At 24.7% G+C, this 57,671-nt stretch carries 58 protein-coding genes and 1 tRNA gene (1 of these 59 running past the window's edge); 23 read left to right on the plus strand and 36 right to left on the minus strand.

Translation table 11 applies throughout. The features are described 5' to 3' along the window. Positions 1-17: 17 nt before the first annotated feature. From EV215_RS08520 to EV215_RS08605, 18 genes are all read right to left on the minus strand, one after another. Positions 18-93, minus strand: a tRNA-Thr gene (locus EV215_RS08520). Between the two features lie 28 nt (positions 94-121). Further along, complete coding sequence (locus tag EV215_RS08525; RefSeq protein ID WP_134113590.1) at positions 122-1,075, minus strand: radical SAM protein; 954 nt, start codon at positions 1,073-1,075, stop codon at positions 122-124. Positions 1,076-1,083: 8 nt separating this feature from the next. Then, positions 1,084-2,532, minus strand: a complete 1,449-nt coding sequence (locus EV215_RS08530) for a GspE/PulE family protein (protein ID WP_134113591.1) — start codon at positions 2,530-2,532, stop codon at positions 1,084-1,086. 48 nt (positions 2,533-2,580) lie between these two features. Next, positions 2,581-3,018: a hypothetical protein gene (locus EV215_RS08535; protein ID WP_134113592.1), complete on the minus strand. Its 438-nt coding sequence runs from the start codon at positions 3,016-3,018 to the stop codon at positions 2,581-2,583. A gap of 20 nt (positions 3,019-3,038) precedes the next feature. Further along, positions 3,039-3,980: an L-threonylcarbamoyladenylate synthase gene (locus EV215_RS08540; protein ID WP_134113593.1), complete on the minus strand. Its 942-nt coding sequence runs from the start codon at positions 3,978-3,980 to the stop codon at positions 3,039-3,041. Positions 3,981-3,998: 18 nt separating this feature from the next. Further along, a complete protein-coding gene (galT, locus tag EV215_RS08545; protein ID WP_134113594.1) occupies positions 3,999-5,021 on the minus strand; it encodes a galactose-1-phosphate uridylyltransferase in 1,023 nt (340 codons plus the stop codon). A 58-nt stretch (positions 5,022-5,079) separates the two neighbouring features. Further along, on the minus strand, positions 5,080-6,036 hold the full coding sequence (locus EV215_RS08550; RefSeq protein ID WP_134113595.1) for a ribose-phosphate diphosphokinase: 957 nt from the start codon (positions 6,034-6,036) through the stop codon (positions 5,080-5,082). Further along, the gene (glmU, locus tag EV215_RS08555; protein ID WP_208320365.1) at positions 6,026-7,390 is read right to left on the minus strand and encodes a bifunctional UDP-N-acetylglucosamine diphosphorylase/glucosamine-1-phosphate N-acetyltransferase GlmU; all 1,365 of its coding nucleotides are present in this window, start codon (positions 7,388-7,390) and stop codon (positions 6,026-6,028) included. The genes EV215_RS08550 and glmU overlap by 11 nt, the downstream gene beginning before the upstream one ends. Positions 7,391-7,561: 171 nt before the next feature. Beyond that, complete coding sequence (locus EV215_RS08560) at positions 7,562-8,350, minus strand: response regulator transcription factor (RefSeq protein WP_134113597.1); 789 nt, start codon at positions 8,348-8,350, stop codon at positions 7,562-7,564. Beyond that, on the minus strand, positions 8,343-10,073 hold the full coding sequence (locus EV215_RS08565) for a sensor histidine kinase (protein WP_134113598.1): 1,731 nt from the start codon (positions 10,071-10,073) through the stop codon (positions 8,343-8,345). Before EV215_RS08565 ends, EV215_RS08560 begins: the two co-directional genes overlap by 8 nt. 17 nt (positions 10,074-10,090) lie before the next feature. Continuing rightward, on the minus strand, positions 10,091-11,107 hold the full coding sequence (locus EV215_RS08570; protein ID WP_208320361.1) for an extracellular solute-binding protein: 1,017 nt from the start codon (positions 11,105-11,107) through the stop codon (positions 10,091-10,093). Between the two features lie 97 nt (positions 11,108-11,204). Then, positions 11,205-11,930 carry an MgtC/SapB family protein gene (locus EV215_RS08575; protein ID WP_134113599.1) on the minus strand — a complete coding sequence of 242 codons (726 nt, stop codon included), beginning with the start codon at positions 11,928-11,930 and terminating at the stop codon, positions 11,205-11,207. An 11-nt stretch (positions 11,931-11,941) separates the two neighbouring features. Beyond that, positions 11,942-13,009, minus strand: coding sequence for an ABC transporter ATP-binding protein (locus EV215_RS08580; RefSeq protein WP_134113600.1), 1,068 nt, complete (start codon positions 13,007-13,009; stop codon positions 11,942-11,944). 1 nt (position 13,010) lies between these two features. Further along, positions 13,011-14,708, minus strand: a complete 1,698-nt coding sequence (locus tag EV215_RS08585; RefSeq protein WP_134113601.1) for an ABC transporter permease — start codon at positions 14,706-14,708, stop codon at positions 13,011-13,013. A gap of 71 nt (positions 14,709-14,779) precedes the next feature. Further along, complete coding sequence (locus EV215_RS08590) at positions 14,780-15,805, minus strand: ABC transporter substrate-binding protein (protein WP_134113602.1); 1,026 nt, start codon at positions 15,803-15,805, stop codon at positions 14,780-14,782. 221 nt (positions 15,806-16,026) lie between these two features. Next, complete coding sequence (locus tag EV215_RS08595; RefSeq protein WP_134113603.1) at positions 16,027-16,227, minus strand: cold-shock protein; 201 nt, start codon at positions 16,225-16,227, stop codon at positions 16,027-16,029. A 182-nt stretch (positions 16,228-16,409) separates the two neighbouring features. Then, positions 16,410-17,357: an alpha/beta hydrolase gene (locus EV215_RS08600; RefSeq protein WP_134113604.1), complete on the minus strand. Its 948-nt coding sequence runs from the start codon at positions 17,355-17,357 to the stop codon at positions 16,410-16,412. Continuing rightward, a complete protein-coding gene (locus tag EV215_RS08605; protein WP_134113605.1) occupies positions 17,354-18,508 on the minus strand; it encodes a nucleotidyltransferase in 1,155 nt (384 codons plus the stop codon). Before EV215_RS08605 ends, EV215_RS08600 begins: the two co-directional genes overlap by 4 nt. Before the next feature lie 191 nt (positions 18,509-18,699). On the opposite strand from EV215_RS08605, the gene EV215_RS08610 reads away from it, so the two are divergent. Next, positions 18,700-19,479 (plus strand): type III pantothenate kinase, encoded by a 780-nt coding sequence (locus EV215_RS08610; protein WP_134113606.1) that lies wholly within the window; start codon positions 18,700-18,702, stop codon positions 19,477-19,479. Between the two features lie 18 nt (positions 19,480-19,497). Here EV215_RS08610 and EV215_RS08615 read toward each other — a convergent pair whose 3' ends face one another. Then, a complete protein-coding gene (locus EV215_RS08615; protein ID WP_134113607.1) occupies positions 19,498-20,235 on the minus strand; it encodes a hypothetical protein in 738 nt (245 codons plus the stop codon). A gap of 265 nt (positions 20,236-20,500) precedes the next feature. Between EV215_RS08615 and EV215_RS08620 the strand changes: the two genes are divergently transcribed. Continuing rightward, on the plus strand, positions 20,501-20,908 hold the full coding sequence (locus EV215_RS08620; RefSeq protein ID WP_134113608.1) for a DUF2141 domain-containing protein: 408 nt from the start codon (positions 20,501-20,503) through the stop codon (positions 20,906-20,908). Between the two features lie 43 nt (positions 20,909-20,951). On the opposite strand, the gene EV215_RS08625 is transcribed toward EV215_RS08620, so the two are convergent. The 5 genes from EV215_RS08625 to earP form a co-directional block, all read right to left on the minus strand. Then, the gene (locus EV215_RS08625; protein WP_134113609.1) at positions 20,952-22,178 is read right to left on the minus strand and encodes a hypothetical protein; all 1,227 of its coding nucleotides are present in this window, start codon (positions 22,176-22,178) and stop codon (positions 20,952-20,954) included. Positions 22,179-22,197: 19 nt separating this feature from the next. Continuing rightward, positions 22,198-23,361: a hypothetical protein gene (locus EV215_RS08630; RefSeq protein WP_134113610.1), complete on the minus strand. Its 1,164-nt coding sequence runs from the start codon at positions 23,359-23,361 to the stop codon at positions 22,198-22,200. Positions 23,362-23,477: 116 nt separating this feature from the next. Next, the gene (locus EV215_RS08635) at positions 23,478-24,461 is read right to left on the minus strand and encodes a ribose-phosphate diphosphokinase (protein WP_134113611.1); all 984 of its coding nucleotides are present in this window, start codon (positions 24,459-24,461) and stop codon (positions 23,478-23,480) included. 217 nt (positions 24,462-24,678) lie between these two features. Next, entirely contained in the window at positions 24,679-25,242 is a 564-nt protein-coding gene (gene efp / locus EV215_RS08640; protein WP_134113612.1) for an elongation factor P, read from the minus strand. A gap of 17 nt (positions 25,243-25,259) precedes the next feature. Continuing rightward, positions 25,260-26,339, minus strand: coding sequence for an elongation factor P maturation arginine rhamnosyltransferase EarP (earP, locus tag EV215_RS08645; protein ID WP_134113613.1), 1,080 nt, complete (start codon positions 26,337-26,339; stop codon positions 25,260-25,262). Positions 26,340-26,449: 110 nt separating this feature from the next. On the opposite strand from earP, the gene EV215_RS08650 reads away from it, so the two are divergent. The 7 genes from EV215_RS08650 (at position 26,450) to glmS (ending at position 33,842) form a co-directional block, all read left to right on the plus strand. Further along, positions 26,450-28,054, plus strand: a complete 1,605-nt coding sequence (locus EV215_RS08650) for a bacteriohemerythrin (protein WP_134113614.1) — start codon at positions 26,450-26,452, stop codon at positions 28,052-28,054. A 26-nt stretch (positions 28,055-28,080) separates the two neighbouring features. Further along, entirely contained in the window at positions 28,081-29,586 is a 1,506-nt protein-coding gene (locus EV215_RS08655) for a YifB family Mg chelatase-like AAA ATPase (RefSeq protein WP_134113615.1), read from the plus strand. A gap of 11 nt (positions 29,587-29,597) precedes the next feature. Next, positions 29,598-30,680 carry an alanine racemase gene (gene alr / locus EV215_RS08660; RefSeq protein ID WP_134113616.1) on the plus strand — a complete coding sequence of 361 codons (1,083 nt, stop codon included), beginning with the start codon at positions 29,598-29,600 and terminating at the stop codon, positions 30,678-30,680. Further along, positions 30,670-31,248, plus strand: a complete 579-nt coding sequence (locus EV215_RS08665; RefSeq protein ID WP_134113617.1) for a prepilin-type N-terminal cleavage/methylation domain-containing protein — start codon at positions 30,670-30,672, stop codon at positions 31,246-31,248. The genes alr and EV215_RS08665 overlap by 11 nt, the downstream gene beginning before the upstream one ends. 46 nt (positions 31,249-31,294) lie before the next feature. Next, positions 31,295-31,420, plus strand: coding sequence for a hypothetical protein (locus tag EV215_RS10690; RefSeq protein WP_306767497.1), 126 nt, complete (start codon positions 31,295-31,297; stop codon positions 31,418-31,420). Between the two features lie 30 nt (positions 31,421-31,450). Continuing rightward, the gene (locus tag EV215_RS10630) at positions 31,451-31,693 is read left to right on the plus strand and encodes a DUF1801 domain-containing protein (protein WP_371682589.1); all 243 of its coding nucleotides are present in this window, start codon (positions 31,451-31,453) and stop codon (positions 31,691-31,693) included. 322 nt (positions 31,694-32,015) lie between these two features. Then, positions 32,016-33,842: a glutamine--fructose-6-phosphate transaminase (isomerizing) gene (glmS, locus tag EV215_RS08675; RefSeq protein ID WP_134113618.1), complete on the plus strand. Its 1,827-nt coding sequence runs from the start codon at positions 32,016-32,018 to the stop codon at positions 33,840-33,842. Positions 33,843-33,872: 30 nt separating this feature from the next. Here glmS and EV215_RS08680 read toward each other — a convergent pair whose 3' ends face one another. The 9 genes from EV215_RS08680 to sfsA form a co-directional block, all read right to left on the minus strand. After that, positions 33,873-34,964: a 5'-nucleotidase C-terminal domain-containing protein gene (locus tag EV215_RS08680; protein ID WP_134113619.1), complete on the minus strand. Its 1,092-nt coding sequence runs from the start codon at positions 34,962-34,964 to the stop codon at positions 33,873-33,875. A gap of 94 nt (positions 34,965-35,058) precedes the next feature. After that, a complete protein-coding gene (locus EV215_RS08685; RefSeq protein WP_134113620.1) occupies positions 35,059-35,841 on the minus strand; it encodes an ABC transporter permease in 783 nt (260 codons plus the stop codon). A 4-nt stretch (positions 35,842-35,845) separates the two neighbouring features. Continuing rightward, on the minus strand, positions 35,846-36,466 hold the full coding sequence (locus EV215_RS08690; RefSeq protein ID WP_134113621.1) for an ABC transporter ATP-binding protein: 621 nt from the start codon (positions 36,464-36,466) through the stop codon (positions 35,846-35,848). A gap of 157 nt (positions 36,467-36,623) precedes the next feature. Continuing rightward, positions 36,624-37,538, minus strand: coding sequence for a 1-phosphofructokinase (gene pfkB / locus EV215_RS08695; RefSeq protein WP_134113622.1), 915 nt, complete (start codon positions 37,536-37,538; stop codon positions 36,624-36,626). Beyond that, a complete protein-coding gene (locus tag EV215_RS08700) occupies positions 37,538-38,275 on the minus strand; it encodes a DeoR/GlpR family DNA-binding transcription regulator (RefSeq protein ID WP_134113623.1) in 738 nt (245 codons plus the stop codon). The genes pfkB and EV215_RS08700 overlap by 1 nt, the downstream gene beginning before the upstream one ends. A 145-nt stretch (positions 38,276-38,420) precedes the next feature. After that, positions 38,421-39,497 carry a 3-isopropylmalate dehydrogenase gene (leuB, locus tag EV215_RS08705; protein WP_134113624.1) on the minus strand — a complete coding sequence of 359 codons (1,077 nt, stop codon included), beginning with the start codon at positions 39,495-39,497 and terminating at the stop codon, positions 38,421-38,423. A gap of 20 nt (positions 39,498-39,517) precedes the next feature. Then, positions 39,518-41,029: a 2-isopropylmalate synthase gene (locus EV215_RS08710; protein ID WP_134113625.1), complete on the minus strand. Its 1,512-nt coding sequence runs from the start codon at positions 41,027-41,029 to the stop codon at positions 39,518-39,520. 387 nt (positions 41,030-41,416) lie between these two features. Beyond that, a complete protein-coding gene (locus EV215_RS08715; protein WP_134113626.1) occupies positions 41,417-41,818 on the minus strand; it encodes an SRA domain-containing endonuclease in 402 nt (133 codons plus the stop codon). 70 nt (positions 41,819-41,888) lie between these two features. Further along, positions 41,889-42,614: a DNA/RNA nuclease SfsA gene (gene sfsA, locus EV215_RS08720; RefSeq protein ID WP_134113627.1), complete on the minus strand. Its 726-nt coding sequence runs from the start codon at positions 42,612-42,614 to the stop codon at positions 41,889-41,891. Positions 42,615-42,773: 159 nt separating this feature from the next. Between sfsA and EV215_RS08725 the strand changes: the two genes are divergently transcribed. The 14 genes from EV215_RS08725 to EV215_RS08790 all read left to right on the plus strand — a co-directional run bounded on the left by EV215_RS08725 (position 42,774) and on the right by EV215_RS08790 (position 53,712). Next, entirely contained in the window at positions 42,774-43,343 is a 570-nt protein-coding gene (locus EV215_RS08725) for a hypothetical protein (RefSeq protein ID WP_134113628.1), read from the plus strand. Continuing rightward, on the plus strand, positions 43,333-44,040 hold the full coding sequence (locus EV215_RS08730) for a DUF6941 family protein (protein WP_134113629.1): 708 nt from the start codon (positions 43,333-43,335) through the stop codon (positions 44,038-44,040). Before EV215_RS08725 ends, EV215_RS08730 begins: the two co-directional genes overlap by 11 nt. Positions 44,041-44,170: 130 nt before the next feature. Next, entirely contained in the window at positions 44,171-45,094 is a 924-nt protein-coding gene (locus tag EV215_RS08735) for a DUF1385 domain-containing protein (RefSeq protein ID WP_134113630.1), read from the plus strand. Beyond that, entirely contained in the window at positions 45,094-46,170 is a 1,077-nt protein-coding gene (gene prfA / locus EV215_RS08740) for a peptide chain release factor 1 (protein ID WP_134113631.1), read from the plus strand. The genes EV215_RS08735 and prfA overlap by 1 nt, the downstream gene beginning before the upstream one ends. A 48-nt stretch (positions 46,171-46,218) precedes the next feature. After that, positions 46,219-47,355: a peptide chain release factor N(5)-glutamine methyltransferase gene (gene prmC / locus EV215_RS08745; protein ID WP_134113632.1), complete on the plus strand. Its 1,137-nt coding sequence runs from the start codon at positions 46,219-46,221 to the stop codon at positions 47,353-47,355. Beyond that, positions 47,355-48,380 carry a tRNA preQ1(34) S-adenosylmethionine ribosyltransferase-isomerase QueA gene (gene queA / locus EV215_RS08750; protein ID WP_134113633.1) on the plus strand — a complete coding sequence of 342 codons (1,026 nt, stop codon included), beginning with the start codon at positions 47,355-47,357 and terminating at the stop codon, positions 48,378-48,380. The genes prmC and queA overlap by 1 nt, the downstream gene beginning before the upstream one ends. Positions 48,381-48,392: 12 nt before the next feature. Then, positions 48,393-48,629 carry a hypothetical protein gene (locus EV215_RS08755; protein ID WP_134113634.1) on the plus strand — a complete coding sequence of 79 codons (237 nt, stop codon included), beginning with the start codon at positions 48,393-48,395 and terminating at the stop codon, positions 48,627-48,629. A gap of 68 nt (positions 48,630-48,697) precedes the next feature. Further along, positions 48,698-49,081, plus strand: coding sequence for a hypothetical protein (locus EV215_RS08760; protein WP_134113635.1), 384 nt, complete (start codon positions 48,698-48,700; stop codon positions 49,079-49,081). 18 nt (positions 49,082-49,099) lie between these two features. Continuing rightward, a complete protein-coding gene (gene rsmD / locus EV215_RS08765) occupies positions 49,100-49,648 on the plus strand; it encodes a 16S rRNA (guanine(966)-N(2))-methyltransferase RsmD (protein WP_134113636.1) in 549 nt (182 codons plus the stop codon). A 170-nt stretch (positions 49,649-49,818) separates the two neighbouring features. After that, the gene (gene xseB, locus EV215_RS08770) at positions 49,819-50,049 is read left to right on the plus strand and encodes an exodeoxyribonuclease VII small subunit (RefSeq protein WP_306767501.1); all 231 of its coding nucleotides are present in this window, start codon (positions 49,819-49,821) and stop codon (positions 50,047-50,049) included. Continuing rightward, positions 50,049-50,942 carry a polyprenyl synthetase family protein gene (locus tag EV215_RS08775; protein ID WP_134113638.1) on the plus strand — a complete coding sequence of 298 codons (894 nt, stop codon included), beginning with the start codon at positions 50,049-50,051 and terminating at the stop codon, positions 50,940-50,942. Before xseB ends, EV215_RS08775 begins: the two co-directional genes overlap by 1 nt. Before the next feature lie 14 nt (positions 50,943-50,956). Continuing rightward, complete coding sequence (gene hydF, locus EV215_RS08780; RefSeq protein WP_134113639.1) at positions 50,957-52,183, plus strand: [FeFe] hydrogenase H-cluster maturation GTPase HydF; 1,227 nt, start codon at positions 50,957-50,959, stop codon at positions 52,181-52,183. A gap of 18 nt (positions 52,184-52,201) precedes the next feature. Beyond that, positions 52,202-52,804 (plus strand): Holliday junction branch migration protein RuvA, encoded by a 603-nt coding sequence (gene ruvA, locus EV215_RS08785; RefSeq protein ID WP_134113640.1) that lies wholly within the window; start codon positions 52,202-52,204, stop codon positions 52,802-52,804. A gap of 8 nt (positions 52,805-52,812) precedes the next feature. Continuing rightward, positions 52,813-53,712, plus strand: a complete 900-nt coding sequence (locus EV215_RS08790; protein WP_134113641.1) for a cation diffusion facilitator family transporter — start codon at positions 52,813-52,815, stop codon at positions 53,710-53,712. A gap of 34 nt (positions 53,713-53,746) precedes the next feature. Here EV215_RS08790 and pgmB read toward each other — a convergent pair whose 3' ends face one another. The 3 genes from pgmB to EV215_RS08805 form a co-directional block, all read right to left on the minus strand. Beyond that, complete coding sequence (gene pgmB, locus EV215_RS08795) at positions 53,747-54,397, minus strand: beta-phosphoglucomutase (protein ID WP_134113642.1); 651 nt, start codon at positions 54,395-54,397, stop codon at positions 53,747-53,749. A 10-nt stretch (positions 54,398-54,407) separates the two neighbouring features. Further along, positions 54,408-56,660 (minus strand): glycoside hydrolase family 65 protein, encoded by a 2,253-nt coding sequence (locus EV215_RS08800; protein ID WP_134113643.1) that lies wholly within the window; start codon positions 56,658-56,660, stop codon positions 54,408-54,410. Positions 56,661-56,956: 296 nt separating this feature from the next. Continuing rightward, positions 56,957-57,671, minus strand: the 3' portion of a protein-coding gene (locus EV215_RS08805; RefSeq protein ID WP_134113644.1) for an ABC transporter substrate-binding protein. 611 nt of this gene lie beyond the right edge of the window; the window shows 715 of its 1,326 coding nt (coding positions 612-1,326); its start codon lies beyond the right edge, outside the window — the gene reads right to left on this strand; its stop codon occupies positions 56,957-56,959.

Raw genomic sequence — 57,671 nt, forward strand, 5'->3', positions numbered from 1 at the left:
TTCGTAAAATTTATTTATGGTGCCGCTTGCCGGAGTCGAACCAGCCACCTACTGATTACAAGTCAGTTGCTCTACCAGATGAGCTAAAGCGGCATTTTTGCACCAGTTAATTATATACTAATCAATATTTTTTGTCAATATTTTTTTTATAAAAAATTCCTCTATTTTCAATTACTTTTTTTATTTCTTTTTTATTTTCTAGATATTCTAAATATTTATTAAGTTCTGTATCCTCTATTTTCAATATTTCTTTCATATCTTCAAATGTTGAAGGTCTTCTATCTATTAATTCTAATATAAAATTTTCTATATTTTTTGTATATCCAAAAATATCCTCTTTAGTTTTATACTTTTTTATAATTTCTACATTTTTCAATTCTTTAGAAAAATACTTTTTTATTTCTTCTAGTCTATTCAATTTCATTGCTTTTACCCATTTTTCTGGCGCAGGTCTATCTAAACTATTTAATTGTATTCTATTAATTTTTATCTCTTTTAAATATTCTATAAATTTATCCAATTCTTCTTTTGTGTCATTTAGTCCTTCAATAAAAAATATTTCTAACCAAATCTTACCTTTATATTCTTCTGATAACTTTTTTATACCTTCTTTTATATCTAATAATTTTATTTTTGATGACGCTCTATCAATTTTTCTAAATACGTTTTCACTTATAGCATCTAATGATGGCATTATTATATCTGCTTGCATAATTTCTTCTCGAATATTTTTTTTATTTAATAAACTTGAATTTGTTATCACACATATTTTAGTATTAGTAATTTTTTTTATCTCTTTTATTAAATATCCTATTTCAGAGTGAAGAGTTGGTTCGCCATTTCCTGAAAATGTGATAAAATCTAAATAATTTCCTTTTTCTAAATAATCTTTTATTTCTGCCAAAACTTCATTAATTGGGGTATATTTTTTTCTCTCATTAAATAATTTGTCACTTGCACCACATTCACAATAAACACAATTAAAATTACAAATTTTTTCTTTTAATAAATCTACACCTAATGATATTTTTAATCTTCTCGATGGAACAGGACCAAAAATATATTTATATTTCATATTATCACCTACCAAGCTACTCTATATATTTCTTCTATCGTTGTTATTCCTTGCTTAACTTTTTCTTCACCATCTTTTTTTAAATCAACCCAACCATTTTTTAATAAATTTTCTCTAATTTCAAAATTACTTTTTTCGTTTAAAATATCTTTTTTCGTTTGATCATTTATTAAATAGAGTTCATGTATACTTGTTCGTCCTTTATATCCCGTATGAAAACAATATTCACATCCTTCTCCGTGCCAGTAAACCTCGCCGTTATCTAAAACTTTTTCTGTTTTACAATACGGACATATTCTTCTTACTAATCTTTGGGCTAAAACTCCTATAAGTGAAGATGTTATTAAATAAGGCTCTATCCCCATATCAATAAGCCTTGTTATCGAACTTATTGCATCATTTGTATGAAGTGTAGCAAATACTAAATGCCCTGTAAGAGAAGATCTTATTGCTATTTCTGCTGTTTCTTTATCTCTTATTTCACCTACCATTATTATATCTGGATCATGTCTAAGTACTGCTCTTAATCCTTCTGCAAAAGAAAAACCTATTTCTGACTTTACCTGTATTTGAGATACACCATCCATCTTATATTCTACTGGATCTTCTATAGTTATTATTTTTTTTTGCCCATCATTTAATTCTTTTATCGCAGAGAAAAGTGTCGTTGATTTTCCACTTCCTGTTGGTCCCGTCACTAATATTATTCCATTTGGTTTATGTACAAGCTTTCTAAATTCTTTTAAAACATCTTCTCTCATCCCAAGATATTCTAAATTCATTTCATTTTGTTGATTTGCAAGTATTCTTATAACTATACTTTCACCATTTACAGTAGGTATAACTGAAACTCTTAATTCCTGATTTTCTTTTCCTATTTTTATACCTATTCTTCCATCTTGTGGAAGTCTTTTTTCTGCTATATCCAGATCTGACATTATTTTTATTCTTGATACTACCGCTGCATAAACATTTTTTATTGAAGGAGGTACCGGTACATTATGAAGCATTCCATCAATTCGATATCTTAATAAAATATCATTTTTTATAGGTTCTATATGAATATCTGTTGCCCCTCTTTTATATGCATCTAATAATAATTTATTTACAAATTTTATTATTTCTGCATTTTCTTCATTATCAGAAATGTCAAATTCCTTTGTAAAGGTCACAACTTTATCTGTATTTGTAAACATTCCTGAACCTATTCCAAAATATTTAGTTGTCAATAAAAAAAATTCTTCTTCGCTAATCGCTACTGGTGTTACCATCTTTCTAAGCATAGATTTAATTTTCATCATTATTTTAATATCACTTGGATCAACCATTGCTAATATTAATTCTTTATCAGTTAATTTTATTGGAAATACTTTATTTTCATGTATTGTTTTTTCTTCTAATATTCTCAATGTTTTTCTATCTATTTCTATTTGCATTATCTCTTTACTTGTCAACATAACCACACCTCATAATTTAAAATTAAACCTCCTGTAATGGAGGTTTAATTATTTATTTAATTCTTCTAAAAGATATTTATTTTGAGTAAGCATAAGTTTAACTGTTATTTTTCTAAAAAATTGATACCATTTAAATTTCATATCTTCCATAGCTTTTACAGAATCTCTTATTGTTTTTTTTAAAAATTCTAACTCTTCAAAACTCATCATTACTGGATCGTTATTTTTCTTATTACATTCTGTTTGTAAATAGTTTAAATAATCAATAACTCCTTTTGTTTGAGGATTTGTTGCATATATTCCCATTTGTTTTTTCATTTCAACAATTAATCTAGCAAGATATTTTTTACTATTTTTATCTATATTAACCTTGTATTTTCTTTTCCCTTTTCCTATTTTTTGAATATTTCCTAACATACTCATTTGACTATAACTATTCATCATATCAGTATTTTTTAGTTTGTTTGTATTCATTCTGTTTTTCATACATACCCTCCATATATATTTTAATCAATATATTTATTTATTTTTTTATAAATCAATTCATATGAATTGTTTTCACAATTTGTTTTTTCTACATAAATAATATTATATTTTAATTTAATAACTTTATCAAGTATTAAAAATAAATTTTTTAAAATATCTTTTTCGTCTCCATTTTCAGAAAAATAAAAATAATTTTTATTATGTTTAAATTCTTCATATTTTCTCATTGTAATATATGCATTCTCTTGATTAAATTTTATATCTTCTTTTTTATTAAAAAATTTTATATTTATATTTATTTTTTTTGTTTTTCTCTCTTCTTTTATAACTTCTACTTTTCCTATTACTTCTTCAATTTCTTTTTTACTAATTATACCTTCTCTTATAATTAATGGTTTTTCTTTTGTCATATCTATTACTGTAGATTCTACTCTTTCTTTTGTAGCTCCTCCATCAATTAAATATTTTACTCTATTATCATTTTTAAAACTTTCAAATACCTGTTCTGCTAATACTGGACTTATCTCACCACTTTTATTAGCACTTGTTGTAGCTAAGCCTCCACCTACAAATTCAATTAAATCTATAGCTATTTTATTTAAAGGAATTCTAAAACCAATTGTTTTTTCTTTAGAAGAAATTATATCTGGAATATTTTTATTTTTATTTACAATAATACTAAGTGCTCCCGGCCAAAATTTATTAATTAATTTTTTTGTTTTTTCTGATATATTGTCTGTATATTTATAAAGCATATCTTTATTTGATAAAAGTACTATGATTGGTGAATTATAAGGTCTATTTTTTATATCATATAGCATTTTTAAACTATTTTCATTTTCAATAAAAGCACCTATCCCATATACAGTATCTGTTGGAAAACATACTATTTCACCTTTTTTTATTTTTTTTGAAATTTTTTCTAATTTAGCACTAGATATTTCTTTTACTACTTTTAACATTTTTCTCCTTTTAATATTTTATTCATCAAGCTTTATCTCTCTTAAAGTTTTAGCCGCATCTTCTGGAAGTACTGGATTAATATAAAATCCTGTCCCCCATTCAAATCCTGCAATTCTTGTAAGTTTTGGCATAATTTCTAAATGCCAATGAAAAACATCCTCTGTATTTTCATGAATATTTATTGGAGAAGTATGTACTACCATATTATAATCTACATCTCCTAATGCTCTTTTTATCCTAGTTATTACATTTTTTAAGATTTTCGCTAATGATCCAATCTGTTTTTTTGTTATTGTACTAAAAAAGGCACTATGCTTTTTAGGAACTATCCATGTTTCATATGGTACTTTCCCTGCAAAAAAATTAAAAGCAACAAACTCTTCATTTTCTTCAATAATACGCTCTTTATCTAATTGTTCTTGACTTAAAATATCACAATATACACATCTATCTCTAAATTTATAATAGTCTTTTGCTCCTTTAATTTCTGTTTCTACTCTCTTTGGAACAACTGGTGTAGCTATAAGTTGTGAATGAGAATGCTCTAATGAGGCACCCGCTCTTTCTCCGTAATTTTTAAAAATCAATATATGCTTTATCTCTTTTTCTTGTGATATATCTATATATCTATCTCTATATGCCCATATTATTTTTTCTACTTCAATATTTGTTAAATCTGAAATACATCTTTTATGATCCTCTGTTTCTACTATAATTTCATGTCTTCCAAGCCCATTCATCCTATCATAAATACCTACTCCTTTTTTTTCTAAATTTTGTTGAGGAGTAAGTGCTGGATACTTATTTTCTAATACTCTTATCCACCAATTTGGTGAATTTGGCTCTCTATTAGCTGTTTTAGGATAAGCTAATATTTCATCCCCTGATTTTTTTTCATTCCCTGAACAAAAAGGACAATATTTATCTTCTTCCTTTTCTTTTTTTTCTTTTTTTACTTTATAATCATTTGGTCTGTAGGCTCTTTCTGGTGAAAAAATAACCCATCTTTTACTTACAGGATCTTTTCTTAATTCAGACATCTTAAAACCTCCAAAAATTTTTAAAAAATGGTAGTGTTTACACTACCATTATACACAATTATTTTTGTTTTACAAATAAAGAACTTAATGATTCATTATTTATTACTCTTCTTATCCCTTCAGAGAACAATTTTGATACAGATAATATTGTCACTTTATCAATTCTTTTATCTTCTGAAAGTTGAATACTATCAGAAATCACTACTTCTTTTAATGGTGATTCTTGAAGTCTATCAATAGCAGGTCCTGAAAATACAGCATGTGTACAACAAGCGTATACTTCTTTTGCTCCTCTATCCATTACTGCTTGAGCCCCATTTGTAATTGTTCCTGCTGTATCAATCATATCATCTATAAAAATAGCTATTTTACCATCTATTTCTCCTATAATATTCATTACTTCTGATTCATTTGGTTTTGGCCTTCTTTTATCGATAATTGCTATTTTACAATCAAGCCAGCTCGCAAGTCCTCTTGCTCTTTTAACTCCGCCTACATCAGGTGATACTACTACTATATCATCGCCTGTAAATCCTTTATCTAAAAAATATTTTGCTAAAATCGGTAATGCTTTCATATGATCTACTGGTATATCAAAAAATCCTTGAATTTGTTGTGCATGTAAATCCATAGTTATTACTCTAGTTGCTCCAGCTGTAGTTAATAAATTTGCTACTAATTTTGCTGTAATTGGTTCTCTTGGACTAGCTTTTCTATCTTGTCTAGCATATCCATAGTAAGGCATAACAGCTATAATCTCTTTTGCAGATGCTCTCTTTAATGCATCAATAAATACAAGAAGCTCCATAAGATTTTCATTTACAGGTTCTGAGGTTGATTGAACTACTAAAACAGTATCCCCCCTTACAGTTTCATTTAGTTTAACATAAACTTCTCCATCCTTAAATCTGACTACTTTTGCATCACCAAGCTCAATCCCTAACTCATGTGCTATTTTAGTAGCTAATTCTTTGTTTGAGCTACCGGAAAAAACTTTAACATCATTAGTCCTCATTCTTTTTTCTCCACTCCTTTATATTTAATTGTTTTGCTCTTCCTAATCCTAATGAATATTCTGGAACATCTTTTGTTATTACAGATCCTGCTCCTGTTATAGCATTATCTCCAATTACTACCGGTGCTACAAATTTTGTATCACTTCCTATAAATACATTTTCCCCAATAATAGTTTTATGTTTATTTTTACCATCATAATTACATGTGATTGTTCCTGCTCCAAAATTTGTATTTTTTCCTACTTCTGAATCACCAATATAAGTTAAGTGTCCTGCTTTCACCCCTTTTTCTAATGTTGATTTTTTTACTTCAACAAAATTTCCAATATGTACATTTTCTTTTAAATATGCTTTTGATCTAAGGTGTGCAAAAGGCCCTATTGTTACACCACTTTTAATAATACTTTCTTCTATCACCGAGCTTTCTATTTTTACATCATTTTCTATAATACTATCTATTATTCTAGTATTTTGCATAATAATTGTATTTTCACCAATTTCTGTATTTCCTTCAATAATAACATTTGGATAAATAACAGTATCTTTTCCAATTTTTACACTTTCTTCAATATATGCAGTTTTAGGATCTATAAAAATAACTCCCTCATTCATTAATTCATTATTTTTTCTCTCTCTTAATACTTTACTTGCTTCAGCCAATTGTACTTTTGAATTTACTCCTAATATTTCTTGATTATCTTCTAAAAGATAAGACTCTACCAATTCATTATTATTAACTAATATTTTAATAACGTCTGTTAAATAATATTCACCTTTTTCATTATTATTATCTATTTTTTCAAGAGAAGAAAATAATTTTTTCGAATCAAAACAATATACTCCACTATTTATCTCGTTAATTTTTTTTATATCTTCACTAGCTTCTTTTTCCTCTATAATAGCAATTACTTTATCATTATTTTTTACTATTCTCCCATATCCAAAAGGATTTTCAACCTTTGCTGTAAGAATTGTAGCTGATGCATTTTTTTCATTATGAAATTTCACAAACTGTTCAATAGTTGTATTTCTAATTAAAGGAGTGTCTCCACAAGTTACAATAACTGTTCCTTCAAAATCTTTTAAACTATCTTTTGCTTGCATAATAGCATGTCCTGTTCCTAATTGTTCTTCTTGTGTTACATGTTCTATATTAATATTTCTATTTTTGAATTCTGAAATTATTAATTCTTTTTTATGTCCTAAAATAAGAATATTTTTATCTATACCAGCTTTTTTTAATTCATTATCTATCTTTATTACCATAGGTATTCCATTTACTTTATGTAGCACTTTTGGTAACTCTGACTTCATTCTTGTACCTTTTCCAGCAGCTAAAACTAAAGAAACTATGTTCATTATTTTCCTCCAAAATACATCTTATTTATAAATTTTTACAAAAAATTATAACATAATTATATAATATTTTCAAATGCTTTTAAAATCCCATTTTTTACTAAAAACATTTTTGTTTTAAAAATAAAAAGACATTTACTAAAATAGTACATTCGTTTATTAAATAATTTATTTTTGTGTATTTATAAATTTCAATGGCGAACAATTCATATAATTTTTAAAAACTTGTGCAAAATATTTATAATTATTAAAACCTAGCATATCTGCTATTTCATATACTTTATATTTCCCACTATTTAGTAATTCTATTGATTTTTGTATTTTATATTTATTAACAAAATTATTAAAAGTTATTCCCGTTTCTTCTCTAAACTTTCTACTCAAATAACCAGAGCTACAATCCAATTTATCAGCAATATCTTCTATTGATATTTTTTTATTATAATTTTCTTTTATATACTCTATCATTTTTAATATTCGTTTTGAAATCTGTTCATTTGAATACATATAATAATTTATATTTATAATTTCTAAATTTTCTTTTTTATTTTCTATTTTCTCCTTTATTTCATTATAAATTTTTTTATCTTTGATTTTTATTTTTACTTTTTCTATTATTTTTTTTAACTTTTCTTCATCAATAGGTTTTAATAAATAATCAAAAACTTCAAGATGTATAGCTTGTTTTGCATATTCAAATTCTGAATAACTCGAAATTATTATTGTTTCAAAATCAAATTTTTTTTTTGCTTTTTCTATCATTTCCAATCCATTTATTCTAGGCATTTTTATATCTGTAATTACAACATCAGGAAGTAGTTTATTTATTTTTTCTAACCCTTTTTCACCATTTTCTGCATCTCCAATTACTATACACCCCATTTCTAACCAATTAATTGTGTAAATTAAACCTTTCCTAATTATAGATTCATCTTCTACTATTAATATTTTAATCATTTATTTCATCTCCATAAACATATATTAATGGAAGTTTAATTTTCACTTCTACTCCCTCATTATTATCATTTTCTATTCTATTTCTAATAGTTATTCCATATTTTTTCCCATAAACCAATTTTATTCTTCTATGTACATTATATATCCCTATATGATCAGTTTTATTATCTACATTATTTAATATATTATTTATTTCTTTTAATTTTATTTCATCAATAAATTTTCCGTTATCTATTATCTTTATTATTAAATTATTATTTACTTTATAACTTAATAATTCTATTATCAAATTATCTTTATGTTCAAAGCCATATTTTATACTATTTTCTATAAAGGGTTGAATTATTAATTTAGGAATAATACTTCTTTCTGTATCTTTTTCTATATTTATACTATAGTCAAGTTTATTTTCAAATCTATATTTTTGTATAATTAAATAATCTTTAATATATGTTATATCCTCTATAAGAACTATTTTTTCTTGCTTATTATTAATACTATACCTAAGTAAACTTGATAAACTTACAATAACTTTTATAGCATTTTCAGGCGATATCTTCACCATATATTTTATTGTTTCCAATGTATTAAATAAAAAATGTGGATTGAATTGAGATTCTAATAATTTTATTTCTACCATTTTATTTCTATGGATTTGTTCCTTGTTTTCATTAATTAATTTATTTAATCTATCTAACATTTCATTAAAATAATCTGCTATTATCTCAAATTCATCATTAGTTTTTATATTTATATAAGTCTTCAAATCTCCGTTTTGGACTAATTTTATTCCATATAAAAGTTCATCCACTGTTTTACTTTGATTTATTGCAAGTTTTTTTGCTATCATTAAAAATATCATTATTAATAATATAAAAATCATACTCATAAAAATAATCCCAAATAAATAAAAACTTTTTAAATAACTCAAAGAAGTTAATGAATAAACATAAATATTATCATTAAAAATATTATTTTTATAATAAAAATATTCATTTTTACCTATTTTTACAATATTTTTTGTTTTACTAGTTAATTCTAATTTTCCTAAATTATTTATCAATTTATTATTTGTAGAAATAATATTATTATTAAATTTATCAGTGATAACTAATGCTTCAACTTTATCTGTATATATAATACTATTAATATCTTTTTCAATTAATGAAAATATTATATAAGCAACTATTTCATCTTTTTCTTTTATTCCTTTTCCTATTGAATAAACAGTGTTTAAATTTTTAGTTAATTGAGAATCATTTTTAATAAGAGTAATCTCACTTGAGTTTACTTTAATTTTATTAACAGTTTTATTTAATTTATATTTTTTATTATTATACTTTGATTCTTTCCAATCATTTGTAATCAGTATATTTTTATCTTTATCTAAAACATAAAATATACTTCGAATTTTTCTTGAATTTATAAATTTATATAAATCTGCAAAAATTTCTTCTTTATTTTGAGTTTTTTTGATTAATTTTCTTAATCTAACATCATTAGATAATTTATTTATTTTAGATTCATAACTTAAAAATTCATCTTGTAAAATATTAGATATATTTTTATTTTTATTTTTATTATTTACTTTTAATAATCTAAAATTATAATAAAAAAATACACTATAAAAAAACACTGAAAAAAATAAAGTTGGAAGTAATGCATAAAATATAAATTTTTTTTTAAGCTCTTCTTTAAAATATTTTCTCTTTTTTATATCCATATTTCTCCTAAGTGATTTTATCTATTTTCTAATAAAATTTTATTATACCGATTTAAAATATTTTGTTTATTCTTTAAAACTTCATCTAAATTATAAGATATAATTTTTATATTACTTTCACTCTTTAAATTAATGTTTTTTACATCTTTTCTTATACTACGTCTATTTAAATCTGTTGATATAAATTCTTGTATCTCTTTAGAAGTTAAAAAATCAATAAATTTTTTTGCTACTTCTATATTTTTACTATTTTTAATTATCGCTACTCCATCTGGAATTATTGCTGTTCCTTCTTTTGGATATACTATTTTTATAGGTGCTCCATTTTCTAAATATCTAGCTCCTATTTCTTCAAATGTACAACCAATTATATATTTTCCTTCTACTACTCCTTTGTATACATCTGATGATCTATTTAAAATTTCACCATTCATATTTTTAATTAATTTTCTTATATAATCCCATCCTTTATTATTATTTCCGCCCATAGCATATAATTGATTAATTAAATGTTCAAAAGATGATGATGAGGTTTCTGGATTTGCCATAGCTATTTTCCCTTTTAACTTGGGATTTAACAAGTCTTCAAATCCTTCTATTTTTATATTTCCTATTAAATTTTTATTTATCATTAATATACTTGGAATAGCTGTAAATCTAGTGATTTTACCATCTATATTTCTATATTTTTCTAAAATATATTCTTCATTTTTTGAAATATATTTCTTAAAATAATTTTTTCCCCCACTCAAAATTGATAAAGAACCACCCCACATTATATCCACTGAATTTTTATTTTCTTTAATTAATTTTAATAATTCTAAACTACCTTTTGATACAATTTTTACATTTACTTCTTCTTTTATTTCAAAACGATTAATTAGTGGTTCTATAAAAGATAATGGATGAGGTGAATATATAACCAAGTGATAATTTTTTTCTAATGTATTTTTTTGATTTCTTTTATTTCTAAAATTTTGATAAGAAATAAATACAGTTACTATTGTTAATAATATTAAAAATAATTTTTTCATAATAATTTTCTCCATTTACAATTTTAATTAATTATACTATATTTAATATAATAAAAAAAGAAAACATATTTATAATATAAATAGTTTTCTTAAAAAATTATTTCCCGTCTATTCTTACATTATTTATTTTTAATATCCCTTCTACTTTTGATAATTCATTTATTAAATTTTCTATATCAATAAATTTAGGCATCATTAAAGAAAATTCTGTTATCCTTTTTGTTATATCTCCATTATAACTTTCTCTAATATATTTTTTATCATATATTTTTATTCTTTTTATTTCTAAAAAATTTTTAATATTTTTTTCAATATCTTTATTTAATTTATATTCTATAATGATTTTTTTAGGTATTCTTTTTTCAATATGTCTAACTTCTATTCTTTTTAACAGCATAACAACTCCTGTTATTATTATCGCTGTCCCTAATGCTAATGTAAAATATCCTAATCCTACTGCAATACCTAAGCAAGCAGTTAGCCATAAAGTGGCTGCTGTTGTTATTCCTCTTACATTACCTTTATTTTGAATAATTGTTCCTGCTCCTAAAAATCCTACTCCACTTACTACTTGTGCTATCAATCTTCCTGTGTCTATTTTTATTCCTTGAGATAATTCAGGATAATTTATTAAAAAATTTACTGATTCATAACTAAGTTTTATCTGAATCATAGAAATAATGGCAGCACCCACACATAAAACTGTATGTGTAATAAATCCTGCAGGTTTATTTTTTATCTCCCTTTCAAGCCCTATTATAGCTCCAGTTATAATAGCAACTAAAATCCTTGCAAACATTTGATCAACTTCTAAATTATACATAATTTACTCTCCTAAAATATGTGTAATGCTTTAGTATCAAAAGAAAAAGAAAGCTTATCATCTACATCATGTATTTTTCTATTAATTGGATTATTATACGATATTTCTAATTTTTCACCAAAAAATTCTACTTCATATTCGTGATGTTGTCCCATAAATATTGATTTTGTTACTACCCCAGTAAAATCTTCTCCAAATATATCTATTGCCTCAGGTCTAATAACAATTCGTACTTTATCTCCTGATTTGTAGTTCTTATTACTTTTTATTTTATACTCTACACCATGAATATCAACTTCTAAGTATTCTTCTATTCTTTCTTTTACAATTCCATCTACTATATTTGCTTTTCCTATAAAATTTGCAACAAATTCATTTTTAGGTTTTTGATATATTTCAATAGGATTCCCCACTTGTTCAATATTTCCAGCATTCATTATAACTATTTTATCAGATAATCCCATAGCTTCTGATTGATCATGTGTTACATAAACAGACGTTATTCCAACTGTCTTTTGAATTCTTCTTATTTCATCTCTCATATGTATTCTTAATTTCGCATCTAGGTTTGATAATGGTTCATCAAAAAGAAGTATTCCTGATTCCATTACAAGTGCTCTTGCTAAAGATACTCTTTGTTGTTGCCCACCAGACATTTGAGAAGGTACTCTTGTTGCAAAATCTTCCATTTTCATAAGTTTTAATATTCTACTTACTCTTTCTTTTATTTCATTTTCTGGTAATTTTTGAAGTTTCAGTCCATATGCTATATTATCAAATACATTCATATGAGGAAAAAGAGCATAATTTTGAAATACCATTGCTGTATCTCTTTTATCTGGTGTTTTACTTGCTACATCTTCATCACCTATATAAATTTTCCCTTCTGTTGGCATTTCAAATCCTGCTATCATCCTAAGTGTAGTTGTCTTACCACATCCAGAAGGTCCTAATATTGTTACAAATTCACCTGGTTCTATATCTAAATTTATATTATTTACAGCTACTACTTTTTGATTTTTATTTGTTATAAAAGTTTTATTTAAATTTTCTATTTTTAATCTTTTAGCATTTTTCATATTATTTACCACCTTCTCCATTATTTATATTAACACCCATTCTTGACAATGTAAATTGCATAATAGATACTACTATCCCGACAATAATAATTAATATTGTTGAATATGCTGATGCAACTCCTATTTTACCTACATCAATTTGACTCATAATTGCAGCAGTTAATAAATTATAATTTGCTGATACAAGAAAAATTACTGTACTTACTAAAGTCATACTTCTAATAAAAGTATATGTTAATCCACTAAAAAATGCTGGCTTTATCATAGGAACTGTTACTGATGTAAATACTTTTTTACTATCTGCTCCTAATACATTTGCAGCTTCTTCTATTGATGGATCTATTTGTTGTAATGCAGCGATTCCTGAACGCACTCCTACTGGCATACTTCTCATTATAAACGCTATTATGAGGATAGTTGCTGTTCCTGTTAATACTAATGGCTTTGTATTATATGAAAGAACATATCCTAATCCTATTACCGTCCCAGGAATAGCTATTGCAAGCATTGTAGTCCCTTCTACAAATGTTTTTCCAATAAATTTTTTTCTAACTACTAAAAATGCTATTATCATTCCTAAAATTCCACTAATTGGTGTAGCAACTAAAGCTAACATTGTAGTATCTATAATAGGTTTCATTCCTAATCCAAATACATATTTATAATGATTTAACGAAAATGAATAATCTGCTCCCCATAATTTTATGAAAGAACCAATTGGAACTAATATATACAACAATCCTACAAAAATACTAATTGCAACTATTATATAATATACCGGCTTTACTATTTTTGGTGAATCTGTTAATTCTCTTTCTCGCGAAACCTTTCCAGTAACTGTAACATATGATTTTGTGCTTACATAATATTTTTGTATTGTAAATAAAATTATAGATATAATTAATAAAATAATTGCAAGTGCTGTTCCACCACCAATATCATAATTCCCTATACCTTGAAGATATATTTGAATTGCAAGAGTTGTATAATTTCCACCTATTACCATTGGATTACCAAAATCTGCTATCGATTGAATAAATACTAATAAAAAAGCATTTGCTAATCCAGGTACCATAAGTGGTAAAGTGATCGTCTTAAATACATTCCATCTCGATGCTCCTAAATCTCTAGCAGCTTCTTCTACTGAAGGATCTATACTTTTTAATAATCCTACAAGCATTAAATATGCGACAGGAAAAAATGTCAGTGTTTGTACAATTATTAAACCTTTTAATCCATATACATCAAAATCTCTTATTCCAAAAATTCCTCTTGTAATAAATCCATTTCTTCCAAATAATAAAATTGTAGACAGTGCTATTACAAATGGAGGAGAAATCATAGGTAAAATTGCTACTGCATTAAATATCCCTTTATTTTTTATTTTTAAATATGCTGATGCATATGCAAATAAAAATCCAATTAATGTAGAAATCGTACTCACTATAATTCCTAGAACTACTGTATTTTTTATTATTTCAAGTGTTGAATCGTTTTTGAAAATATTTTTATAATGCTCTAAAGATATTTTTCCATTATAAAATATACTTTCACTTAGAATTTTTATTAAAGGATATAAAATAAATAAAAAAACTAAAATCATTATTGAAATAATAGTTATCATCAATATTGGATCTCGCATATTTTTTTTGAAGTTTTCAACTTCATTTCTTATTAGTATATTAATTTTACTGTCCATTTATTACTCCTTTCATTTTGTTTCTTAAAAAAATCCATGTGTAAAACATGGATTCTTTTTAAGAAATTTTATTATTTAGTAGGTGCTTTAGTTTTTGTTGCTTTACTAAATTTTTCTACTAATTTCCCTCTATTTTTACCTGCCCAACTAAAATCATAATCAATTAATTTAGTATTTTTTAGTACCATTGCTTCTTTTGGTGGATTAGCATTTGGATTTGTTAAAAATTGATAAGATCCAACTTTTTGTCCTAATTCTTGTGCTTTTTTAGTTAAAGCCCAGTCAACAAATTTTTTTGCTGCTTCCATATCTGGTCCATTTTTTAATACCGCTACCGCTCCTATTTCATATCCAGTACCTTCAGCTGGTGCTGCTATTTCTATATTTTTAAATCCTTCTAATCTATATTTAATTGCATCATGTAAGAAAGTAATTCCAATAGGAATCTCTTTTAATCCAACCATTCTTCCAGGAGCTGTTCCTGATTTTGTATATTGACGAATTTGTCCATTTAATTTTTTCATATATTCTAAACCTTTTTCTTCTCCCATAAGTTGAATTACAGTAGAAAGCATAGTATACGCAGTTCCTGATGATCCCGGATGGGCTGTAACAATCTCACCTTTAAATTCTGGCTTTAATAAATCTTGCCATGATTTTGGATAATCATATCCTTTTTCTTCAAACCATTCTCTATCCATTACAAAACCTAAATATCCTATATATATACCTGTCCAGTATCCATCTTTATCTTTAAATTTATCTGGTATTATTTCTGCATTAGGTGATTTATAAGCTTCAAGTAACCCTTCTTGTTTTGCAGCTATAAATGCATCTGCAGGTCCACCATACCAAATACTAGCAGTCATATTATCTTTTTCTGCTCTTATTCTAGCTAACGTTTCACCGCTACTCATACGAACAAAATTTGTTTTTATTCCTGTTTCTTTTTCAAACTGTTTTACCGCTGCCATTGCATGATCTTCCATTAATCCTGCATATATTGTAAGAGTTTTTTTCTTTTTAAATAATCCCCCAGCAAATGACATAGTTGACATTAATGCTAATAATAATAACAATGTTAATCCTTTTTTCATTTTAAACCTCCTCTTTTTATTTTATTACTACTTCCTCTATTATATATACTTTATATTTTTTATAATTAAAATCCCAAAATTCTGTTTTTTTATCCAAAATTCTGAACTGATTGTTATAATTATATTCATTTTACTTTTTCTTTATCTCTATTTTAAAAAATCAAAAAAAATAAAAAGAACCTAAATAAATAGGTTCTTTTTTGTATAGTTAAAATATTTAATTATTTCACTACTACGTTTTCTGCTTGAGGTCCTTTTTGTCCTTGAACTACGTCAAATGACACTTCTTCTCCCTCTTCTAATGTTTTAAATCCATCTTTTTTAATTTGAGAAAAATGTACAAATACATCATTTCCTTCTTCTGATGTGATAAATCCAAATCCTTTTTCTCCGTTAAACCATTTTACTATTCCGTTTGCCATAGTAATACTACCTCCAAATTTTTTTAATTTAATTCTTCAAGAGCTTTTATTGATTTTGGAAATACTACTACTACATTCATAAATTTCCATAAATTCATTTTACTTCTTTCGAATCACTTAAATAAAGTATACCATACTTCCATATATATTACAACCTTTTTATTTTTTATTTTAATATTTTTTTACATTTGAAAAAATCTTTCTATTACTAAACTATAATTTTCCTTGTTTATTCTATATATTTTAACATGTTCTCCTTTTTGAAATATTTGTAAATAAATATTGTTTTTCTTTTTTAATTTTTTTAATTCTTCTTTTAAAATACTATATTTTGTAGTTTTATCTTCTAATGATTGCAAAATTAAAATTGGTACTTCTATTTTATTTAAAAGATAACCTAAATATAATTTTTTTAAATTATTTCCAATAACTATATTAAATAAAAAAGGTGCATATTTTATATAAAAATTAGATAATGGTAATTTTTTTACTCTATCAATAATTCTCTCTTTTGAATTACTTAGTGGACTATCTAAAATAAGAGCTTTTATTTCAATATCCTTTTGCTTTAATATATTATAATATTTTTCTATTGCATATGCACTTCCAAGAGCCCCCATAGAAAATCCATATAAAACAACTTTTGTTTTATTAAATCCATTTTTCATGTAATTGATTGCTGCAAAAATATCTTCTTTATAATAATATCCTAATGCAGTTAATCCCTTATCAGAATCTCCACTTCCTCTTAGATCCGGCATAAATATAGCATATTCTTTATTTAGTCCTTTTTCTCTTATAATATCTAAATATTCCAATACTACTAATCTATTTGATGTCCTTCCATGTAAAAAAATAATTACTTTATCTGATCTTTTTTCTTGTGAAGGAATATACCATCCTTTTAATCTTTTCTTATGTGAACAAAATACCACTTCTTTATAATCAAAACCATAATCTTGCGGAGTTTTTTTATCAAAGATCCCATAATCCTCTCTTAATATAGGATCAGAATAGACTTCTTCTAATCCTATGTAAACTGGCTTCATAATATTTTTTAATATCATTATACTACTTAGAATAATAAAAATAATAACACTTAAGATAAATAAAATAATAATAATCTTCATTTTACTATCACAGGATATTTTCTTTCCTCATAACTCTTTACAAGCTTATAAATATTGTCTGTTTTAAATTCAAAACTCATTCTTTCTCTCCTTTCTTTAGTAAAATTTTCTTTTAAATTTTTTATATTTGTAATAAAATCTAGTTTACAATTATTTTTTATATAATTCAAGTATTTTCTTCCATTTCCTGTAAATCCCAGTATTTTAATATAATCTAGTTGATATTCATCTTCATACATACCTATCAAAATAGATATAAGTATTCGTTTTATTCTACTTGTTGTATATCTTTTTGTTTTTATATTTTCTAAAAATTCTATAATATTTTCACTTTGTAAAGCTACATTATATATTCTATTTTCAAGCCCTTGTTCTATATCTTTTAATTTTTTTAATTTTTTATAATTATTTATAATTTCATATCTTATATAAGGATAAAAATCATCTAAAGTCACTATTTTATCTAGATTTTTTTTAATTAAATTATAACAATTTCCCGGTACAGTTTCTTTTATTTTTTCTATTTCATTGTTAATTATTAATTTTCTTATATTAGTAGCCGAAGTAATTTTTTCTCTTATTTCCTCCCCATAAAAATCCACTTTTTCTCTTTTTATAGTTTGAAAATTTATTTTACTCTTTATTTTTTCCCCTGCTTTTATATATTCTACTCCTAAAATGTTATTTGGTTTTAATTCTTTTAAAATTCCATATTCGTTTAACGCTTCATTAAAGGCATTTGGATACGAAACACCTGTTTTTAATCTATTTTTTATTAAATTTTGAAAATTTTCATTAAAGTGAAGATTTGCTATTTCTTTAAGTTCATTAATTTCTCCAGCTTCTGAACCAAATATAATAGTTTCTACATTTAAAGCATCTAATATCCTAACAGCTCCTTCTGCAAATCCTTCTGCACTTTTAATCGAATAAAAAACAGGTAACTCTACAACAATATCTACTCCATTTAATAGAGCCATCTCAGTTCTTACCCATTTATTTAAAACTGCTGGTTCTCCACGTTGTAAAAAATTTCCACTCATTACAGCAATAATAATATTTTTTCTATTCTTTTTTTTTGCTTTTTCTAAATGATATTTATGCCCATTATGAAAAGGATTATATTCAACAATTATTCCAGTAGCTTTCATTATTTTCACCCTATTTTAGATTTTATTATTACTAATTATTATATCATAATTATTTTAATAATAGAACAATCTCTATTTTTTTTTTTATTAAAATGATATAATTAATTATAATTTTTATATCAATTTATAAAAATTATTTAAAAAATTAAAATGCTATAATTAATAATTTTAATCAAAAATTAGGAGGAAAAATGTTAATTGGATTTGATATAGGAAATACACATATTGTAACAGGAATATATACTAAAAATGCTAAACAACTTACTTCATTTAGAATAGCGACTAACGCTAATTTAACTGAAGATCAATATTTTTCATATTTAAAAACATTATCTGATTTTAAACATATAGATTTAAAAAAAATAAATAGTGTTGTAATCTCATCTGTTGTACCTAATTTAACTAATATTTTTAAATTTTTAAGTATAAAATATTTTGATACAAAACCTCTAGTTATTAATTCTAAAATTAAATTACCTTTTACTTTTTCAAATAAAATAGAATCACCTAGTGCAATGGGTGCTGATAGAATTGTGGATATATCAGAAGCGATGTTTAAATATCCTGATAAAAACGAAATAATAATTATAGATTTTGGAACAGCTACAACTTTTGAAATTGTTAAAAACAATACTTATTTAGGTGGATGTATTTTACCTGGAGTAAATATGTCTATTGATGCTTTATTTTCAAAAACTTCAAAATTACCAAAAGTAAGATTTGAAAAACCTGAAACAGTACTCGGAAGAAATACAATAGAACATATTAATACTGGTATATATTATGGCGCTATTGGACAAATAAAAGAATTGATTACTCAATATAAAGCACATCTAGACTCTCCATATATAATAAGTACCGGTGGTGTTGGTAAAATTATTAGTCATGAAATAGATGAAATAGATGAATATATTGAAACTTTAGCAGTTGATGGTTTATATTCTCTATATCAATATAATAAAAAAATCTAGTGAAATACTAGATTTTTTTTATTTTGCAAGCTCTATTAATTTTTCTGTCATAAAACTATTTAATTCAAAATTTTTATTTATATAATAAATTAATTCTAATGCTGATTCCTTACTTTTATTATATCCTTGCATAAATTTATTTACATTTGATGAAATCCCTTGAAATTTTATATTTTCTTTTTCAATAATATTATAAGAAAGATGATTTTCTTCTAATATTATAGCTAATTCTAACAATCTATTTACTGCATAAATCTGAATAAAACTAAATGCTGGTATTTTATCACCTTTGTTATATTTTGCTAGCCCCAAGTATATATATGTTATTAATTCTCCTATTTCCCAATCAATATTTATATTATTGTTTTCTAAACGTTCTATTTGAAATTTATTAATGTCAAATTTATTTTTTATATATATAATTCTTCCTTCTGGTAAAATCATTTCTTCTATTTCATCTAAATTAAATATAATAAATTCTAAATATATTTTATCTTCATACATTACTTTATATCCATTTTTTCTATTTTTAAAAGCATATATCACTTTTGATTCACAATCTAGCCAAGATATATTTTTTAAAAATTCGTTTTCGTTTTCTTTTACAAAAATTATAAAATCAATTCCTGTATATTTATTAAATTCTTCTAATTCTAAACCTGTAGAATTCATCCATATAATCGCTTCGCATTCACTATACTTTTTTAAATTATTTTTTATTTCATCTAATCTTTTTGCTAATCTATCTTTAAACATTTTTATCCCCTCCAACTCTCTATTATAATTATCGTCATGTTTAAATAAAATAAAAGTTTTAACTTAGGTTTTATAATAATTATAAGTCTTTAAAAGTAAATAATAGTATTAAATATACAATACAAAATTCCTCTTTAATATAAATATATATAATTTAAAAGAATATTAAGAATATAATTGATATAATTAACAATTTTTTATTTTTAAAAAGGAAATTCTTTTATTTTTAGTAAACTTATATTAAGAAAAATTTTGGAGGTACCTTATGAAGAAAATAATATTATTTTTATTTATAGCTTATAATCTATTTGCAAATAATTACATAATAAATTTAAGAATTAATAACATCTATAAAAATAAAGGGAATATTTATCTTAAAATTTTTAATTCAAAAAAAAGTTATAAAAGAGATATTCCTTTAAAACAGTTTATTTTATCTTCTGATAATAATGAAATTTCCAAAAAAATAACTCTACCCAATAATTATTATTTATTTTCAGTCTTTCAAGATATTAACAATAATAAAAAATTGGATAAAAATTTTTTAGGAATTCCAAAAGAGCCTGTTGGACTTAGTAATTATAACGGTAAAGGTATTCCCGGAGGCTTTGATAAATTAAAAATATATATTGATAAAAACAGTACTATTGAAATAAAGCTCAAAAAAATATAAAGACTGCTAATTTAGCAGTCTTTATTTACTATATATAATAAATTTATATCTCAATTTTAAATGCAAATGTATGCATATTTACTTCTTGTGAACCTATATATGGTCCAACTTCTTTTGTAAAATAAGCATAATCAATTAAAAGCGTTCTGAATAATTGTGTTCCAAAACCATAAGTTGGATATCCTTGATTTAAACCTACTCTAAAATCAAAATCAAAAGCTTTATTATTAATTAACGCTATTTCCGCTCCTGCATGAAGTTTTTTCCAAAAATTAGTATCATCGTATCCATTTCCATCAAGGTCTTTATTTAATAAATTTTGTATCTCTACTGTCCAAAATATATTTTTTTCATACCAGTTCATTCCTCTTTCTTCTGGAGTAAATTTATTACTAATTGCTATAGAAAGATTTAATGGAAGTTTATCATCTTCTTCTATTTTTTCTTCATTTTCATATTTTGTTACTTTTACACTATTAATAAAATCTTTTAATGTAAATGCATAATTTAATTTCTTAGTTTGCCATACAGCACCTAAATTTGTACTAAATCCAGAGTATTCTGAATATCCTAATAATGAATTTTTTTTATCATCACTAATATTATCATCACTTAGTTCAAATAATCCTGATGAGCCTAATGAAGCCTCCATAGAAGTAGCTGATACCATTCTAAAAGATAGTCCCATAGAATATTGATTATTTTTACCTATCGATTTTGAAATTCCTAATGGCACATCTAAACTTGTGTTCATATCTAAAACTAACTCTGGAGAACTTGGTTTATTTACAAGAGCTATTTCATTTGCATTTACATTTCCAAATGCTCCTACTCCAAATCCTGCTCCAAAAATTCTACCTGTATACGAAGCAATAACTCCTGAGATATCTGCTCTTATTGCTTTATTATTTATCTCATTTCCATCATTATTTTTACCACTTGTATTTGTTCCATCTAAATAATCATTAAGAATTTTAGGTACATCATCTTCATTTGCATTTGATATAGCATCCATCATATTTTGAAGTGCTTTTGCTACTTCAAAAGTTTCATTTCCTGTTCCAATATTTCCACCTAAAAAGCTTAAATGCCATTTATCTATAAATTCTAACATTGCTGGATTATATATTAATGACATATCACTTTTTTCAGCCAAAATTGTAGTTCCCCCCATTGCATTTGATTTTACTGTTTTATATGATGCAGGGATTACTTCTGCAAATATCGATGTCGCTGATATAATAAATATAATTAAAAATAACTTTTTCATATTAATTGACCTCCCCTTTTTATTGTTCTGTTGCTACTCCAAGCTGATTTAATAATCCTTCATAGTTAGTTTGTTCTGTTGTATCATTTATGCTATCACTAAACGTAATTGAGCTTATTTTTTCTAATACATTATCAAACTCATCTACAACATCATAAAAATCATCATAATTATCTTTTAATAATTTTATGTTTACTACTTTACTTGGATCTTTAGCTGATAAATTACCATTTTGGTCTTCTGTCACTCCTAACAACATCATAAGTTTAGCTCTTAAATTTGTAAGTGTTATTATAACTTTTGGCTTGATTTTCATCCACGCTAATTTATCTTCATCTGTTAAGTTTGAATATTTTTTAAATATCCATTTATCTTGAGTTTTACTCTGATCTTTGTTTGCAAAAACATCTGTTATTTCTATAGCTAACCATACTCCTCCTGTTACCATTTCAGCAGTATATTTATCAGTATAATTAGGTATTATTTCTTTCATGTTTTTAAATTTTGTTATATCTTTTACCAGAGCTTTCATAAATTCATCTAACGCACCTTGTAAATATGCTTTTTTATAATTATGATTCACTTCAATTAAATCAGCTATTGAAAAATCATCATTACTAGATGTATTTGCCACTATATTCCCTGCTAAATTTGCATTCCCTGTAAAGCTATCTAAAACATCTGTAGTTTTTAAATTTCCTTGTCCCATTTTACTTTCTGCTATTGTTGTTTTAGCTTCTGTATACTCTTTTGCTTTTGATATATTTTTATTGATTAAATTTTCTAATGGTTTAGAAATATCTTCATATACTTTTTTAGCACCTTCAATTGCTACAGCTGAATTAGTAGTTGTAGCTATAGCTTTTACCATATCTTCTGTATTTAATGTAGTAATATCATTTATCGTTGCATTACTTATTTGTATTGCACTTAAGCTAGTTACATCAAATTTCACTTTTGAAGCTACTTCTTCACTTTCATTACTAGTTGCTCTCATATCACTATCGCCATTGATAGTTTCTTCAGCAATATTTACTGATTCTGCAAAATCTCCTTCTCTTAATGCTTGCTCTTGTTTAAAGGCTTTTACTTCCTCTGTATCTTTTGCTTTATCAATTGACTCAAACATATTACATGCTGTAATTAGCAAAGAAAAAGATACAATTATTAATAATTTTTTCATTTTAATTCCTCCTTTTTATATATTATAAAAGAATTTTTAATATCTCATCAATTAAGACCTGTTATTAATATTATACTACATTTATACAATGCTTTACTTTCTTTTTAAATGTTTTATTAAAATGAATTTTTAATAATTTTGTAAGGTAATTTTTCAAATATACAACTTACTGACTTTCTAAGATGTATCCTTTTTATAGTCTCGGCAAAAAGTGGTGCAACTGAAATAATTTTTATTTTATCATTATTTTTTATATATTCATTTTTTACACTATCTGTTGAAATTATTTTTTCAATAGGGCTATTTTCTATTTTTTCTAATCCTTCTTTAGTTAACAAAACATGTGATAATACTGCATAGATTTTTTTAGCACCTCTTTTTTTTAATTCATAAGCTAAATCTATTAAAGTCCCTCCTGAAATAGTAAAATCATCCGTAATTACTATATTTTTCCCTTCTACATTACCTACAATATCTAATATTTTTGCATTTTCTAAATGATCTCGTCTTGTTTTATCTGCTATTGCTATTGGCAAATCTAAATATTCAGAATACATTCTAGCTTCTTTTGCAAATCCTGAATCTGGAGAAACAATCATTAAATTATTTAAATTCATTGTTTTAATATATTCAGATAATAATGACATAGCGAAAAGATGATCCACTGGTTTTTTAAAAAAACCTTGTATTTGAGGGCTATGTAAATCCATTGTAACTACTCTATCTGCTCCCGATACTTCAATACATTCAGCACAAACTCTAGCTCTAATCGATACTCTTGGCTCATCTTTTTTATCACCTTTTGCATAACTAAAAAATGGAATAATCGCTGTTACCTGTTTTGCACTTGCTCTTTTAAATGCATCCATCCAAAATAATATTTCTGTAAATTCATCATTTGGATTCATTCCTATTGATTGAACTAAATATACATCTTTATCTCTTACCGTTTCTTGAATTTGTACAAAAATATTTCCTTCAGAAAATTTTTTTACACTTGATTTCCCTAGAGTAGAATTTAAATATTTACACATTTTTTCTGCAAACTCTTTTCCTGTACTACCTGCAAAGATTTTAATATCTTTTAATTCATTAATCAAAGATATTTCCCCCTTTTTATTTTAGTTAATTAAACTATTAATCTCAATAATTTAAATCATTATATTTTTTTATTAAGAAAATTCTTTCCTTTTTTTATACAGTATATAAAGAATTTATTAATTCCCTATATTTATTTAATATTTTCTATACCTCTATACTATTTTCCTCTAAAAAACAAAAAAAAGCAAATTGAATTATCAATTTGCTTTAAAATCATTATTTAGTTACTCTTTCTACATATTCTCCCGTTCTAGTATCTACTTTTATTATATCCCCAATATTTACAAATAAAGGTACTTGTAATTCATATCCTGTTTCTATTGTAGCTGGTTTCATTACTTTTCCTGTTGTATCTCCTCTAAGTCCAGGTTCTGTATAAGTTACTTCTCTTTCTACAGATGTAGGTAATTCTATTCCCACTGGTTTTCCTTCATAGAAAAGAACATCTATTACCATTTCTTCTACTAAATATTTTGGAGCATCTTCTAAATCTTCTTTTCTTAATGCAATTTGATCAAATGTTTCTTGATCCATAAAATTATAGTCTCCATCCATTTCATATAAAAATTGCATAGATTTTTTATCTAATCTAATATCATCAAATTTATCTCCAGCTTTAACAACTTCTTCTTTTATTTGTCCTGTTATAACATTTTTTAATTTAAATTTCATAACTGCAGCATTTCTTCCAGATTTATTAAATGTTGCTTTTAATATAAAAAATACATCATTCCCCATTTTTATAATATTTCCAGATGAAAATTCTTGAGCTGTTTTCATTAAAAATTCCTCCTAAATTATTTTAAATTTTGCTCAATAAAGAGCATCAAATTATCTATTAAATTATGTTTTTTAATACTATTACTAAATTTCAAAAAAATTTTTCTATCAATTTTAAAAAAATCATCAAAATATACATCATTTCTATCATAATTATTGATTTTTCTCAAGTTATAATTATACATTATTTTTTTATATATTTCAAATTCTTTTTGTGGAAAAAATTTTGAAATGATTTGTAAAAAACCGCTTATCTTATTTAAGTGTTCTAGTTCTTCTTGACAATATGCATGCCACAAAAAAGGTTTTCCTGCAAGAATTGCTCTTACAAAACTTTCTTCTCCTCTTACTAAATTATAGTCTGAAAAATAAAGAACTTTATCAAAATCCTCTTGAGATAAATAATTCATAAAAATTAAATCAATATTATCTATTTTTTTGTCTAATCCTCTAAAATATTTTTGCGTTTTTTCTCCAAATAGTAATAATGTATAATTTTGTTTTTGTTTTTTTAGATACTTCATTAAATTATCAAAATTAAATTCATAAGTAAATATTGTAATAATTTTATTTTCAATATTTATATCTAATTTTAATTCATTATTAAAAAAATATTTTTTTGAATAAATAGGGATTTCAAAATCAGATATAATTCCTCCTGTTCCTTCTTCTATTCCAGGCATAAAAAAATATTTTTTTATATTATTATATCCCGAATAAGACGGCATTAAATGATAATCTTTTGTCCACTCTTCTATATTTAAATATTCTAAATTTATTATCAGCTTTGTTTTATTATTATTTTCAAAATAACTTTCATCTATATCGCAACCAAATGCTTCTATAACTATTTCTGATTTCTCAATTTCAAAATAATCCACCTTATTTATATCTATATAAAGAATATTTCCTAATTTTTGTTGTGTTTTATTTATAGAAATATTCTTATTAATTTTATTAAAAGATTTTAAGTTATTTAAAAAAACTTTTATTTCTAATTTATCATTTCGTTTATGCAATTGTCTCGCTAATCTAAAGACAAATCCTATATCCCCATAATTATCTATTACATTACAAAATATTGCTACACTTTTCATCTTTCTCACCTTATTTTAGTATATCACAAACTCAAAAAAAATATAATTTATTTTATATAAAAAATATGTTATTATAATAATATATAAATTTTATAAAGGCGGTGGGTTATATGGTTTTATTAGGAAGTATTATTATTTTAAGTATCCTTATTTTATTTACAAAAGGGAATATTCTTTTAGGTAGTATTTTTATTATTATTCAATTAATTTTAATTACTTTTGCAACTAAAAAGTTGTTTCATTTACAAAAACTTTTAGAAAATATTTTTTCAAAACTAGAAAACAATGATATTGATTTTACTGAATATGAAGATAAATACCCTTCATTAAAAAGATTATTTGGATTTTTTAATAAAATTTCTCAGATAGTGTCTATAATCAACTATTCTTCAAAAAATTTAAAAGAACTCTCTAATCATTTAACTAAAGAAACTGAAGAAATTATTAAAGGCTCTAATGAAAACACTGATAATCTTTTAGCATTAGAGAATAAAACAAAAGATATACTCGATAGTGTAACTAATCAATACGCTTCAACAGAAGAAATATCAGCTACTATTAATAACTTATCTGAAAGTTTTAAAATAGTTGCTGAAAATGCAGAGCAAACTATGATTTTATCAAATGATACTGCAAAAGCAGCTAAAAAAGGTGGAAAAAGTGTTACAAAAACACTTAATGAAATGAGAAAAATTGAAACACTTATGCAAATAATTGAGACTAAAACCAATGAATTAGCTTCTTCTTCAGAAAAAATTGTAAATATAGTAAATATGATAAATCAAATATCTGAACAAACAAATTTACTTGCATTAAATGCAGCAATTGAAGCAGCTAGAGCTGGAGAAGCTGGTAAAGGTTTTGCAGTAGTTGCTGAAGAAGTAAGAAAACTAGCTGATGATTCTGGAAAAGCTACAAAAGAAATAGAGGATTTAATTAAAATAATACAAAATGAAACAAATGAAGTTATTAATGCTGTACAAGAAAGTTATAATGAAGTAAAAGTAGGTATAAAACTTTCTGAAGATACCATAAAAGAAATAGATAATATCGTTGAACAAACTGAAAGTACTAATAAAGAAGTTACTAATATTTCTAATGCTATTAATCAGCAATCAACAGCAATAGAAGAGATTCAAGTTGCAACTGAAACTGTAGCTTTTAACGGTGAAACAATTACAAACATCAGTCAAGAACAAACATATATTTTTGAAATTATAAGTAATAAATTAAATGAATTTTTAGAAGAAATTTCTAGACTTAATGAAATTTCTCATAGCTTAACTGGAAGTATAAATGGAATAGCTATTTTAGATAATAATAATCAAATTCAAGATTTAATTAAATGGGACAATAAATATAGTGTTAATAATGAAAAAATAGATAATCAGCATAAAAAACTTGTAACTTTAGTAAATACATTAAATGCTGCTATGCTACTTGGACAAAGTAAAAGTATAATTAATGAAATTATAGCAGAGTTAGCTGATTATACTGTTACACATTTTAAAGATGAAGAAGAATATATGGAAAGCATTGGATATGATGATTTAGAAAATCATAAAAAAATTCATAAAACATTTGTAGAACAAGTAGTTAAAGTACAAAATGATATAAAATCTGGAAAATCAAGTGTATCTAATGAACTTATTGATTTCTTAAAAAAATGGTTAATAGAACACATTATGAAAACAGATAAAAAATATGTAAAATAATTTTTAATAACAATTTAGGGGGAAATATGTTATCTAGGGTATTAAGTAGTGGTTATATAGGACTTGAAACATTTATTATAGAGGTGGAAGTTGACATTAATAATGGACTTCCATCTTTTTCCATAGTAGGATTAGCTGATACTGCTATATCAGAAAGTCGAGAAAGAGTTCGCGCTGCTATGAAAAATAGCGGTTATCAAATTCAACCAAAAAAAATAGTAGTAAATCTATCTCCCGCTGATATAAAAAAAGAGGGCGCTTCTTATGATTTACCAATAGCTATTGGAATTTTATCTTGCTATGATATTGTAAATAAAGATAAATTTAATAACTATTTATTAATCGGAGAACTTTCTTTAAGCGGTGAAATTAAAAAGGTAAACGGTATTATTAATTCTGTAATACTCGCAAAAGAAAAAAAATTTAAAGGAATTATTTTACCTGCTGAAAATTATTATGAAGCTTCATTAATTAAAGATATTGATATAATTCCAGTAAAAACTTTAAATGATGTTATTGAATTTATTAATAATAATAAAAGAATAAAAATAAAAAATAAAATTGAATTTATAGATCAAAATTTTGAAATAGATTTTAAAGAGGTAAAAGGACAAACTAAAGCTAAGAGAGCTCTTGAAATAGCTGCTGCTGGTGGTCATAATATATTTATGATAGGACCTCCTGGAAGTGGAAAATCTATGCTTGCAAAGCGATTAAATACTATTTTACCACCTATGAATGAAAATGAAATTATTGAAACAACTAAAATTTATAGTATTGCAGGCATGCTTAATAAGGACGAACCTTTTATAAAAACTAGACCATTTAGAGCTCCTCATCATACCTCTTCTGATGTTGCATTAATTGGTGGAGGTAGAAATCCTAAGCCAGGTGAAATATCATTAGCACATAATGGAGTTCTTTTCTTAGATGAGATGGCTGAATTTCCTAAAAAAGTTCTTGAAACAATGAGGCAACCTCTAGAAGATAAAGTTGTTAATATTAGTCGTTCTTTATATAGAGTGTCTTTTCCTAGTAATTTTATGTTAATATCTGCTAGTAATCCCTGTCCTTGTGGACATTATGGTAGTGATACTGGAGAATTTTGTAAATGTACTGAAAGAGATAGAATACGGTATATGAATAAAATATCTGGTCCTATTCTTGATAGAATGGATTTATATGTAGAAGTACGAAGATTATCTCAAGATGAACTTTTTAAATATTCTGAAGGTGAATCTTCTCAAGAGATATACACTAGAGTTATAAAAGCTAGGAAAATTCAAAATAAACGATATAAAAATAAATATATAAATGCAAATATGACAAGTAGTGATATCAAAAAATACTGTGAATTAGATAATCAAAGTAAAGATATAATTAAAAATGCTTCTAAAAGCATGAATATCTCTGCAAGAAGTTTTGATAGAATACTTAAAGTAAGTAGAACTATTGCGGATTTAGAAGGTAGTGAAAATATAACATATTTTCATATACTTGAAGCATTAAATTTTAGAAAAAAAGAAAATTAGAAAGGCTTAATATGTATACTTGGTTAGAAATTGATTTAAATAAATTAGAAAAAAATTATAATTACATAAAAAAATATACAAATAAAAATATTATTCCAATAGTAAAAGCAAATGCTTATGGTATGGGAGCTATTGAAATATCAAGATTTTTACAAAATAAATTTAATATAGAGATATTTGCAGTGGCTAATTATAAAGAAGCTATTGAGCTTTATAATAATGGTATCACCTCTAATATTCTTATTTTTAATGAAATAGAGTCTGAATATTTAAAAAAAAGTATTGATAAAAATTTTATTTTTACTATTTTCAATCTATTTTATTTAAAAAAATGGATTTTTTATTTAAAAAATGATATTTCAAAAATTAAATTTCATATAAAATTTAATACTGGTTTAAATAGACTTGGTTTAGAAAAAGAAGATATTCCTGAATTAATAGAATTAGTACACAAATACAATATAAATATAGCTGGAATCTATACACATTTTGCGACTGCTGATAGTAATATTAAATTTATGAAAAATCAAATTGATAGTTTTAATGACATTATTTCTATACTAAAAAAATATAATCTTAATTATAGTATTATTCACTTATCAAATAGTCCTGCTTCATTTAATGAAGTAATTATTAAAGAAAATTACGCTAGAATTGGTATGGCTCTCTATGGCCTTCAACCTATTGAAAATAAAAACATTAATATTACCCCTATTTTTAAATGGAAAGCTAAAATTATTGATATAAGGTATATAAAAAAAGGTGAAGGTGTATCTTATAGTCAAACTATTTTAAATAAAGATAGTAAAATAGGCGTCGTTCCTGTTGGCTATGCTGACGGATATATGCGACAATTATCTAATAAAGCTTATGTTTTATATAATAATAATAAATGTAAAATAATAGGAAATATATGTATGGAAAAAATAATAATTGATTTTACTGATACTAATGCTAAAATCGATGATGAAGTTATTATATTAGGTAATAATATTGATATTGAAGAATTTGCTAAAAATTCTAATACAATAGCCGATGATATCATTTCTAAATTTAGCAAAACAATAACAAGGAGATATATTTATGAAGAATAATCACCAAAATGGATTTACCATAATAGAATTGCTTATAGCTATATCTATTATTACTATATTAAGTACAATCGGTTATGCTACTGTATCTAAACAAATGGAAACAAATGCTATACTTAAAATGAGAAATCAGATACCTACTTTTATAAAAGGAATTTCAGAATTATCCTATGAAACTGGAGAAAAATACGATATAAGCATTGATTTCAATAATTATATTATTACAGCTAAAAAAAATGGCTCTACAACTATTTATAGAAAATTAAATTTAGAGAAAAATTTACAATATTGTTTTATTGATAATAATAATAAAATACAAAATACACTGTCTAGAAATACTACTAGCACTGGAAATATTAATATAGGATTTAGTATTTATATTTTCAATAAAAAAAATAAAGCTAAATCTAAAATATCTTTCGTAAGTACTACAAAAGTTGTAAAATTTTTAGTAATTAATAGATATACTCCTAAAAAAGATATGTATTTAAATAACTTTACTCAAAATAGAGTAATTACAGGAAGTGAATTAGAATTGAAAGATTCTAATAATTGGGAAAAGGTGAATTAAATGAAAAATTATAATACTCTTGAAAATTATATAAATAGTTTGCCTAATGATAGAAAAATCATTATTAATAAATTTAAGAAAAATTATCATTAATAATATTCCTGAAGGATTTGTAGAAGAATTAAATTATAATATAATTGGATATGTTGTTCCTCTTTCTATTTATCCATAAGGATATAAAAATGGATTACCTCTTCCGTTTATTAATTTAGCTTCACAAAAAAATTATATTTCTTTTTATCATTTAGGATTGTATAGTAATAAAGATTTATTAAATTGGTTTAAAGAAGAATATTCAAAAAAATGTAACCATAAGTTAGATATGGGTAAAAGGTGTATTCCATTTAAAAAATTCAACGACATCCCTTATGATTTAATTGCTGATCTTATAACTAAAATAGACGTTAAAACTTGGATTTCTATTTATGAATCTTCAAAAAAATAATCCTTACTCTCAAAATACCTATATAATTTATAGGTGTTTTTTTTATAAATTTTTTTTCAGAAATAAACAATTTCTTGATTTTGTATATACATTATGCTAAAATTTTTCTATTGTTAATTTAAGGAAAAATAAAAAATATAAAAGCGCCAGATCTTTAAATTATTTAAAGAAGACGAGGACTAGAGTTATCGAATTTTCGGCGGATGCTCTAGAGGTGGTCACAACCTAAAAAACATACAAAATCTAAAAGTGATTTTAGGTACAAATATGTTTTAGTGACTATTTTTCCTTAAAAAATTTTATATTTTTGAGGAGGACAACTATGTGCGGAATAGTAGGTTATATTGGTGAAAGGAAAGAAGTCAAATCTATACTTTTCAATGGTTTATCAAAACTAGAATACAGAGGATATGATTCAGCTGGAATATCTATACTAAAAAATGGAAATATTATTACAAAAAAGGCTGTTGGTAAATTAGTTAATCTTGAAAAAGAGATTATAAATACAGATATGAAAGGTTTTCTTGGAATTGGACATACAAGGTGGGCAACTCATGGAAAACCAAGTGTAGAAAATTCTCATCCTCATTTGTCTACCAATAATGATATTACACTGGTACATAATGGTATTATTGAAAATTATGATATATTAAAAGCTGCTCTTATCAAAAAAGGACACAAATTTTTAAGTCAAACTGATACAGAGGTTATAGTTCATTTAATTGAAGATGCATATGAAGGTGATATATTTGAAGCTGTTAAAAAAATTCTACCACTATTAGATGGAGCTTATGCAATTGGAGTTTTTACAAAAAATGAACCTAATAAGCTAATTGCTGCTAGAAAAGGCTCTCCTTTAGTTATCGGAGTAGGAAAAAATGAAAATTTTATTGCTTCAGATATACCCGCAATATTAGAACATACAAAAGATGCTATTTTCTTAAATGACGGTGAAATAGCAATTTTAACTAAAAATTCTGTTGAAATATTTGACCTTAATGGTGATAAAACAGAAAAAAATATAAAACACATAGAATGGTCTCTAGAAGCTGCAGAAAAAGGTGGTTATGACCATTTTATGATAAAAGAAATTCATGAACAAGATAGAGTGATTAATGATACTCTTAGAGGAAAAGTATTTGAAGATAATGTAAAAATCGATGAAATAACTATGAGCGATGAAGAACTTCAAAATATTCATAAAATACATATTGTCGCTTGTGGAACTTCTTGGCATGCAGGACTTGTAGGAAAATATATACTAGAACAAGAATTAAGAATACCTGTTGAGGTTGAAGTAGCTTCCGAATTTAGATATAAAAATCCTATTATTTCAAATAAAGATCTTGTTATTTTAATAAGTCAATCTGGAGAAACTGCTGATACTTTAGCAGGACTTAGAGAAGCTAAAAGTAAAGGTGCTAAAACTTTAGGAATTTTAAATGTAGTAGGAAGTACTATAAGTCGAGAAGCTGATGGTACTATTTATACAAATGCAGGCCCTGAAATAGGTGTTGCTTCAACAAAAGCCTTTGTTTCTCAATTAATAGCTCTTTATATTTTAATGTTATTTTTAGGAGAAAAGAAAAATATTTTATCAAAAGAGAGAAGAAAATACATTATATCAGAATTAAAATTATTATCTAAAAAAGTCAAAACAATTTTAAATAATGAGAAAAATATAGAAAAAATAGCTAAACTTTTTGAAAATGTAAATAGCACAATGTTTATAGGTAGAAATATAAATGCTCCTATTGCTCTTGAGGGTGCTTTAAAGTTAAAGGAAATATCGTATATTCATGCTGAAGGCTATCCATCTGGTGAATTAAAACATGGTCCTATTGCTCTAATACATGAAAATTTCCCAACTGTAGCAATAGCTACAAAGTCTCATACATATGAAAAAGTTAAAAATAATGTAGAAGAAATAAAAGCAAGAAGTGGAACAATAATAACTATAGCAAGTGAAGGTGATGAAAAAATTCAAGATATTTCTGATGCTGTATTATATGTACCTGATACAGAGGAATTATTTTCTCCTGTTATAAATGTTATTCCTTTACAAATACTATCTTATTATGTAGCAAAATCTAGAGGTTTAGATGTAGATAAACCTAGAAATTTGGCAAAATCAGTAACTGTAGAATAAATTAAAATCTCCCTAAGTAAGGGAGATTTTTCATTTTATTCTATCCTCTAATATATAACTATCATCAATAATATCTATTGTATTTAAATAATCTGCAACTATAAGCTCTGTTTTATAAGGTATTTCTGAAAATATTTTATCTTTTAATTTAAAATATACACCATTTCCATTTTTTATATATTCATTTACTGTTAAACTATATAATTTGTATTTATCCAATGGTTCACCATTTATAGTAATAACTATATTATTTTTTAATGTTTCCCATATTAAGTTCGCTGTATTTGGAAATTCTCTATGTCCTTTTGGCAATTTAGATATATTATTAAAAAGTTCTATTATTTCATATCCGTAAAGATTTAAAGTATATAATTTATGATCTGTTAAAATATTTTTAATATTTTCATAATATATATTACCTATATCAATCTTATTTTGAAATAATCCAGCATTTACTAATACAAAATCAGTTTTTGTATACTCTTTTATACTATCTGTTACTATTTGAGAAATTAATACATCTTTTTCTGCCACTTTAGCTGTATTTAAAGGTTTTAAAGTTTGAGCTAATAATATTTTTTTATCTTTTGAAAGTATTAATTTTAAACTATCTAGTGATTTTAAAATTTTAGTTTTATTTTTTTCTGTTACTGTTAATTTTTCTAAAATTCTTTTAGATATTATTTCCTCTGTTACATCAACTATACTTCCATCATCTTTATACTCTAAAAATTGAAGTAATTTCCCATTTCCATCTCTTTTTTCTTCAATAAATTTATTCTCAAACGTATAAAAAAAGCTTACTTCATTTATATTTCCTTTTAAATCTCTTTCTACTGCAAATAATTTTTTATTATTATTATATATTATATTTAATTCTGCTACCTTTTTTACCCTTTTTCCTCTCGAAATTACATCTAAAATAGTTGCTCTATCATTTTCATATTCTTTATAAAGATATTCTTTTATAATATCTCCTTTTAGATTTATTATTTTTTCACCTATTACTTTGTTATCTCTTATTATTTTCTCTATTTTATATTCATCATTTGAAAACAATAATTGAAAAAATATAACTTGAATTATTATTATATAAAAAAATTTATTTTTTATTATAGACATATATTTCCTCCTAAATTTTTATTAAATATTTTATATTTTAATATACTCTCTATTTCCTTTATATTTATAATTAATTATCGTCATTTTATAAAAATTATTTAAAATATTCTTTATCTAGTAGAGAGTATGGAGTAAAACATTTTTTATTAAAAAATATTATTATTAAAATAGAAGATATAAATTTTGCATTAAGTATAGCGAGCATGATAGCTATTTGATATTTTATAGCAGTTGTGGGTATACTTCCAGCTAATATTTGTCCTGTCATCATTCCTGGTAAAGATACTATTCCTATTGCTGACATAGATGCTATTGTTGGGGTAATCGATGATAAAATAGATATTTTTATACTTTCTTGTAAAGCCTCTAATTTATTAGCACCTATTGTTAATAAAAATAAATATTTTTCCTCTTTTTTACTTACTTCATTATATAAACTATTTAATGTAATAATCGTTCCTGAAATTTCATTTCCCAAAAGCATTCCGCCTACAGCTATTATATATTTCGCATCAAATATATTTGATAAATTAATAATAAATTTATTAAATATAAAAAGTGTTAATACTTGAGAAAATGCAATTGAAATAAAGATATAAAATATAAATTTTTTTAATTTTAAATTACTATTATTAGCAACATTAAGTGTTGCAATTATTATCATAATTAATAAATACAATAAATTAATAAATCTATTATTTAGTGTAAAAATATAATTTAAATAAAGGGATACTAAAAAAAGTTGTATACACATTTTAAATATCGAAAAAAAAGTTTTTTTTATAATATCCAATTTTAAAAATATAGAAGTTATTATTAAAGGTATTATAAATAATATTAATAATCCTAATGAATATATAGATATATCTTTTGTCATTTAATCACCAACTTATTATTTTTATACTTTCATATTCTAACCATTCTTTATCATGTGATACAATAATCATTGTTTTATCTAATTTTAAAATGTTTTCTATTACTTTTTTTTTAGTTTCTGAATCAATTGCTGAAGTGGGTTCATCTAACAACCAAATATCTTTATCTAATAAAATTGTAATTATTAACATCAATCTCTGTTTTTCTCCACCAGATAATTTATTTGTGAAATTATTTAGAATATCTTTATCCAATTGAAATATTTCTAAATATTTTTCTAACTTCAAAATATCTAATTCTTTTTTTCTATATTGTTTTAAAGAAAATATATATTCAATAAATTCTATTACTTTCATAGTTTGAAAAAAAATATTTTGAGGTATATAAGATATATTTTCTCTTATTTTTTCTATATTTTTGCTATTTAACTTATTATTGTTTATATACACATCACTATCTATATAAAAAAATCCAAATATTATATTTAGTAATGTTGTTTTACCACTTCCTGATTTAGAATTTAATAATATTTTTTCATTTTTATTTAGACTAAGATTAAAATTTTTAAATATCCATTTATTATTTAAAGTTAAATTCAAATTTTCTATTTTAATAATATTTTCCATATCATCACCAATTTTATTATACAATAAAAAAAGATGATTTCATAGAGAAACCATCTTTAAAATTTATTATTATATTCTTTGTTTTTCATGCTATTCAATAATCGGTTTTTTTACTACTCCAATGATTGTCGCTGTTACTAATGAACCAACAGTATATCTATATTTTTTCTATTTCTATTTCTTTATATAATTTTTCTGTTAATTTTTTTGTAGCTAACCCTCTTGAATAAGCAGTAGCAGTACCTGTAGCAACCGCATATTTAAATGATTCTAATAAATCTGACGTTTCTATATATTTTGCTGTAAATCCAGCTATCATAGAATCACCAGCACCTACTGAATCAATTAACTCACCTTTAGGTGGAATAGCTTTATATATACCATTTTTAGTAATAAATATAGCACCTTTCTCTCCTAGTGATACAATTACATTTTGAGGACCTATATCTTTTAATTGTTTTCCATATTTTATAACTTCTTCTAAACTTTCTAATTTAATATTAAATATTTCTTCTAATTCATCTTTATTTGGCTTTACTAAAAATGGCTTATATTTACTAGTATTTTTTAATATCTTAGTACGCGTATCTAGTATAAACTTTGTATTTTTATTTAATGATTTTATAATTTTAATATATGTATCGCTTGGCAAACTTTTAGGTACACTTCCAGCTAAAATAACAATATCCTCTTTTGAAATTTCTTTAATTTTTTTTATAAGTTTTTCAACTTTTTCAATTGATATATATGGTGAATTTCCATTTATTTCTGTTTCACTATTTTTACTTTTCATTTTAATATTTATTCTAGTATCTCCATTATCTAATTTTATAAAATCAGTTAAGATTCCATTTTCTTTAAGCTTTTTCTCTATAAATTCTCCTGTAAAACCCGCTAAATATCCCATTGCTATAGATTTTACATTTAAATTTTGTAGTACTTGACTTACATTTATTCCTTTTCCACCAGCTGTTTTATATTCTTCTTTACTCAAATTCAATCTATTTTCTTTAAATTCATCAACTATTACAGTATAATCAAGAGATGGATTAAGTGTTAAGGTATAAATCATTACTTACACTCCTTTACTATTGTTTTTTCTTTAAATCGTTTATCAATTAATTTATCTGTTATAATTATAGCTTCTTCTAATTTCCCAAATTTACAAAATGAATTTTTCCCAAATTTTGAATTATCTGCAAGAATATATGATTTTTTAGATAAATTTATAACCGTCTTTTTTATAAGTGCTTCTTCTGTATCTGGAGTTGAATATCCCCTTTCATAACTAAGACTATTTACTCCTAAAAAAGCTCTACTAAAATTATGTTTTAAAATCTGTTCATATGCTTCTATTCCTATAAGTGCTCTTGTAGTTTCTTTTATTTCTCCGCCTATTACATATGAACTAATATTATATTTTACTAATTCTAAAATATGATCAATACCATTTGTTACAACTTTTATTTTCTTTTTGGATAAATATTTAATCATTTGAAATGTAGTACTACCAGCATCTAAAAATATATATTCACCATCATTTACAATAGAGGCTGCAAATTTTGCGATAATTTCTTTTTCTTCTCTATTAATAGATGTTTTACTTGCCATTGAAAGTTCTATATTATCATCAATAACAGTAGCTCCTCCATGTACTCTTTTTAAAAGAGCTTTTTTTTCTAATTCAATAAGATCTCTACGAATAGTTGCTTCAGAACTTTTCGTAACACCCGTCAATTCTTTCACGCTTACTGTTTCTTTTTCTTTCAAATATTTTAAAATCAAATCATATCTTTCGTTTATTAACATATTTTCCTCCTCTACAATACTATACTACCTCTTCAATCAAAAATCAATCATTTCCAATCAAAAATAATCAAAAAAATTTTTTTATAATCATATTTAATTATTTTACATAAAAAAAAAGACCTAAAAGGTCTCTTTTTTATGTAAATTATAAATATTTTAATATAGCTTCTCCCATTTCTTTTGTCCCCAAAGAAACTTTTCCTTCACTATAAATATCTCCTGTTCTAAATCCTTCTTTTAATACTTTATTTACTGCATTTTCTATATCATCAGCAGCTTCATTCATTCCAAAACTATATCTAAGCATCATAGCTCCTGATAATACTTGTGCTATTGGATTTGCTTTATTTTGATTTGCTATGTCTGGAGCTGAACCATGGATAGGTTCATACATTCCAAAATTATCATCTCTTAAACTTGCTGATGCAAGCATTCCAATTGAACCTGTTATAATAGATGCCTCATCCGATAATATATCTCCAAACATATTTCCTGTAACAATTACATCAAATTGTTCTGGTGCTCTCACAAGTTGCATTGCAGCATTATCTACATACATATGATTAAGTTCAACTTCTGGATATTCTGGTGCTATTTCTAATATTGCTTCTCTCCATACTCTCGATACCTCTAATACATTTGCTTTTTCTACAGACGTTAATTTCTTATTTCTTTTCATAGCTGCTTCAAATGCTACTTTCGCTATTCTTTTTACTTCTTTTTTAGAATACTGCATTACATCATATCCTACTAAATCTTCCCCTTCGCCTTTTCTTCCTTTTTCTCCAAAATAAATTCCCCCTGTAAGCTCTCTTACTACTAATATATCTATTCCTTTATCAACAATAGAATTTTTTAATGGTGATGCATCTTTTAATTCCTCAAATACTTTAGCCGGTCTTAAGTTACAGAATAAATCTAATCCTTGTCTAAGTCCTAAAAGAGCTTTTTCAGGTCTTTTATTCCCAGGTAAAGTGTCCCACTTCCATCCACCAACAGCTCCTAAAAATACTGCATCTGATTTTTTACACTCTTCTAATGTCTTAGCTGGTAAAGGTTCACCAAATTTATCAATAGCACATCCACCTGCATCCATTTCTACCCAATTTATTTTTGTATCATATTTTTCTACTGCTTTATTTATAACTTCTATTCCAACTTTTGTTATTTCTGGTCCTATACCATCTCCTGGTATTGCTACTACCCTATATTCTTTTTTCAAATTAAATCCTCCTCATTTTTTTAATTTTTTATATTATCTAACATTTTATTTATTGCATTTAAATATGCATTTATACTTGCTTGAATTATATCTTCATCTATTGCTTTCCCTGTAGTATTATTATTTTCATAAGCTAATCTTACTGTTACTTCTCCAAGTGCATCTTTTCCACCTGTCACTGATTTTATAGAATAATCTTTTAATTCAACTTTTAAATTTGTTACCCTTTCTATTGCTTTAAATAATGCATCTATAGATCCTTCTCCAATAGCTACTTCTTTAATAATTTCTTCACCTTTTATTAATTCTATCATTCCGGTACAAGTCATATTATTTCCGCTATTTAATTGAAACGATTTTAATTTATATACTTCCTTAAAATATGTTTTATTATTAACTATTGCTTCAACGTCTCTTGTAGTCACATGTTTTTTCTTATCCGCTAAATCTTTAAATTTTTTAAATGCCTCTAATAATTCTTCTGATTCTAATTCTATCCCCATTTCTTTTAATGAATTTTCAAAAGCATGTTTTCCTGAATGTTTACCAAGGACTAAATTCAACTCTTTTTTTAATCCAATATCTTCTGGTGAAATTATTTCATATGTTGACTTTTCTTTTAGTACACCATCTTGATGTATTCCTGATTCATGTGCAAAAGCATTTGCACCAACTATTGCTTTATTTGCTTGTATATTCATACCTGTAAGACTACTAACTAATGTACTTATTCTATGTATATGAGTAGTATCTATATTAGTTTCTACACTTAATACATCTTTTTTTAATTTTAAAGTCATTACAAGTTCTTCCATAGCAGCATTTCCTGCTCTTTCACCTATTCCATTAACTGTACATTCTACCTGTGTTGCTCCTGCTCTTATTGCAGCTAAGCTATTAGCGACTGCTAAACCAAGGTCATTGTGACAATGTACACTTACATCTACATTTTCTATCCCTTTTGTATTATCTATAATATATTTTATAAATCTTCCAAAATCTTCTGGCAATGCATATCCTACTGTATCTGGTATATTTAAAGTCGTTGCTCCTGCTTCTATTACTTTTGCATATATTTCACATAAAAAATCAGGATCACTTCTATACGCATCTTCTGCAGAAAACTCAATATCATCAAAATATGATTTTGCATATTTTACCATTTCATATGCTTGATTTAATACTTCCTCTTTACTCATTTTTAATTTATATTTCATATGAATATCAGACGTAGCAATAAATGTATGAATTCTAGGCTTTTTGGCATATTTAAGTGCCTCATATGCTCTATCTATATCTTCTTTTCTTGCTCTTGCAAGTCCTGCTACTGTTGATTTTTTTATAACTTTAGCTATCTCTCTTACTGATTCAAAATCTCCATTTGATGCAATTGGAAATCCAGCTTCTATTATATCTACTCCCATTGCTTCTAATTGTTTTGCTATTAAAATTTTTTCTTTTAAATTTAAATTTACTCCAGCCGCTTGTTCTCCATCTCTAAGTGTTGTGTCAAATATTTTTATTTTCTTCATACAGACTCCCCTTTTCATTATAAAAGATAATATTTTTTACTGACAATTTTACAAAATTCCTGCTATCTGTATGATAGATAGAGGCGATTTAAAAAAAACTAACTTCGCCAAAGTTAACATAAAAAAAGCTAACTTTAATCTAAAAGTTAGCTTTGATATACTATATAATATTATTGTTTTACACAACTATTAGCTAACTTACTATGAAAATCATTTCGTTTTGATAAGAGTAATAAAGCTAACAGTAATAACAAAATTTTCATAATAAGAGCCTCCTTTTTTTAAAATATTGTACATATTTCTACATACAATTTATTGAATAAATGATATCAATATATTTTTTATTTGTCAAGATAATTTTAAAATTTTCTTACTTTAAAATCTTAATTATATATCTTTATATTTTAATGGAAAAATTAAAACTTGCCTCATTTTTCCATTATCGTCTACTTGCTCTTCTGTAAAAACCTCTTTTACTAAACTCATCTCCCCTTTATAAATATATTTATTTTCTTCATAAAGCTCAAAACAATGAATAGAATAACCTTCTTTTTCCGCATTATACAAAGATTTATTTTGTCTTATTAATTGCTGATCACCTTTTTTACCTATTCCTACAAAATATAGTATATCTCCTGCTTTTTTATGCACATATGAACAATCTAAAAATTTTGCTATTATTACTACAGTTTTTGTTTTATTACTTTTTCTTATTCCACCCTGATTACTACATTGAAATATTTCTGCTATCTCTTTATTTGTTACTTCTTGATTTAATTCTAAAAACATTTTTCCCTCCTTATTTTTTATCTATATTAAATGCTTAATTTTCATATATAATATTTTTTTATTTTATTTTTTACTCTTTTTCTTTCTCCACTTCATCTATTTCTGCTATATCTATCAATTTTTTATAATATATCCATTTATCTTTATATTCTAATAATATAGGATAAATTTCTACCCCTTTTTCTTTTGCTAAATAAAAAAGTTTAGCAAACTCTTTATCTGTTTCATATTTTGGTCTAAATTTAATAGAATTTCTTAGAATTAAAAACATAATAGCTGTTCTATCACCAGTTTTTTTCAATTCTATAAGTTCTTTTAAATGTTTTTGCCCTCTTTTTGTTGGAGCATCTGGAAATTTTGCTATTTTATCTTGTGATAATGATACACCTTTTACTTCTACCCAAATTTTTTTATTACCTTTTTCCAATAAATAATCAATTCTACTATTTTTATATTTTACCTCAGCTTTTATACTATCAATTTTTCCAAAAGGACTTATTTCAAAATCATTTAAAATTTTTTCTGATATATATCTATGAAATTTTGAATTTATCAAAATTTTTTCTCCATCTCCACTATCAGCTGCTATTACATCCCATTTCGTTTTTCTATTTGGATTAATAGCTTTTTGTAAATAAACTTTATTATTTTCAAATAATAACTCTTTTAATCGCCCTGGATCATGTACATGTGCCTCTATAATTTCATTATCTATCTTTACTTTTGATAAATATCTATTAGGTCTTTCTAAAAAAATCCCTTTTTTATCTATTGGAATATTTAAAATTTTTTTCATAAAATAATTCTCCTTTTTATTTTTAATAATATTTGATATTATAACAAATTTTAAACTATTTTAAACTATTTTATTTAGAAATATTGTTTATCTATTTTTTATTTTATGCTATAATAAAATTATCTAAAATCCGTACCATTAAAGGAGTTTACGAGCATAATGTTTAAGAATTTTTATTTTTTTATTTTTTTATTTTTTCTAGGTTGTTCCAATGTATCTGAATATAAAAATATTGTTTATAAAGATTATAAGACAAAAAATAATTTTAAAATAAAAAATGACGATATTAATACATACTATAAAAGCAAAAAAAATCTAAACAATTTTTTTATATTACATAAAACAAAAGATAATATTATCCCTATTTTACATATTACATCTAAAGAAAAAAATTGGGTATATCCTAATAAACTTGAGTTTATTTCAGAAGATATTTTTTCAACTTATTTTATTGATATTTCTGAAAATAAATATGATAATGTATTATTATTTAGTAAAACTACTCTAGATTTAAAAACTATTGAAAAATTAGCAATTCCATTATCAGATAGTGAATTTAATACTATTGTAAAATATATTAAATCTATTGATTGTAAAATAAAATTATATAGTGAATATGACAATAGAACTAGTTATATCATCTTATCTGATACCGAAAAAAAAGAAATGATTAAAACTTTTACATTATATAACAAACTAAAAAAAGGAGAGATAACTAATGTCAACTAAATTAAAATATTTTATAGCTGGAGAAGCTGGCGGATTAAACAAACAAACTGGAAGAATAGATATGCATGGAATTTTTGATGTTCTTACATCCCCTATATTTCCTATTGTTATTCCTAATATGGCTATATTAATTGGAATAGAAGCAAATGGAAAAGAACAAACTTTAGAATTAAGATTAAACAGTCCAAAAGACGAATTATTAGGAAAAATACAAGTAACTTTTCCTCCTACATATCCTGGACTTACAGCTAAACAAACTTTAAAACTTGAAAAATTACCTGTTATTTTAAAAGGAAAATACACTGTTGATATATTAGAAGTAAAAGCAAAAGGTGGATATCAATTTATTGCTACAGAAGATTTATTTACGGCTGTATTTCCACCAAAAAGAGAATTTAAAGAAGGAGAAATTGAAGAAATTTTAAAAAGAGATGACGTTATTAAAACTGTTATCACTGATTATAAAGTACCAGACAATGAAAAAGTATTTAAATTCCAATTAAGTCTTGATCCAAATGAAAAATTACCAGAAGGAGTTCAACCATTTCCTCAAGATGATAAGCTTGTTGTAGATGGAAAAGAATATGATTTAACTGGTATCAGAAGAAATGTTGAATGGATGTTTGGTAGAAAGAAACAGCAACCTCAATCAGAAGAAAATGTTGAAACTGAAAATAGTAATAAAAATATAAATTAATATATTCCCTAGTTGAAATTTTCTTTTCAACTAGGGAATTTTTACCTTTTATCAAGTCTTTAAAATCTTGATATTTAAGCATATTTATGATATAATTTATAGACAAATTTAAAGAAATTAAGGTGATTTAATGAATGAAAAAAAAGTGAAAAATGTTGGTGGCCAAGCTGTAATTGAAGGTGTTATGATGAAAAGTCCTGATAGAATAGCTACCGCTGTAAGAAGGTCTAATGGTGAAATAGTATATAAAGTTAAAGAGTTAAGTAAAAATAATAAATTTTTATCTAAAATACCTTTTATAAGAGGTGGTTTTATTTTAATTGAAAGCTTATTTGTCGGTATAAAAGAACTTACTTTTTCTGCAAATCAATTTGAAGAAGAAGAAGAAGATTTATCTGATTTTCAGCTTGCTTTAACTGTTTTTGTTTCAATGAGTTTAGGTGTAGGTTTATTTATTCTTTTACCTTCATTTATTAGTAATTTCATTTTTCAAAATAGTTTATCCTCTGCAAATATTTTAGAGGCAATTTTAAGAATGATATTTTTTATTGTATATATAAAATTAATATCTTTTTCAAAAGATATTAAAAGAGTGTTTCAATATCATGGTGCAGAACATAAATCTATTTATACTTTTGAAAATAATGAAAAATTAACAAAAGAAAATGCAAAAAAATATACAACTTTACATCCTAGATGTGGAACATCATTTTTATTAATAGTAATGATAATAAGTATTATTATATATTCGCTCGTAGATATATTTTTACCTACTCCGGATACACTACTTATGAAACAAGTAATGAAATTATCTACTAGAATATTACTTTTACCTTTTGTAGCTGGAGCTTCTTATGAATTTCAAAAATATACAAGTAGACATTTAAAAAATCCAATTATACGATTACTTGCTGCTCCAGGATTAAAATTACAAAATATTACTACAAAAGAACCTGATTTTGACCAACTAGAAGTTGGTGTCGTTGCTTTAAGAGCAGCTCTTGGGGAAACTATTGAAAATGCTAAAGATATAACAGAGGAGGAACTACAATAATGTTTAATAAACTAGAAGAAGTTGTAAAAAGAAGCGAAGAGCTTACTGCATTATTAGGAACGCAAGAAGTAGCTAGTGATCCAAAAAAAATGATGGAATATAACAAGGCTCTTTCAAGTATGAGTGAAATTGTAGAAAAATATAAAGAATATAAAAAAATAAAATCTGATTATGAAAGTCTTAAAAATGATCTTCATTCTGAAAAAGATCCTGATATGAAAGAAATGATACATGAAGAAGTAAAAGAATTAGAAGCTAAAATCCCAGAATTAGAACAACAATTAAAAATCTTATTACTTCCAAAAGATCCTAATGATGATAAAAATGTTATCATTGAAATAAGAGGTGGAGCTGGTGGAGATGAAGCAGCTTTATTTGCAGCAGATTTATTTAGAATGTTTACAAGATATGCTGAAAGACAAAAATGGAAAGTTGAAATAATAGATAAAAGCGAAATTGGTGTTGGTGGATTAAAAGAAATCATATTCTCTATAAATGGTAAAGGTGCTTACTCAAAATTAAAATTCGAATCTGGAGTTCACAGAGTGCAAAGAGTTCCAGAAACTGAATCTCAGGGTAGAGTACATACCTCTACAGTTACAGTAGCAGTTTTACCAGAAGTAGAAGATGTTGGAGAAGTTGAAATAAATCAAAGTGACCTTAAAATAGATACATATAGAGCAAGTGGTGCTGGAGGACAACATGTAAATATGACAGATTCAGCTGTTAGAATTACACATCTTCCTACTGGAATTGTAGTATCATGTCAAGATGGTAGATCACAATTAAAAAATAGAGAACAAGCTATGAAAGTACTTGCTACAAAACTTTATGAAATAGAACTTGAAAAACAAAGAAGTGCTGTTGATAGTGCTAGAAAACTACAAGTTGGTACAGGTGCTAGATCAGAAAAAATAAGAACATATAATTTTCCACAGGGTAGAGTTACTGATCATAGAATAAAATTAACTCTTCACAAATTAGATGCTATTCTTGACGGTGATTTAAACGAATTAATAGATGCATTAATTACTTATGATCAATCTGAGCAATTACAAAATTTAGGTGAAGAATAAACCACAGGTATTTCCTGTGGTTTGTTATTTGAAAACTGAGGTAAAATAATGAATAAACTTATCGATATATTAAATTTTTCTACAGAATATTTAACTAAAAAAAATATTTCAAATCCTAGACTAAATGCCGAAAAAATTATTTCTGAAGTTTTAGGATTAGATAGAATTATGCTATATGTACATTTTGAAAGACCTATAAATACTCAAGAAAAAGAAAAAATAAAATCTTTTTTAAAAAAAATTAGTATGGATAATCATTCTAAAAATTTAGAAAAAAAAGAAACTTTAAACTCTGAAATCTTTTTAAACACTCAATCTAATAAAAAATTTAAAGAACAAAACAGCTTTATTTTTAATGAAAGTATTGAATATCTAAAAAAATATGATATTAAAAATGCTAAACTAGAAGTTGAACTTATTTTTTCTCATATTCTAAAAATAAACAGAATGTTATTATCTTTAAATTTTAATAAAAAAATTTCTAAAGAAAATTTAGACAAAATAAAAATTTTATTAAAAAAACGTGCTAAAGAAAAAATTCCAATACAATATTTATTAGGATTTGAAGAATTTTATGGCTATAAATTCATTGTAAATAAAAATGTTTTAATTCCTAGGCCAGAAACTGAATTATTAGTAGAAGAATGTATTAATCTTTTAAAAGATATAACAGAACCTAAAATTCTTGATATTGGATGTGGTAGTGGTGCTATATCTATTACTCTTGCAAAAGAATTACCAAACTCTAAAGTGATTGGTATTGATATTAGTAAAGAAGCATTAATAGTAGCTGAAGAAAATTGTATATTAAATAATTGTGAAAATTTAAAATTTATAAAATCCAATATTTTTGAAAATATTAAATATAAAAGTTTTGATTTAATAGTTTCAAATCCTCCTTATATCCCTAATTATGAGTATAAAGAATTGCAACCCGAGGTGAAATTACATGAACCAAAACTAGCTCTTGTTGCTGAAAATAATGGATATTATTTTTATGATAAAATATCTAGTGAAGCAAGAACTCATCTAAAAAATGGTGGTCTTTTAGCATTTGAAATGGGGTATAATCAAAGTGAGAAAATAAAATCTTTTTTAAAAAGAGATAAATATAAAAATATTAAAATAAAAAATGATTATAATAATATACCTAGAATGATATTTGCAAAAAAAGGAGAAATTTAATGAATATAAAAGATTTTGACTATCATCTACCAGAAGAATTAATAGCGCAAAAGCCTATTAATCCAAGAGATAATTCAAAGCTTATGATAGTAGATAAAAGAAATAAATTGATTGAACATAAAATTTTTAAAGATATTATTGATTATCTTAATCCAGGGGACGTATTAGTTAGAAATTCTACAAAAGTTATCCCTGCTAGACTCATTGGAAAAAAAGAAACTGGTGGTGTTTTAGAACTTTTTTTATTAAAAAGAATTGATTTAAATAAATGGGAAGTTCTTTTAAAACCTGCTAAAAAACTAAAACTTGGACAGAAATTATATATTGGTAAATTAAATGAATTAGTAGCTACTTTACTTGAAATAAAAGAAGACGGTAATAGGATAGTAGAATTTAAATATAATGGAATATTTGAAGAAATTTTAGATAAATTAGGTGAAATGCCTCTTCCACCTTATATAAAAGAAAAATTAGAAGAGCAGGATAGATACCAAACTGTTTATGCTCAAAAAGGAGAATCAGTAGCTGCTCCAACAGCTGGTCTTCATTTTACAGAAGAATTATTAAAAAAAATAGAGGATAAAGGAATTGAAGTAGTAGATATATATTTAGAGGTAGGTTTAGGAACTTTTAGACCCGTACAAACTGATAATATATTAGAACATAAAATGCATAGTGAATTTTTCGAAATTCCAGAAAAATCCGCTAATATTATAAATAAAGCTAAATCTGAAGGTAGACGAATTATTGCTGTTGGTACAACAAGTGTACGAACTTTAGAATCTTCTGTAGATGAAAATGGTAAAATTATTTCTCAAAAAAATAATACAGAAATCTTTATTTATCCAGGATACAAATTTAAAATAGTAGATGCTTTAATTACAAATTTTCATTTACCAAAATCTACTCTTCTTATGCTAGTATCAGCTTTTTCAAATAAAGATTTTATGATGAGAACTTATAAAAACGCTGTTGAAAATAAATATCGTTTTTTTAGCTTTGGAGATGCTATGTTTATTAAATAGGGAGTGATAAAAATGCCTAGTAAAGAAACTATTAAAATTATCAAAGAAATGAGAAATCTTTATAAAAAACTTATTGAAATACAAAAAGAAATCATCACAAAACTAAAACTTGGAAATCTTAAAAATAGTGAACATATGAAATTAGAATATGAATTAGAACAAAATAAAGAAACTATGGAAAATATTCGAAAATATTTTGCTAAAATTCAATATATTGAAGAAATCAATAAAAGAATGAAAGAAAATTAAATATAATAAAGGCTTTTAATATAAAAACTTTTCAAATAGATAGAAAAGTAAAAAAGGAGGAACAAACTATGAAAAAAATAATTATTATTGGAATAATAATTTTATCATCACTAACATATGCAATGAATTTAGATGTTGAGGCTCTTCTTTATAAAAATACTGAATTTAAATTAGCTTCTGATTTAATAAATTTATCATCAAGTGATAGTATCAATTTTAGTTTAGGAGCTGGCTATTTATCTAGCTCATCTACAGGATTTGCTACATTAAATATGCTTACTGATTATAATACTTTTATAAATGGTCAAATTGCTCTTAGAATTGGTTCTACTTTTACATCATCTCTTTATCTAGCTACTGATATATCTTTATCTCAAGGAAACTTTGCTCCAATAATTTCTTATAATTTTAATGGTGATGTAATCGGACTTGGGCTTAGACTAAATTTTTAATACAAAAGGAGTTACACTATGAGAATTGTTGCAGGAATTGCTAAAAATAGAAAATTAAAAACTAGAAAAGGTCATGATACAAGACCTACTCTCGAAAAAATAAAAGAATCTTTGTTTTCTATAATATTTCCATATGTGGAAAACAGTAATTTTTTAGATTTATATAGCGGTACAGGAAATATAGCTTTAGAAGCAATAAGTCGAGGTGCTAAAAGAGCTATAATGATAGAAAAAGACCCTGAAGCATTAAAAATAATTATTGAAAATGTAAATAATTTAGGCTTTGAAAACAAATGTAGAGCATATAAAAATGATGTTTTTAGAGCTATTGATATATTGGGTAAAAAAAATGAAAAATTTGATATAATATTTATGGACCCTCCTTATCATGATGAAATATGTGAAAAAGTAATAAAAAGAGTTTTAAAAAATGAACTTTTAAAAGAAGATGGCATAATAATTGCTGAACATTTTATTGCTGAAAAAATGCCAGATTCTATTGGTGAATTGAATAAAATTGATGAAAGAAATTATTCTAAAAAAGTATTAACTTTTTATAGTAGATAATATATACTTAAAAAAATATCTTTATTATAAGGATTTGGAATCCTCATAAAGGATAAATAAACAATCTGAAAAACAATATATTGATTTAAGATTAAAATTTTTGAATAAACTAATAGCAATTAATAAAAAAATAAAAGATTTCAAATCAAAGAGACAGGAGTGTTTTTATATTGGCACGTGGTAAAAGTTTTGAAGATAACTTAAAAGAAATAGACAATCTAATAAATGAAATTGAAAACAATGAAAATCTTTCTCTAGATGAATCAATTAAAAAATATGAAAAAGCTATGAAGTTAATACAAAACTGTAGCCAAATACTAGAAAAATCAGAAGGAAAAGTCCTAAAAATTAAAGAAGAGAACGGAAAATTGATTTTTAGTGAATTTAAAAAGGGGGAATAATGTCTACTAATCTTAAAACTAAATTTGAATATTATAAAAATTTAACTAATACTAATCTTGAAAATTTTTTTAATGAATTAAATTATCCACAAATTATTTCATCAGGAATGAAATATTCTGTATTGAATGGTGGAAAAAGACTTAGACCTTTTTTACTTTTAGCTACTCTTGAAATGTTAAATATTGATATAAAAAAAGGTATTCCTAGTGCTTGTGCAATAGAGCTTATACATTCATATTCTTTAGTTCATGATGATTTACCTGCACTAGATAATGATGATCTTAGAAGAGGAAAACTGACTACTCATAAAAAATACGGAGAAGCAAATGGAATTTTAATTGGTGATGCTCTTCTTACCCATGCTTTTTATCTTTTATCTGAAAAGAATTTAAATATTTTGTCAGCAGATAAAATTGTAAAAATAATCTCATTAACTTCAAAATATGCTGGAATTAACGGTATGATAGGTGGCCAAACCATTGATATCGAATCAGAAAACAAACAAATAGATCTTCCTACTTTGCAATATATTCATACACATAAAACAGGAAAAATGATATTATTGCCTATTGAAATAGCTATAATTATTGCTAATTTAGATGATGTAAAATCTAATGTATTAAAAGAATATGCTGAAATAATAGGCTTAACTTTTCAAATAAAAGATGATATTTTAGATATTGAAGGAGAAATTGATAAAATAGGAAAACCTATCGGTAGTGATTTAGAGCTAAATAAATCTACTTATCCGTCTATTTTTGGACTTGAGAAAACTAAAGAAATTTTACAAGAAAAAACTAAAGAAGCTAAAGAGCTTTTATTAAATACTTTTGGAGAAACTTCTAAAATTTTAATTGAATTAGCTGATTTTATTGCAAATCGTGATAACTAGAAAGAGAGGAAATTATGTCAAATCTAAACAAAACTCCTACGGCGAATAGATTGCATATAGCAATATTTGGTAAAAGAAATATGGGAAAATCTACTCTTATTAATGCTCTTACTAATCAAAATATCGCTATTGTATCTGATTTTGCTGGGACAACTACGGATCCTGTTTCTAAAGCAATGGAAATATTACCTATTGGTCCTTGTGTTATTATAGATACTGCTGGTATTGATGATGTAGGAGAACTCGGAAATCTTAGAATACAAAAGTCTATCGATGTAATTAAAAAAACAGATATAGCGTTGTTAGTAATAGATTATAATGGCTTTAATAATTTTGATTATAAAATAATGGAACTTTTAAAAGAGAATAATACAAAATTTATTGTAGTTGTAAATAAAACAGATATTCAATCTATAAGTAATGAATTTAAAACCGATTTAAATAATTATAAATATATCGAATTATCTGCAAAAAATAAAACTAAAATTAATGAACTAAAAGAACTTATTATAAAACACTCACCTAAAAGTTTTGAACAACCTTCAATTTTAGGAGATCTTATTTCTCCTGGTGATGATATTATTCTTGTGATTCCTATTGATACAGGTATGCCTAAAGGTAGGCTTATTTTACCTCAAGTTCAAACAATAAGAGATATTTTAGATAATGATGGGATAATTCATATAAGTAAAGAACGTGAGCTTCGTTGGACTTTAGAAAATCTTAAAAAAAAGCCAAAATTAGTAATAACCGACTCACAAGAATTTGCTAAAGTTAGTGCGGATACTCCTGACGATATATTACTTACTTCATTTTCTATACTTTTCGCTAGGTACAAAGGAGATCTTTTTGAATTAGTAAAAGGAGCTAAAGTACTTAAAAATCTTAAACCAAATGATAAAGTTCTTATTGCAGAAGCTTGTACTCACCATGCTCAACCTGATGACATTGGAAAAGTTAAAATTCCTCGTTGGATAAAACAAAATATAGAGCCTGAAATAGAATTTGATTTTTGTTCTGGAAGAGATTATCCAAATAATTTAACAAACTATAAATTAGTTATTCATTGTGGTGGGTGTACTTTAAATAGAAAAGAGATGCTTAATAGAATAGAAGCTTCTACAAAAAATGGAGTTCCTATAATAAATTATGGTCTATGCATTGCTACTATTCATGGAATACTTGATAGAGCATTAAAACCATTTGAAGAAGTTTATCTTGAATGGCTTGATTCAGAATAATTATAAAAGGGGAAATTTATGTACGAATATTTATTTGGTAAAATAGTTAAAAAAAAAGTAGATTCAGTAATTTTAGATATAAATAATATTGGCTATAGAATTTATATATCATTAAATACATATGAAAAAATAAGTAATGAAAAAGTAAAATTATATATTTATTCTCATATAAGAGAAGATGCTTATGTTTTATATGGATTTTATAGTGAAACTGAAAGAAATTTTTTTGAAAAATTAGTAAATATAAGTGGTGTTGGTCCCAAACTTGCAATTGCTATTTTATCAACATTTACAGTTAAAGATTTAAAAACAATAATACTCAATAATGATATAAATTTATTAAAAAAAGTTCCTGGACTTGGGCCTAAAAAAGCTCAAAAATTAATTTTTGAAATACAAGATAAAATTGATTATAAATTTAACCTAGAGGAAAATTTTGAAACAAAAGATAGTATCCATATTGAAAATTTAAAAGATGATATTTATTTAGCAATGGAATCTCTTGGATATAATAAAAAAGATATAGACAAATTTATTGATTCTGAAAAAATAAATAATTACAATTCTATCGAAGAAGCAATAAAAGATATTTTAAAAACTATTCAAAGTAAAAAAAGATAGGGGGTACAATGAATATAACTGATAGGAGTAAGGAAGCTAATAGAATTACTATTATTGGTTCTATAGAAAATTTATTCCTTACAATATTTAAACTTTTTGCTGGAGTTATTGGAAATAGTAGTGCTATGTTAGCTGATGGAATACATTCTCTTTCAGATTTTAGTACGGATTTTATAGTTATTCTTAGTTTTATATTTTCAAAAAAACCAGAAGATAAAGACCATAATTATGGTCATGGTAAGATAGAAACACTTTCTACTGCAATTATAAGCATCATATTAATATATGTAGGACTTATGCTTATGAAAACTGGTAGCTTAAAAGTTTATTCTATTTTAAATGGTACTAATTTATCTCCACCAAAAAGTATCGCTGTTTGGGCTGCTTTTTTATCTATTGTAATCAAAGAAATAATGTATCGACAAACTTTATATGTTGCCAAAAAAATAGATAGTTCTATATTAAAAGCCAATGCATGGCATCACAGATCGGATGCTTTTTCATCTTTTGGTACTTTTATTGGGATTGGGATTGCTTTTTTATTTGGTCATAAATGGATAATTTTTGACCCTATTGCTTCTATAATAGTTAGTTTATTTGTTATAAAAGTAGGATTATCTATACTTTATACTACTGTAAATGAATTAATTGAAGGGGCTTTAGATGAAGAAGAGACTAAAAAAATAGAAAATATAATTTCAAGTTGTAATGAAATTATTAATTATCATGATCTTAAAACAAGAAGAATAGGAAATAGTATAGCAATAGAATTTCATATATTAGTTAATAGAAATTATTCTTTTGTAAAAGTACATGATATTACAGAATCAATAGAAAATAATCTGAAAAAAGCCTTTAGTAATCAACATCTATATATATCGATACATATGGAGCCTAGTGAAAAATAATTTTATATAAATAAGGACTTGAAAATTCAAGTCCTTATTTTAATATTTCATCTAAATTAATATCTTTTATCTTATTATATACAAAATCTGCTTTTTTAAAATCCTCTTTTTTACCTATTGCTACACCTAACATTCCAGCACTTTTAGCAGCCTCTATTCCTGCTAGCGCATCCTCTACTACAACACATTTTCCAGGAGAAATATTCAAATTTTTAGCTACATATAAAAATAGATCTGGAGCTGGTTTACTTTTATCTACACTATATCCATCGCCTATAAAATCAAATATTTCTTCAATTCCAAGATTTTTTATAACTGCTTTTGCATTTTTACTTGCAGAACCAAGGGCTATTTTTATATTTTTATTTTTTAATCTATTAAATATCTCTGTAATCCCTTCTATTAAGTCATTTGGAGTAACTTTTTGAATAAGCTGTTTATATCTTTCATTTTTTTCCGTTGCCCATTCTATTAGTTCAATTTCTGATACATCATCTTTTTTATTATATTCCATTATTATTTTTATCGAATCCAGTCTTGAGACTCCTCTAAGTTTTTCATTAACCTCTCTATTAAACAAAAGTCCTTTATCATCACAAAGCTCTTTCCAAGCTAAATAATGATATTCTGCTGTGTCTGTAATAACTCCATCTAAATCAAAAATAAATAGTTCAATATCTCTCATTTTTTCACCTCTATTCTATAGTCGTTTTATTATTGTCTATATATACATCTATTTTATCTCCTGATATTAGTTTTATATCTAACTTTTCTTTATTTAAAATAATCTCTAATTCTCTATGTTTAAAATTAATTTTAAATTTTATTTTATTTATATTATCTGGAAGTAGAGGATTAAAATGCAAATTATTATTTTTTATACGCATTCCTACAAATCCAAATACGACTCCCATCCAGCTACCACCCATAGCTGCTGTATGTATTCCATTTTTAGTATTGTGATGTAAATCGTCAAGATCAAGTCTAGCATTGTTTATAAAATAATCATAAGCTTTTTCTTTTAATCTAAGTCTACTGGCCATAATGCTAAATATACAAGTTGATAGCGATGAATCATGAGTTGTTATTTTTTCATAATATTCGAAATCATTTTTTATAATATCAAGTGTTGTTTCCTCTTCTCTTAAAAAATGAGCTAATATAGTATCTGCTTGTTTACATACTTGATATCTATACAATGTAAGAGGATGATAATGTAAAAGTAATGGATAATTTTCTTTTGGTGTATTTTTAAAATCCCATACTTTTTTATTTAAAAAACTATCATCTTGAGGATGAATATGCAATTTTTCATCAAATGGTAAATACATATTCTCTTTAGCTCTTTCAAATTCTTTTATTTCTTCTTCATTAATTTCTATTTTATTTTTTAATTTTTTAAATTGTTCTTTATTTTCTTTTAGTATTTCCCATGCTAATTTAGTATTTTCAAATAAATATTTTGCCATTATATTGGTATAGTAATTGTTATTTACAATACAAGTATATTCATCTGGTCCAGTTACATCATTTATTACAAATTTTCCTTCTCTATTAAAATGTCCTATATCAAACATAACTCTAGCCGTTTCAAATAAAACTTCAGCTCCATAATTTTGCATAAATTCTTTATCTTCTGTAATTAAATAATATTGAATAAATGAATATGCAATATCTGTATTTATATGATATTGTGCTGTTCCTGCTGGAAAAAATGCTGAACATTCATCTCCATTTATAGTTCTCCATGGATATAATGCTCCTTTTTTATGTCCCATCATTTTTGCTCTATTTCTTGCTTTTTCTAAAGTATTATATCTATACATTAATAAATTTTTAGCTAAGAAACTATTTGTAAACATAAAAAATGGTAAAATATAAATATCTGTGTCCCAAAAATAATGTCCTTCATATCCTTCACCCGATATTCCTTTTGCAGCAATATTTGTATACATATCTTTTCCTACTGATTGTAAAAGTTGATATAAATTATATCTAAGTCCTTCTTGTAGTTTTTCATCTCCATCAATTATAATATCAGATGTTTTCCAAAATTCATTTAAATATACTTTTTGTGCTTCAATATAAAATTCTTTTCCGTTTTTTATTACTTCATTTAATATTTTCAAATTTTCTGTATAATTATTTTCATATCTTAAACTATCAGTAAATACACTATATTTAACAAATTCTACTTTTTCATTCTCTTTTACTTCCAAAGAAAATTTAAAATTGATTTTATCATGTTCTTTTTCAATGTTTAATTGATTTTTTTTATTTACTTCATGTATACAAGAAGTAATTACACTCATATTTGAATGTTTTGTCTTATTCTCTATTATCCCAATATTTTCTTTTACTTCACATTTAACTACATCTAAATGTTTTGCATTTGCTGTCCCTATTCTTGGATCATCACTAGCTGTAATATTTGATACATTACCATCAATTAGTGAAGTGATTTCTATTTCCCCGCTAAAATTTAAAGGAGTTATATTATATTGTATTATAAATAATTCTTCTCTTGTAAATGAAACTATTCTTTTTATATCTATTTTTAATTCTTTTCCACTATTTGATTTCCATAAAATCTCTCTTTTTACATATCCTTCTTTTAAATTCAATTCATTTTTAAATTTTTTGATTTTTCCTTGCAATATTGAAAATTCTTCACCATCAATATTTAATAAAATTGTTTGCACATCTGTGATATTTAATATACTCTGAGAATATTCTGCATAACCATATAGTTTTTCACCATATTGAATATCTTCAGTTTCATAAAAACCATTTATATATATCCCTCTTACTGTTTTTAATTTCCCTCTAAAATCCTCTTCAAATGAATCTCTAACTCCTAAATATCCATTTGCTAAATGAAAAAGCGTCTCATTTAACATAAAATTTTCTTTATCAAAATTTTCTTTCACAATACTCCAATTTAACATTTTTCCTCCTACTTTTATATCTAAAGTTTTCTTAATTATAATTTATTTAAACAAAGATAAGGAATAATAATTTTTTTAATCTTTAAACATATTATTTTATATTTACTAATCATTATAGTTAAATAATTTTTTTAGTTTCTTATAATTCTAAAGCTTTCTTATATTTTTAATTTTATATTCTTTTTTATATAAAATTCTATTTTTTTCTAAATCTTTTAATTAATAAAAAACTTAGAAAAAAATACCTAAGAGAAACTGAATTCTCTTCAGTCTCTCAGAGGTATTCAATTTATTAATTATTTTATTGGATACCCAGTCATATCTTCTAAGTCATATGCTAAGTTTTCTAAAGCTTCCTCTGCTGTAGTTTGGTTATTTAATACTGAATATACAGCTTGATAGAATTTTTGAGATACTTGTGCATAATTTGGTGCAGTAGCTGTAGAAGGTCTAGGAGTTGCATTTGTAAATACATCATATAACGAACCAAAGAATGGAGCTGCCGCTAACACATCTTTATCTTGATATAATGATTTTATAGTTGGATTAAATGATCCTTCTATTGCTCTCATTTTTTGAACTTTTTCTGATGCCATAAATAAAGCTACATCTGCTGCTATTTCTGGATGAGCACTATATTTACTTACAGCTAATTGCCATCCTCCAAGAGCTGCTGCATGTTTCCCACCTTTATCCATTGGAAGTGGAGCTACTCCAAATTTACCTTTAATTACAGAATTATCAGTATTTCCTAATGAATATGCATATGGCCAGTTTCTCATAAATGCTGCATTTCCACCTTGCCAAATAGCTCTTGCATCTTCTTCTTTCATTGATATAACTCCATCTGGAGAAATTGTTCCTATCCATGATTTAGCTCTTTTTAGTGCTTTTATTGCTTTTGGATTATTTACTGTTATTTCTTTTTCTGGACTAATTATTGTACCTGCTCCATGCGAATCTAACCATTCGATTGCATCACAAGTAAGTCCTTCATATGCATCTCCTTGC

It is taken from the genome of Hypnocyclicus thermotrophus (assembly GCF_004365575.1).
GTDB lineage: Bacteria > Fusobacteriota > Fusobacteriia > Fusobacteriales > Fusobacteriaceae > Hypnocyclicus > Hypnocyclicus thermotrophus.

Coding starts and splice junctions, on each gene's coding strand:
- EV215_RS08525 (WP_134113590.1), bottom strand. CDS start 1,075: ATGAAATATAAATATATTTTTGGTCCTGTTCCATCGAGAAGATTAAAA.
- EV215_RS08530 (WP_134113591.1), bottom strand. CDS start 2,532: ATGTTGACAAGTAAAGAGATAATGCAAATAGAAATAGATAGAAAAACA.
- EV215_RS08535 (WP_134113592.1), bottom strand. CDS start 3,018: ATGAAAAACAGAATGAATACAAACAAACTAAAAAATACTGATATGATG.
- EV215_RS08540 (WP_134113593.1), bottom strand. CDS start 3,980: ATGTTAAAAGTAGTAAAAGAAATATCTAGTGCTAAATTAGAAAAAATT.
- galT (WP_134113594.1), bottom strand. CDS start 5,021: ATGTCTGAATTAAGAAAAGATCCTGTAAGTAAAAGATGGGTTATTTTT.
- EV215_RS08550 (WP_134113595.1), bottom strand. CDS start 6,036: ATGAGGACTAATGATGTTAAAGTTTTTTCCGGTAGCTCAAACAAAGAA.
- EV215_RS08560 (WP_134113597.1), bottom strand. CDS start 8,350: ATGATTAAAATATTAATAGTAGAAGATGAATCTATAATTAGGAAAGGT.
- EV215_RS08565 (WP_134113598.1), bottom strand. CDS start 10,073: ATGGATATAAAAAAGAGAAAATATTTTAAAGAAGAGCTTAAAAAAAAA.
- EV215_RS08570 (WP_208320361.1), bottom strand. CDS start 11,107: ATGAAAAAATTATTTTTAATATTATTAACAATAGTAACTGTATTTATT.
- EV215_RS08575 (WP_134113599.1), bottom strand. CDS start 11,930: ATGTATAATTTAGAAGTTGATCAAATGTTTGCAAGGATTTTAGTTGCT.
- EV215_RS08580 (WP_134113600.1), bottom strand. CDS start 13,009: ATGAAAAATGCTAAAAGATTAAAAATAGAAAATTTAAATAAAACTTTT.
- EV215_RS08585 (WP_134113601.1), bottom strand. CDS start 14,708: ATGGACAGTAAAATTAATATACTAATAAGAAATGAAGTTGAAAACTTC.
- EV215_RS08590 (WP_134113602.1), bottom strand. CDS start 15,805: ATGAAAAAAGGATTAACATTGTTATTATTATTAGCATTAATGTCAACT.
- EV215_RS08595 (WP_134113603.1), bottom strand. CDS start 16,227: ATGGCAAACGGAATAGTAAAATGGTTTAACGGAGAAAAAGGATTTGGA.
- EV215_RS08600 (WP_134113604.1), bottom strand. CDS start 17,357: ATGAAGATTATTATTATTTTATTTATCTTAAGTGTTATTATTTTTATT.
- EV215_RS08605 (WP_134113605.1), bottom strand. CDS start 18,508: ATGAAAGCTACTGGAATAATTGTTGAATATAATCCTTTTCATAATGGG.
- EV215_RS08610 (WP_134113606.1), top strand. CDS start 18,700: ATGTTAATTGGATTTGATATAGGAAATACACATATTGTAACAGGAATA.
- EV215_RS08615 (WP_134113607.1), bottom strand. CDS start 20,235: ATGTTTAAAGATAGATTAGCAAAAAGATTAGATGAAATAAAAAATAAT.
- EV215_RS08620 (WP_134113608.1), top strand. CDS start 20,501: ATGAAGAAAATAATATTATTTTTATTTATAGCTTATAATCTATTTGCA.
- EV215_RS08625 (WP_134113609.1), bottom strand. CDS start 22,178: ATGAAAAAGTTATTTTTAATTATATTTATTATATCAGCGACATCGATA.
- EV215_RS08630 (WP_134113610.1), bottom strand. CDS start 23,361: ATGAAAAAATTATTAATAATTGTATCTTTTTCTTTGCTAATTACAGCA.
- efp (WP_134113612.1), bottom strand. CDS start 25,242: ATGAAAACAGCTCAAGAATTTTCATCTGGAAATATTATAAAAATGGGG.
- earP (WP_134113613.1), bottom strand. CDS start 26,339: ATGAAAAGTGTAGCAATATTTTGTAATGTAATAGATAATTATGGGGAT.
- EV215_RS08650 (WP_134113614.1), top strand. CDS start 26,450: ATGGTTTTATTAGGAAGTATTATTATTTTAAGTATCCTTATTTTATTT.
- EV215_RS08655 (WP_134113615.1), top strand. CDS start 28,081: ATGTTATCTAGGGTATTAAGTAGTGGTTATATAGGACTTGAAACATTT.
- alr (WP_134113616.1), top strand. CDS start 29,598: ATGTATACTTGGTTAGAAATTGATTTAAATAAATTAGAAAAAAATTAT.
- EV215_RS08665 (WP_134113617.1), top strand. CDS start 30,670: ATGAAGAATAATCACCAAAATGGATTTACCATAATAGAATTGCTTATA.
- EV215_RS10690 (WP_306767497.1), top strand. CDS start 31,295: ATGATAGAAAAATCATTATTAATAAATTTAAGAAAAATTATCATTAAT.
- glmS (WP_134113618.1), top strand. CDS start 32,016: ATGTGCGGAATAGTAGGTTATATTGGTGAAAGGAAAGAAGTCAAATCT.
- EV215_RS08680 (WP_134113619.1), bottom strand. CDS start 34,964: ATGTCTATAATAAAAAATAAATTTTTTTATATAATAATAATTCAAGTT.
- EV215_RS08685 (WP_134113620.1), bottom strand. CDS start 35,841: ATGACAAAAGATATATCTATATATTCATTAGGATTATTAATATTATTT.
- EV215_RS08690 (WP_134113621.1), bottom strand. CDS start 36,466: ATGGAAAATATTATTAAAATAGAAAATTTGAATTTAACTTTAAATAAT.
- pfkB (WP_134113622.1), bottom strand. CDS start 37,538: ATGATTTATACCTTAACACTTAATCCATCTCTTGATTATACTGTAATA.
- EV215_RS08700 (WP_134113623.1), bottom strand. CDS start 38,275: ATGTTAATAAACGAAAGATATGATTTGATTTTAAAATATTTGAAAGAA.
- EV215_RS08710 (WP_134113625.1), bottom strand. CDS start 41,029: ATGAAGAAAATAAAAATATTTGACACAACACTTAGAGATGGAGAACAA.
- EV215_RS08715 (WP_134113626.1), bottom strand. CDS start 41,818: ATGTTTTTAGAATTAAATCAAGAAGTAACAAATAAAGAGATAGCAGAA.
- sfsA (WP_134113627.1), bottom strand. CDS start 42,614: ATGAAAAAAATTTTAAATATTCCAATAGATAAAAAAGGGATTTTTTTA.
- EV215_RS08725 (WP_134113628.1), top strand. CDS start 42,774: ATGTTTAAGAATTTTTATTTTTTTATTTTTTTATTTTTTCTAGGTTGT.
- EV215_RS08730 (WP_134113629.1), top strand. CDS start 43,333: ATGTCAACTAAATTAAAATATTTTATAGCTGGAGAAGCTGGCGGATTA.
- EV215_RS08735 (WP_134113630.1), top strand. CDS start 44,171: ATGAATGAAAAAAAAGTGAAAAATGTTGGTGGCCAAGCTGTAATTGAA.
- prfA (WP_134113631.1), top strand. CDS start 45,094: ATGTTTAATAAACTAGAAGAAGTTGTAAAAAGAAGCGAAGAGCTTACT.
- prmC (WP_134113632.1), top strand. CDS start 46,219: ATGAATAAACTTATCGATATATTAAATTTTTCTACAGAATATTTAACT.
- queA (WP_134113633.1), top strand. CDS start 47,355: ATGAATATAAAAGATTTTGACTATCATCTACCAGAAGAATTAATAGCG.
- EV215_RS08755 (WP_134113634.1), top strand. CDS start 48,393: ATGCCTAGTAAAGAAACTATTAAAATTATCAAAGAAATGAGAAATCTT.
- EV215_RS08760 (WP_134113635.1), top strand. CDS start 48,698: ATGAAAAAAATAATTATTATTGGAATAATAATTTTATCATCACTAACA.
- rsmD (WP_134113636.1), top strand. CDS start 49,100: ATGAGAATTGTTGCAGGAATTGCTAAAAATAGAAAATTAAAAACTAGA.
- EV215_RS08775 (WP_134113638.1), top strand. CDS start 50,049: ATGTCTACTAATCTTAAAACTAAATTTGAATATTATAAAAATTTAACT.
- hydF (WP_134113639.1), top strand. CDS start 50,957: ATGTCAAATCTAAACAAAACTCCTACGGCGAATAGATTGCATATAGCA.
- ruvA (WP_134113640.1), top strand. CDS start 52,202: ATGTACGAATATTTATTTGGTAAAATAGTTAAAAAAAAAGTAGATTCA.
- EV215_RS08790 (WP_134113641.1), top strand. CDS start 52,813: ATGAATATAACTGATAGGAGTAAGGAAGCTAATAGAATTACTATTATT.
- pgmB (WP_134113642.1), bottom strand. CDS start 54,397: ATGAGAGATATTGAACTATTTATTTTTGATTTAGATGGAGTTATTACA.
- EV215_RS08800 (WP_134113643.1), bottom strand. CDS start 56,660: ATGTTAAATTGGAGTATTGTGAAAGAAAATTTTGATAAAGAAAATTTT.